This is a genomic window from Candidatus Caccoplasma merdavium (assembly GCA_018715595.1).
GTDB classification, from domain to species: domain Bacteria; phylum Bacteroidota; class Bacteroidia; order Bacteroidales; family UBA11471; genus Caccoplasma; species Caccoplasma merdavium.
In genome coordinates, this window is sequence record DVLI01000019.1 from 1 (window position 1) to 57,671 (window position 57,671).

Consider the following 57,671-nt stretch of genomic DNA (forward strand, 5'->3'; position numbering starts at 1 on the left):
AGGCCGTAGTTGGCGAGCGAAACGGCGACGTTGGCTTCACCACCGCCGAAAGTAGCGGTAAATTCTTTGGCTTGTGAAAAACGGAGATAGCCGGGAGTTGCCAGACGCAACATGATTTCCCCGAAGGTAACGACTTTTTTGCTCATAGCAGTTTGTCTTTTTTTATGTCAGAAAAATCTGAAAAATATACAAATGTGAATTAGTGTACAAAGATATTTGTTTTTCTTGGAAATAATAAATTTCGCGTCAAAAAACTTGTAATTCTTATGATTTCTTTCCCGCAGGGCTACTCATTTTGCGGATTGTGGTCGATATATTTCTTTACGGTCTTGAAAAGATTGGAGGCGAAAACGAAATTATTTAAATTTTCGTTGGTCGAAGTGAAGATGTCGACTTTGTTCCCGACCCATTCCTTTTTTCCTTGGCTGAGGAAGATGATGTTCTCGCCGATGCCCAGCACCGAGCTCATGTCGTGGGTGTTGATGATGGTGGTGATGTTGTATTCGCGCGTGATGTCGCGAATCAGTTCGTCGATGAGAATCGACGTCTGGGGGTCGAGTCCCGAGTTGGGCTCGTCGCAGAAGAGGTATTTGGGATTGAGGGCGATGGCGCGGGCGATGGCGACCCGTTTTTGCATACCGCCGCTTATCTCCGACGGATATAGCTTGTCGGCACCCGACAGGTTGACGCGCTCGATGCAGAACCGTGCCCGTTTTTCCCGTTCGGCGGCCGATTGGCGGGTGAACATTTTGAGCGGGAACATGACATTTTCGAGCACCGTGAGGGAGTCGAACAGGGCCGATCCTTGGAACAGCATGCCTATCTCGCTGCGCAATGTCTTTATTTCAGACGCATTCATGCGCAGGAAATCTTTTCCGTCATAGAGCACTTCGCCCGAGTCGGGGTGCAGCAGACCTACAATCGATTTCATCAGGACGGTCTTGCCCGAGCCGCTTTTCCCGATGATGAGATTGGTCTTCCCTTCGTAGAATTGGGCAGAAACGTCATCTAAAATAGTGCGGCCGTCGAATTTCTTGACGATATGTTTTACCTCAATCATTGTAACAGCAGTTTAGTAAGTATCACATCGAGCAGAAGTATCATGACGCTGCTCACTACCACCGAGTCGGTACTGGCCTTTCCTACTTCGAGCGCCCCGCCCTTTACCCGGTAGCCGAAGTAGGAGGCCACGCTGCTGATGATAAAGGCGAAGAAGAGCGACTTGATGATGGTGTACCAGATATAATATTCGACGAAGTAGGATTGCAGTCCGTAGATGTAGCGCGAGGCCGGAATGATGTCGGTAAACAGCGCGACGACATAGCCGCCGAAAAGGCCGGCAAACATGCTGAACACCACCAGTACGGGAATAAACACCACCATGGCTGCGATTTTGGGGAGAATCAAATAGTTGGCCGAGTTGACCCCCATGATGTCGAGGGCGTCGATTTGTTCGGTAACCCGCATGGTGCCGATTTCAGAGGCGATGTTCGAGCCTATCTTTCCGGCCAGCAGCAGGCACATGATCGACGACGAAAATTCGAGCAACAGGGTGTCTCGGGTCACGAGTCCCACGGTGTAGGCCGGCAGCAGGGGGGAGGAGACGTTGAGTTGCGTCTGTATGGTGATGACCGCGCCGATGAAGAGCGAGATGGTGACAACAATGGCAATCGATCCGATGATGAGCATGTATGCCTCGTCCTTGAAACGCCTGAAAAACTCGCTCCACCGGTCGGGCTTGGAGAAAATTTTTCCCAACAGTAAAATATAGTCGCCGAATCGGTGCAGCGATTGGAAAAGCATCTTCATAAAAATGTGCGTTTTTAGAGGTTCCCTCAGAATGTTGTCGGAAACCGTTGCAAACTTACCAAAAGTTGCCCGAATATACGAATAAAATCGAAAGAATTACTTCTCCGCTCTTCAATAATGGGCTCGTTACTATATCGTTGTGGGGGAAATTAAAGACGCGGATCCGGTTTTTGTCAGCGCTCCGATCTTCTGACCGGGCGGCCATGGGGGGTGAATGCTTTTGACCTCCTGAATTGCGTATGGAACCGATTGTTTTAGATGGGATTCCCGCATGCCGACCCTTGCCCTGCAACGGGAACGATTTTTATGATATTCGCGAATCACGGGGTTATTACAGCGTCGATGGTGATGGCCGTATGGCGTGGAATGAGTGGGGCTCTTGTTTCCCTGCGGGAATTTTTCATGCCCGGTTTTTTGATGGGCCTGGCATCTGTAAAAATGGTAGTTTTTACCGGATTTTGGATAGTCGTTTGTCGGAGAAACAAATCTACTTTTGCACCATACCGGGTGACGAAAAATCTCCCGGTCCTCATTCTCAACCGATGGATATGAAAAAAATCTTATTTCTTGCTTGGGCTCTGCTTGCAATGGTGGAAGCAGGAGCCGCGAATCGACAACTTTCTGAAAAATCTACGACTATGAGCAAATTGGCGAATGACACGCGCGTGTTTGCAATCGACCCGGCTATCGATGTGCAGGGCGTGCGTTTTAAAAATCGTTTTGGCATCGAGCTGGCCGGGCATCTCTATCTGCCAAAGAATTTTGATTCTTCTAAAAAATATGCCGCTATTGCGGTGAGTGGTCCCTTCGGGGCGGTCAAGGAACAGGCTTCGGGCTTGTATGCCCAGGAGATGGCGCGCCGGGGCTTCGTGACGATGGCGTTCGATCCCTCGTTTACGGGCGAGAGCGGTGGCGAGCCGCGCTATGTGGCCTCGCCCGACATCAATACCGAGGATTTCTCGGCGGCGGTCGATTTTCTCTTGCTGCTCGATTTTGTCGATGCCGGGCGCATCGGTATCATCGGCATTTGCGGTTGGGGCGGGTTGGCGTTGAACGCCGCGGCCATCGATACCCGCATCAAGGCGACGGTTACCTCGACGATGTATGACATGAGCCGGGTAAATGCCAAGGGCTATTTCGATGCCATGGATGCCGATGCCCGTTATGAACTGAAACGGCAACTCAATGCACAACGCCTTGACGATGCCCGTAACGGTGCGTATGCTTTGGCCGGCGGCGTGGCCGATGCCTTGCCCGATGACGCCCCATGGTTTGTCAAGGATTATCACGCCTATTACAAGACGCCGCGGGGGTATCACCCTCGCTCGCTCAACTCCAACGGCGGCTGGAACAAGACCTCGGCGCTCTCGTTTATCAACACACCTCAGCTGGCATACAGCGACGAGATACGCGGTGCCGTGCTCATGATTCACGGCGAGAAGGCGCATTCGCGCTATTTCAGCGAAGACGCGTTCAAGCAATTGAAGGGCGACAACAAGCAGCTCCTGATTGTCCCGGGTGCCACCCATGTCGACCTTTATGACAATTTCGAGAAAATACCCTTCGACAAGATAGAGACTTTTCTTGATACGTTCCTTAGATAATGCCGGACCCGACCGGCAGGTGTGCGACTCGGTTTAGCCATGAGAAAAGTGTGTCGCATGCATTTCTCGGCGTTGCCTTCGATAAGACGAAGGCAACGCTTTTTTTTGAGCGGCGCGGTGAAAATGAAGCGGGAAAATTTTCCAGGTGTCGCATTCCCTTTTTGTCGGCTTTTCCGGGGTCTCTGTTCTTGTAAAGCCGGGGACCTGTCATGTAAAAAAAGTGTGAATCGTGCGGCAATTCAGCGAAAATCGTTACCTTTGCCACCAATGAAAATTTTCGCCTCCATAAAGCCGTTTTTTCATCGTCCGAAGGTAAATCTGCCTTCGCCCGAGGAGATGGAACATCTTGCCGCCGAAGGCAAGATGGTGCTTCGTACCGAAGACCTTGTCAAGAAATACGGGCAACGCACGGTGGCCAATCACGTCTCCATCAACGTGCGTCAAGGCGAAATCGTGGGTCTTTTGGGCCCGAACGGCGCGGGAAAGACGACGACTTTCTACATGACCACGGGGCTGATAACGCCCAATGAAGGCCGCATTTTCCTCAATGACCTCGACATTACCACGTTTCCCGTTTACCGGCGGGCGCAATATGGCATCGGTTATTTGGCGCAGGAGGCGTCGGTGTTCCGCAAACTCTCGGTCGAAGACAATCTCATCGCCGTCTTGCAGATGACCGGCAAGAGCAAGGAATATCAGAAAGAGAAACTCGAAAGCCTCATTGCCGAGTTCCGTCTCGAAAAAGTGCGCAAGAATCTCGGCGACCGCCTCTCGGGTGGTGAACGCCGACGCACCGAGATAGCCCGTTGCCTGGCCATCGACCCCAAGTTCATCATGCTCGATGAGCCCTTTGCCGGGGTCGACCCCATTGCTGTCGAAGATATTCAGTATATCGTGTATAAGCTGAAAGAGAAAAACATCGGCATTCTCATTACCGACCATAATGCGCCTGAGACACTGAGTATTACCGATCGAGCCTATCTGCTTTTCGAGGGGAAGATTCTTTTTCAGGGTACGTCGGAAGAGCTGGCCTCCAACCCCGTGGTGCGGGAAAAATACCTGGGGCGCAATTTCATCTTCCACCGCAAAAAGTTCGACCACCTCGAAGGCAAGTAACCTCCCGGCCGCTTGTTCAAGCGCCGATTCCACAATGTATGCGTGTCGGAAGCCTTACGGCAAGAGCTGTTGGCTTTCGATATTTTTTTGCCGGATAAGCCGATAACGCAGTATGCCGATGGTGACAACCGTCAGTATCATGCCGGCGATAACCCACCCTATGTCTCCTTTTTCCGTGCCGAGCGTATCGATGAGCGTTCCCTCTTCGGCCCCTTTTTGCATATACGCTCCTATGACCGACAGGCTGTTGTTGAGTGCGTGCGCGATGACCGGCAGCCAAATGTTTCCCGACCATACCAGCAAATATCCGAAGAACGCCCCCAACAGCATGCGGGGCACAAATCCGTAGAACTGGAAGTGTACCGCGCTGAAAAGTATGGCTGTCGTCCACACGGCGATATGCGGGTCGTGGAACTTGTTGAGGAAAAGACGTTGCAAGATGCCCCTGAAAACAAACTCCTCGCCGATGCCGGTGAGAATGCCCACAATCAATATCATCACCAGGAGCTCGGCCAGGTTCGACATTTGCATCATCTCTGCGGTCAATGATTGCGCGTTGGCTTCCTGTGTCTTCAACCACGCTTCAAGGCCCGAGAGCGACGACGGGAAAGTTATTGATTCGTTCCACTCGATGATGAGGTTCATGGCCGGAATGGCAAAAAACAGGCAGAGTGCGATGCCGGCGATGGCTCCGGCACGAGGCGCATGGTCGGCTTGCAGGTATTTTATCGGATTCCCTCCGAATAGATAGGCCGCGCAAAGAGCCGGACAGATAAAGAGCAGCAGGTCTTGTATCGTGAGGGCGATGCGGGTGAGGGTGATGCCCGAGACCGTCAGGGAGAGAGCAATCGTGACAAGTGATGTGAGGCAGAAGAATAATAATTCAATACCGATGAAAATCAGGAATTTGGTTCCGAAGGAGGCTCGCGCCAAGTGGTTGTAGAGAATGCGCATGACAGAATTTTAAAATGAGGTTGAGTGTGAAATGACAAGGCTGGCGATGAGCAGGAGGGTAAACAGCAGTTGGTTTCGGGCCGTGGCGCCCAGTATGGGGTTGAGAGCACGTCCCGACAGACGGCCAATTTTCAGGTAGCAACCGATGTGCGCCAGCAAGTAGGGCAGTGGCAGGACTCCGCCTATGGGGCCGGCGGCAATCCATATGGGGGTGGTGAGAGCCACGGCCGCGATGCCGTTGAGAAGATAGACGGTGCGGGCGACGGGTCGACCGAAGAGGACGACGGTCGTATGTTTGCCGGCGGCACGGTCGTCGTCGACATCGCGGTAGTTGTTCACGATGAGTATGTCGACCGAGAGCAGCCCCATGGCCGCACTGCACAGGAACACGTCGAGATTGAACGTCAGCGCCTGGACATAGTAGGAGAGGTTTACCGCCACCAGCCCGAAGAAGACCCATACCGTGAGGTCGCCCAGCCCGTGATAGGAGAGCGGGTAGGGGCCGGCCGAGTAGGCCAGTGCCGCTATTGCAATGATGGCCCCGGCTGCCACGAGCCACCACCCGCCGACGGGTATGAGCAGGCAACCCAGCAGGCAGGCGATGCCCAGCGTCACGACGGTGGCGGCCAGCATGGCGCGCGGCGAGATGTCGCCCGCCGCCACGGCGCGGCGGGGCCCCACGCGGTCGGCTTTGTCGCTGCCCTTGCGGTAGTCGAAATAGTCGTTGCCGAAGTTCGAGGCAATCTGTGCCAGCAGGGCAAAAAAGAAACATGTCGCGGCCATGCCCCAATGCGCTTTCCCATGCGCCCAGGCCATGGCCGTGGCTATCAGCACGGGGCTCACCGATGTGGCCCATGTGCGCGGGCGGGCGGCTTCGACCCATATTTTGAGGCGGTTTGCCGGAGTGTCGTTCATGTCGATAAATGAAGATTTTTCCAAAAGTACGGATTTATGATGAAACCCGCGAGGAGGAGATGAAAATTTTTCCTACATTTGACACAAAATTGATACATCAAATCTCAATCTTATGTTTTCAGGAATAGTAGAAGAGGCTGCCCCGGTGGTTGCATTGCGTCGCGAACAGGGAAACCTGCACCTGACTTTGTCGTGCAGTTTTACCCAAGAGTTGAAAATAGACCAAAGCGTGGCACATAACGGTGTGTGCCTGACCGTGGTAAGCATCGATGGCGATACCTACACGGTGACCGCCATACAGGAGACCCTCGACCGGAGTAATCTGGGACGGTTGCAAGTCGGCGACAAGGTGAACCTCGAACGCAGTATGCTCATGAACGGTCGTCTCGACGGACACATCGTGCAGGGACATGTCGATTGCACCGCCCGTTGCACCCGTGTCGAAGAGGCCGACGGCAGTTGGTATTATACCTTTATATATAACTCCACGCCCGAAATGGTGCGCGAGGGTTACACGACGGTCGAGAAAGGTTCCATTACGGTCAACGGCGTGAGCCTCACCGTGTGCAATTCGCAGCCCGGCAGTTTCCAGGTGGCCATCATACCCTATACCCATGAGCATACCAATTTCCACCAAATTGTCGAAGGCAGTGTGGTGAACCTCGAATTTGACATCATCGGCAAGTACATCAGTCGCATCATGACCTACGGAAAATAGAACTTGCAACAGCTGCATTATGGAACGATTCCTTGAATTGGCGGCTCGTCGCCAAAGCGACCGGCGGTTCGATGCCGGTCGGCCGGTAGAGCGGGAAAAGATAACCCGCATTGTCGAGGCGGCACGTTTGGCTCCGTCGGCCTGCAACTCCCAGCCGTGGCATTTTGTCGTGGTGGACGACCCTGATACCAAGAACCGGGTGGCCGATGCTGCCGCCAACCGGGTGTTGGGCATGAATCATTTTACCAAGCAGGCGCCCGTGCATCTGCTCCTTGTTGAGGAGTCGGGCAATCTCACTTCCACGCTTGGCGGTTGGGTCAAAAGCAAACACTTTCCCCACATCGACATCGGCATAGCGGCGGCCCATGTGGCGCTTGCTGCGGCCGATGAAGGGTTGGGGTCGTGCATCGTCGGCTGGTTCGACGAGGCCGCCGTGCGCAAGGTGCTGGGAATCCCTTCGGGCAAACGCGTGTTGCTCGACATCGTAATCGGTTACTCTCTCGACCCGCTGCGCGAAAAGTCGCGTCGCCCCTTGTCTCAGGTCGTCTCGCATAATCGTTACGGTGACCCTTATGACGAATAATCGGCCAAACCCTTTGTGAAGCAGGTTTTTTACTTTATTTTTGCAAAGAAATACATACACTATGAGCGACCAACGTTATAACTTGCGAGGCGTGTCGGCCTCGAAAGAAGATGTGCACAACGCCATCAAGAACATCGACAAAGGCATTTTCCCCAAAGCCTTCTGCAAGATTATTCCCGATATTTTGGGCGGAGACCCCCTTTATTGCAATATCATGCACGCCGACGGTGCCGGGACGAAATCGTCACTGGCCTACATGTATTGGCGCGAGACGGGCGACCTCTCGGTGTGGAAAGGCATTGCCCAAGATGCTTTGATCATGAACATCGACGACTTGTTGTGCGTGGGTGCCACCGATAACATTCTGGTATCTTCGACCATCGGCCGCAACAAGTTGCTGGTGCCGGGCGAAGTGATTTCGGCCATCATCAACGGTACCGACGAGTTGCTGGCCGAGTTGCGCGACATGGGCGTCGGCGTCTATGCCACCGGCGGGGAGACTGCCGATGTGGGCGACCTGGTGCGTACCATCATCGTCGACAGTACCGTGACCTGTCGCATGAAACGCAGCGATGTTGTCGACAATGCCCACATACGGCCCGGCGATGTGATTGTGGGCATGGCCTCCTACGGGCAAGCCACTTATGAGAAATCATATAATGGCGGTATGGGCAGCAACGGGCTGACTTCGGCGCGCCATGATGTCTTTGCCAAATATTTGGCCGAGAAATATCCCGAGAGTTACGATGCCGCCGTGCCCGATGAATTGGTCTATTCGGGCAAGCTGAAATTGACCGATGCCATTGCCGAGCTGGGTATCGATGCCGGCAAACTGGTTCTCTCTCCCACACGCACTTATGCGCCGGTCATCAAGAAGGTGCTCGATGAGTTGCGCCCCCAAGTGCACGGCATGGTACACTGTTCGGGCGGTGCGCAGACCAAGGTGATGCACTTTGTCGAAAATATGCTGGTGGTCAAGAACAACCTCTTCCCGGTACCTCCTCTCTTCCGCATCATTCGCGAACAGTCGGGCACCGATTGGCAAGAGATGTATAAGGTATTCAACATGGGGCATCGCATGGAGGTGTATATCGCGCCCGAGTATGCCCAGACGGTTATCGACATTACCCGTTCGTTTGGCATCGATGCGCAGATTGTGGGGTATGTTGCTCCTGCCGAGAAGAACAAACTCGTCATCGAGTCGGAGTTTGGCCGTTTCGAATATTGATTTTGACAAGATATTGCGGCCTCTTTTTAGAACGTCCATTCCTATATAAAAGAGCCCCGTCGGGATTCCCGACGGGGCTCTTTCCGTTTTTTTTTTAGTCGTTTTGCCGTTAGGGCTTTGTCGTGACGCATTTGGAGTATTCCACCGTTCCGTCGGAATAGACCCGTTTCACGATTGTCACGCCGTTGTCGATTTCGGGCAAACGGGTACCGTTTATCGAATAATATTCGGTCTGCATTACCGTGCGAGTCGTTGATGTCTCGTCGAGCCGGCTTGGGTCGGTCGTGTTGAGGTCGACATCGCCCAACTGGTACACTTCGGCCGCAGCCAGCAGGAAGCAGCCGATGCCGAAATCTTCAAAGTCGGGAACGTGGGTGCGGGTTACCGGCTGTCCGTCTTCGGGCTTGGAGCCGCTGCCTTGCACATACCCCAGGAACCCGTCTTCCCCGACGGCTTGGTGGCAGAGGGCGTTCCAGCCCTTGACGACATGAGGAATGTAGGTCGTGCTGTCGAGAATGCCGCTGCGTATGCCGTAGGCCATGCCGGCCACGAAAAGTGCGGTGCCCGAGGTTTCAGGGCCTTCGGCTTCGGCCGACCCGTAGTTGGTCGGTGCGGCCAGGCTCACCGGCCAAAAACCGTCTTCGCGCTGGCAGGCGGCCAGGGCTTCCGATATGGCAACGAAGTCGGTGATGTATTGCTCTTTGTGGCACAAGGTGTCGGGTCCATACTGCATGACCCGCATCAGTGCCGTGTAGACCCACCCGTTGCCCCGCGACCAGTAGCAAGGCTTGTCGGTCTCGACCTTGTCGGTGTAGGGCGGGTCGAATTGATAGTCGCGGTACCACAGCCCGTCGCTTTCGTTGAACAGGGGAGAGCCTTTCCCTTTGCCCGTGCTCGATTGCCCGGCATCGCCGTGCTTGTCGCGGGTGAACATATACATCTTATACATGTATTCGAAGTAGCGGTCGTCGTTCTCGATGCGCCCCAACTGGGCATAGATGGGCATGGCCATGTGTATGGCGTCGATCCAATACCAGTCGTCGATGCTTTGCCGCTCATACATCAATTTGTTGATGTGCGCGGTGATGTGCGTCTTGCGTATGGTCTGTGTGGTGTCGAGCAGGTACATGTCGAGGTAGGCCATGCCGCAGCAATGGAAGTCGGCATTGGAGGGCGCACTTGTGTCGTTCGAAATCCATTTGTGGAAGTCGCCCCATTCCTGCGTGTAGTCATACCAGCGCTCGATGGGAGTTTGTCGGTACATGGACATCAGCCCCTCGTAATAGACTCCGCGCGTCCAGATGCGGCTGTTGCGTTTCTTTCCTTCCACATAGGAATTGGTCGTGGGGTCGGGGTAGGTGCGCATGAAATAGTCGTTTACCAGCGAGGCGTAGTAAAATGTAGAGTCGCGCGAGATGACTTTTAGCGGGTCGGTTCCGGTCGTTTCTGCGGCCGACCACCCTGTTGCTCCGCACAAGAAAAACAGTGTGATGAGGATAGAACGGTGTTTAAACATGGTTAAAATCTTTTTCTGCAAATATATTGCATTATTATAGAAAATGCCGCTTTTAATACTTTAAATTCCCCCAAAAAAAGATTTTATAAGCGCAAAACTCGTAAAAGAATCAAAAAAAGTGGCTATGCCCCAAAAATAATGACAGTGAGTGTGTGTATTATCGTTTTTTTTCATACTTTTGTAGGTAAAAACGTTGAAATAATGTTGGATTCTCGCATAGAACACATAAATGCGACACTGGCGGAGCTGACCGAGCTGATGCAGCTTGTAGCAAAAAGTTACCCCGATGTGCCGGCCATTTTATGTAAAATTTCTCTCGAAAAGGGAGAACAGTTGTGTGAAGAGCTTCGGACATTAAACACTGTTAAAGAGAATGTTCCGTCTTTGGAACACACTGCCGGTGACGAAGAGTCGTCATCGTTTTCCGAAGAATGTGGCGCCGAAAAAAAATCTTCTCCTGTCTCTCCTCTGTCGGAGAATGAAAGCGGGGAGGTTTCGCCCTCGGCCGAGCAGGAAAATGCAGAAAAGGTAGATTTGTCTTGCCGAGAACCTGAAAGTCGCGATGAAGTCCCGGCCGTCCAACCCTCGCAAGAGGAGGCGGGAGAGGAAACGCCGCTCCCTGATGGAGCCTTGGGAAAAGATACCGCCGAGGTGCTTTTTGCATGGGATACCACCGAAGAAGAGTTTTGCCTGTTCGATCGGGTTCCCGATGCGCAAGCCGCCAAAGAGGAAGATGCCGTTGAGCAGAATCCGGTTTCGGAAATGAATATTGATACCCCCCAAACCGCGGAAGAATATCCGAAGGAGGACGAGCCGGAAGTGCCGGTTTCGACCGTAGCCACTCCGGGTGAAGAGGCCCCCGATGAAGAAGCCGGCGATGCACCTGTCGGAGATGACGCCGATGTTCACGGGCAAGTTATCCTTGAAAAGTCGGAATCGACACCGGAAGCCAATGTAGAAGTGGAGTCGCCATCTTCGATAGAAGAAGCGCACCCGGCCTATCGCGAGTTGCAAAAAATGATGAGTATCAACGACCGTTTTTTGTTCAGGAGGGAATTGTTCGATAGTGATGGCGAGTTGATGAGTCAAACCATCGACGCGCTGAATGACATAACGTCATACGAAGAGTCGTTGGCGTACCTGCACAGCCACTTCATGTGGGATTTTGAGTCGGAGACATTTGAATTGTTGCGTTCATTGTTGCAACAGCGTTTTGAACCGTAGCCCGATGTCGAAGCTCTATATAGTCCCCACCCCGATTGGCAATCTCGAAGACATGACGATGAGAGCCATCAAGGTTTTGCAGGAAGTCGATTGCATACTGGCCGAAGATACCCGCACCAGTGGGATATTGTTGAAACATTTCGATATAAAGACCCGCATGCAGTCGCACCACAAGTTCAATGAGCACAAGACCGTGGAGGCTGTTGTCGAGCGATTGTTGGCAGGAGAAACCATTGCGTTGATTTCCGATGCCGGAACGCCGGCCATATCCGACCCGGGATTCCTTTTGGTGCGAGAAAGCCGCAAAGCCGGAATCCCCGTCGAGTGCCTACCCGGGCCTACCGCCTTTGTCCCGGCATTGGTCGATTCGGGGTTGCCGTGCGACCGGTTTGCCTTCGAAGGATTCTTGCCGCAGAAAAAAGGACGGGCCACCCGCTTGGCCGAGTTGGCCGAAGAGTCACGGACGATGATATTTTACGAGTCGCCGTTCCGTCTGGTCAAGACCCTTGTGCAGATGGCCGAAGTGTTCGGCATCGGGCGGAATGTCTCGGTGAGTCGGGAAATCTCGAAAATTCACGAGGAGACTTTCAGCGGGACTTTCGAAGAGGTCATCGCTCATTATACCCAACAGGAACCTCGCGGCGAATGTGTCATCGTAGTAGCCGGAGATACCGAAGATAAAAAGGAGAAAACCAAGATAAAAGAAAAAGAAGATTAGACAATAACTCAAAAACAACTCTTAAAACAAGAAAATTATGAAAAAAGTAGTGTTAAGTATGGCTGCCCTCTCGATGCTTTTCATCGTAGCATGCCAGGGTCCCAAAAAAGAAATCGCACGTTTGCAATTTCAAAACGATTCCATCGCTCAAATCAATGCACGCTTGACTTCTGACATCGAAGAATTGCTGCAAATGATCGATGAAATCGAAACAAACTTCACTCAAATCAACAAAACCGAAGCTGCTTTGAACCAAGCTCAGGGCGAACGTCTGAAAGCCTCCATCGCTCAGATCATCGACCAGCTCAAAGACAACCAGGAAAAAATTGCCAACCTCGAAAAACAGGTAAAAAACCGCAATTACAGAATCTCTGGCTTGAATAAGACCATCGAGCGTCTCAAAGCCGAGAACGAAGAGAAAGCTGCCATGATCACCGCTCTCCAAGCCGAATTGGCTCAACGCGATGCTCAAATCAAAGAACTTGATGCTTCTATCGCTTCTTTGAACAGCAAACTCGATGCCCTCTCGAACGAGAACAAAGATCAACAAGATCAACTCAACGCTCAGGATCAAGCTCTCAACACCGTATTCTACACCATCGGTACCAAGAAAGAACTCAAAGCCAAAGGTATCCTCGAAGGTGGTATCCTCAAAGTGAAAACCCTCCAAGGTGTAGTAAACGATGCCGACTTTACCAAAGCCGACCTCCGCAACGTACCTTCAATTCCTCTGAATGTGAAGAAAGCTACGCTCATGACTTCGCACCCCGAAGGTTCTTACACTTTCGTAAAAGAAGGCAAAGTTATCACCGAGCTCTCTATCACCAACCCCGAGGAATTCTGGAGCGTATCGAAATATCTCGTAATCCGCATCTAATATAGCGGTAAAACGTGACCGTGCCTCCATTCCGTCATGTATTCATCGACCTCGATGATACGTTATGGGATTTTAAGAGCAATTCCTACCGGGCCTTGAAAGTCGTCTACGACGCCTATTCGTTGGCCGGTTATTACCCGCGGTTCGATGATTTCTATCGGGCTTACAGCGAAAAAAACGCCGAACTATGGAACCTCTATCACCACGGTCGCATTACGCGAGATGAATTGATTGCCGAACGTTTTCGCTACCCCTTGCAGCGGGTGGGCGTCTACGACCCCGGCATCACTCCACAACTCAATCAGACCTATCTCTCGGCTTTGTCCGAGCAGATAGGTCTGTATTTTTATGCCCGGGAACTTCTTGCTTATCTCTCGGCACATCATTATACGCTCACCTTGTTGAGCAACGGATTCAGGGAGGTCCAATATAAGAAGCTCGATAATACCGGCTTACGCCCTTTTTTCGACCACATCGTCCTCTCCGATGAAGTGGGTTTCATGAAGCCGCACCCCGGCATATTTACTTGTGCACTCGGTCATTTCTCCGCCGCACCGGCCGAAGCCATCATGATAGGAGACAATTTCGAAGCCGACATTCGAGGTGCAGCCCGTGTCGGGATTGCGCAAATCTATTTTAATCCCGACAATAAGCCGCTGCCACCACTTGCCGATGCTGCCCGGCCCGCGAACCGGGCGCAGGCCGGCCTCTGTCCCGAACAATTCGCTGTCGGCTGTCCCACTTACCAGGTCACCTCCCTCCGGGAGATAACGTCCATTCTCTGACAGCTTCCGGGAAAACAGATGCGATAAAAAACGGCACCGCCCCTGCAAGGAGTTGCAGGGGCGGTGCCGTTGTCGCCTATAAGATTATAATTTCCCGATGATGGAGCGGCGGTTGAGTTGTTCCAGGAGTTGTTCTTTGTAGGAGTCGGAGATGGGGATATAGGTTTTCCCGAAAACGATGCGGTTGCGCTCGATGATTTTGATTTTGTCCATCTGCACGATGAACGAGCGATGTACGCGCACAAAGCGCTCTGAGGGTAATTGCTCTTCGAGCGATTTAAGGCTCATGAGGGACAGAACGGGGTGTATCTCGTCTTCGACATATATCTTTACATAGTCTTTGAGCCCTTCGATGTAGAGTATCTTGTCGAGGTCGATTTGAATCAGGCGGTATTCGCTTTTTACAAATATCGATTGAGGCGTTGTGGCTTGCTGTGAGGCGGGTTGTTGATTTTTCATCTCAAACCACCGCCGGGCTTTCTCGCAGGCTTGCAGGAAGTCGGCATAGGAGAACGGTTTGAGCAGATAGTCGAGTGCATTTACGCGGTAACTGTCGACGGCATATTGCTCAAAGGCCGTGGTGAAGATAATGCGGCAGCGGTCGCCTATGATGCGTGAAAATTCCAGCCCGTTTACTTCGGGCATCTGTATGTCGAGAAAAAGCAAATCGAGGGGTTCTCCCCGGGTGATTTCTTCCATGGCCCTGATGGCACTGGTATAGGAGCCCGACAATTCGAGGAAGGGCGTCTTTTCTACATAGCTTTTCAGCAGGCACACGGCCAGCGGTTCATCATCGATGATGGCGCATTTCAATTTCATGACAGTGTGTGTTGGGTCTGTAACGTCAGTTCCGAGGCATAAGAATATTCGTCCTCCTTTATGGTAAACGTATAACGTCCCGGATATAGTATATCGAGCCTTTTCCGTAAATTGTCGAGACCGATGCCCGACCCGCTTTTGTCATTGGTGCCTTTGGGGAATCGGCTGTTTTCGATGCGGCACACAACGCGGTTGTCGGCATCGACCGAGATGGCGATGTGCACAAACGACGGTTGCGTATTGCTGATGCCGTGTTTGAAGGCATTCTCTATCAGCGCGATGAACAGGAGGGGGGCCACTTCGATGCGGGAATACTTCTCGGTGGGAAGGCTCACCGTCAATTCGGTATTGGCCGCCAGCCGCAGTCTCATGAGCTCTACATAGTTGTGGATAAAATCTATCTCTTTCGACAACGGTACATATCGTGTCGTGTTGTCGTAGAGCACATAGCGCATCAGTTTGCTCAGTTCGATAACCGCTTGTTGGGCCTTTTCGGGAGAAAGGTCGATGAGGGAGTAGATGTTGTTCAGGGTATTGAAAAGAAAGTGCGGATTGATTTGGCTTTTCAGAGTTTTCAGTTCAGCCTCCACCTTTTCACGCTCCACGGTTTCCAATTCCCTTTCGATCGAAATCCATCGGCTGGTCAATTTTACGGCGATGCTCATGCCCACGGCCAAGATGAGCGGAACCATGTCGCGCAGGAAAAATCCGAAAATGCCTTGTATGAGATTTACGTCAGGTGGCGGTGGCGGTGTATGACGAGGCGATGCGTCGATGTAGTAATGCCTTATTGCCGTGAGTATAAGTGAGATGCCGATGACAAGAATGACATTGAACCCATAGAAGTAGATGTTCGACTCCTTTTTGAAGAGGTATTTGTCGATGAGCAGCGTGTAATTGATGTAGAAGACGGCGAGGAGTGACAGCGGAACGAGTGAAAACCACAGGTAGTGCCTGAAATAGTCGGGCGAACTGTGGTCAGAAAACAGCAGAGGGAGGCCAAAGATGAGGCCCCACCCTGCTATGTGTATGAAGAGTGTAACTCTTTTGTGATTCTTGTCCCCGGGTTTCATGCAACAGAAAGGTTTTTATTCATATCGTATGGCTTCGATGGGGTCGAGGTCGGCCGCCTTCTTGGCGGGATACCACCCGAAGAATACGCCCGTCACGGTGCACACGGCAAAAGAGAGCACGACACTCCACGGTTGAATGAAGATGGGCCAGTGGACCACGCTTTTTACAATCCAGCTGGCTCCGCAACCCAATATCACGCCGATGATACCGCCTGTGATGCTGATGAGGACGGCCTCGATGAGGAATTGAGAGAGAATGTCGATGCCGCGGGCTCCTACGCTCATGCGCAGACCGATTTCGCGGGTACGCTCGGTGACGCTCACATACATGATGTTCATGATACCGATACCACCCACGATGAGCGATATGCCGGCAATGCACGCCAGCAGGGTGGTCATGAGGTCGGTGGTCGAGTTGAGCATGGTGCTGAGTTCTTGTTGCGTGCGTATGGTGAAGTCGTCCTCGTCGGTTTCTTTGAGTTTATGTTCCCGGCGCAGGATTGTGCTTATCTCCTCGGTGGCATAGTCGGTCATGTCTTCGGAGAGAGCCGAAGCAAAGATACCTTGGAGGTAGGTTACGGCAAGCAGGCGTTTCATCACGGTGGAGTAAGGGGCCAGCACGATGTCGTCTTGGTCTTGTCCCATCGAGTTGTAACCTTTCGATTTGAGAACGCCGATGACACGGAGAGGCACTTTGTTGAATCGGATCACTTTCCCTATCGGGTCGCTCCCGTCGGGGAACAGGTTGTCGACGATGGTTTTCCCGATGACACACACCTTGGCCGAGGTTTGTATGTCGGTCTCGGTAAACATGCTTCCGTCTTCGATTTTGAGTTGGCGTATGTCGAGGTAATCCAGTCCTACTCCGCTGACCGATGAGGGATAGTTGTTGTTGCCGCAGATGAGTTGTCCCGATGACGAGACGTTGGGGCTGATACCCGAGAGGAATTTTGTCTCGTTGCGCAAGGTCTCGTAGTTTTCGAGTTTGAGGGTTTGCATCTCCGAGGGGTCGCGACGCACACCGCCTCTCATGTCGCCACCGGGGTGAATCATAATCATGTTCGACCCCATTTCCGAGATTTGCGCCTGGATACTTCTTTTCGACCCTTGTCCGATGGCCAGCATGGTGATGACCGAAGCCACACCGATGATGATGCCCAACATGGTGAGGAAGGCCCGCAACTTGTTGTTTGCAAGGGCCCGCAAGGCTATTTTGAAGAGATTGGTTACATTCATAGGGCAGATTATTCTTCGTCGTTTTTAGGCAAGGCGGCCAAGGCTTCCTCGGCCGAGAGTATCTTGGGGTTGGGGGTATCTTCGATGACGTGTCCGTCGCGCAGTCGAATGGTGCGGCTGCTGTATTGCGACAACTCGGGGTTGTGCGTTACGAAGATGATGGTGCGGCCTTCGCGATGCAGTTTTTGAAAGAGCACGAGTATCTCAAACGAGGTGCGGGTGTCGAGGTTCCCGGTCGCTTCGTCGGCCAGTATCACGGCCGGGTTGTTGACCAAGGCACGGGCTATGGCCACGCGTTGCATCTGTCCGCCCGACATTTGGTTCGACTTGTGTTCGAGTCGGTCGCCCAGTCCTACGGCCTGCAAGGCTTCGATGGCACGACGGCGTCGTTCTGCGGCACTTACGGCGGCGTTATACATCAACGGTAACTCCACATTTTCCACGGCGGTGGTTTTGGGCAGCAGGTTGTAGTTTTGGAACACAAACCCGATTTTGCGGTTGCGCAGTATCGCACGGGAAGGTTTGCTCATGGTGCGCACGGCAATGCCGTCGAGCAGATATTCTCCGCTGGTTGGGGTGTCGAGGCAGCCCAAGGTGTTGAGCAAGGTCGACTTGCCCGAGCCCGATGTTCCCATGATGGTGACAAACTCTCCTTCGGTGATGGTGAATGAGACACCCCGCAGGGCGTGTACGGTTTCGCCACCCACTTTGAAGTCGCGTTTGATGTTTTGTAATTCGATGACTTTTTTGCTCATGACCGGCGGACTTGATTATTTGCTGTTTTTCTTTTTGTCTCTGGGCGGACCGGGCATGAAGGGACTGCGTTCAACGTCGCTGCCGGCGGCTTCGGCTTGTGGGGTGCTGCCCATAACCGCCTCTTCGACGATAACCAAGCCTTCATCTACGCCGCTGAGAATTTCGGTCATGATGCCGTTGCTGATGCCGAGTTGTACCGGGTGGGCGGTGAAGGTGTTTCCTTCGCGTGTCCATACTTTGTCGGTACCTTCACAATCGACGACGATGTCGGTCTTTTCGATAAGCGGATATTCCGGGGTGAAGCGCAGGGCGCGGGCGGGAACACTCAGCACGTCTTGTTTGTCGAGAATGTAGATGGTGACGTTGGCTGTGAGGCGCGGTTTGAGTTTCAGGTCGGGATTGGGAGCCGAGATGACGACTTCGTAGGTGATGACGCTCTCGTCGGTCGTGCTGGTCGAACTGTTGGTGCTGCCCAGTCGTATCTGGGTCACGCGGCCTTCGAACACATCGTTGGGGTAGGCATCGACGGTGAAACTTACCCGTTGGCCTTCGGCCACACCGCCTATGTCGGCTTCATCGACGTCGGCCACGACTTGCATCTGTGTGAGGTCGGCGGCAATGTTGAAGAGGGTAGGCGTTTCAAATCCCGAAGCCACGGTTTGTCCCTCCTCTACATCACGGCTGATGACGATGCCGTCGATGGGCGAGGTGATGATGGCGTAGGAGAGGTTGCGTTGTGCTTTGGCCAATGCGGCTTTGCTGCTTTCGAGGGCACTTTTGGCTTTGAGGTAATTATACTCCGAATCGTCGTATTCTTGCTCACTGATGAGGTTTTGCTCAAAGAGACCTTTGTTGCGTTCGAAGTTTTTCATCTGGTATTTGTATTCGGCCAGGTTGCCGTCGTAGGTGGCTTGTGCCGAAGCCAGTTCGCTTTCGAGGGTTACCTTGTCCATTTCGGCGATGAGTTGTCCTTCTTTCACAACCGAGTTGTAGTCGACATAGATTTTGTCGATGATACCCGATACCTGGGTTCCGACTTCTACCTCGGTCACCGGTTCGATGGTACCGGTGGCGGTTACCGAGTTGGAAATGTCGCTGCGTCCCACGGCTACGGTGGCATAGGAGAGCTTGTTGGTGCTCCCCGAGTTGCCGAAGAGGTATTTGCTTCCCACGGCGACAATGATAATCACGATGATGGAGATGATGATTTTCCGTTTCATATTGAAGAGAGATTATATATTCCGATTAGAGGGTGATGGGTTTGTTTTGATAGATGTTGAGCAGCAGGCGGTTGAGTATGGCCATGTACTTGGCTTGCAGTACTTGCTGTTCGGCCGAGAGCAGGTTGTTTTTCTCGGTGAGCAGTTCGAGCGTGTTGGCCATGCCGCGGTTGAATTTTTCCTGAATGAGGTCGTAGCTGGCTTGTGAGGCTTTTACCTGTTCCCGGGCCGAGACATACTGCTCTTGGGCGGCTTTCACGTCGAGGCAGAGGTTCTCGATGTCGCTCAGGAGTGTTTTTTTTGTGCTTTCGAGTTCGAGTTCGGCCGTGGTGGCGGCGATACGGGCTTTGGAAACGGCCGAGCGGGTATCGCGGTTGCTGTAAATGGGGATAGAAAGCGAAAGCCCTATCGACTCGCTGAGTTTGTTTTTCATCTGGCTGCCTGTCTTTCCGTCGCTGGTCGAGAGGTGTCCCGTGCTGACGCCGGCCGAGAGGGAGAGGCTGGGGTAATATCCGCTTTGCGCGCTTTTGATGTCGAGTTTGGCGGCCGCGATGTTCAGCTCGCTATATTTGATGCTGGGCAGGCACAGCAGGGCTGTCTGGTAAATCTCGTTGAGTGAGGCAATCGGGGTGAGCACATCGGTGGCATCGAGCTCGGGCGTTTCTATTTCGATGGTCTCGTCGATGCCGAGTTCGAGCAGTTGTTTGAGGGTGAGAATGTTTTGGGCCAATGTGTTTTGCGAAACGACCAGTTGGTATTTGTCGTTGCTGTATTGCGATACCAGTTGGGCGTAATCGCTTTCCGAAAGCGAACCGGCGTTTTTCAATTTTTCGCCTCTCTCGCATTGAGCTTTCGATACCTCGACGGTGTTTTCGTTGATGCGCACCGATTCTTGGGCGTAGAGGATTTGCAGGTATCCGGTTACGATGGCCGACTCGATGTTGTCGAAGGTTTCTTCGAGGGAAGCGTTTTGCATCTCTTCGGCAATTTTGCTCGATTTTACTTGGTTGAGCAGTTTGCCGCCGTTGAAGAGGGTAAGCGAGCTGCGCAGGTTGTAGCTGCCTGAGAGTTGATTTTTGTCGCTACCGCTGTTTCCGGTGATGATGTAATTGTCGAGGTCGTTGCCGGTAGTTTCCTGAAACGGCGTGTTGGTGTACTGATAGCTCACTCCGGCCGAGAGGTTGGGAAAGAATTTGGCTTTGGCGTTTTTGGTGTCGATTTGGCTGCTTTCGAGAGAAAGTCGGCTTTGTTTCAACTCGATGTTTTGCTCATAGGCATATTGCAAGCAGTCTTCGAGACTCCACGTTTGAGTTTTTTCCTGAGCCGAAACGGTTCCTGCTGTGAGGAGTATTCCGGTGGCAAGGGCGAATAGACGTTGATGTTTCATAGCGTTTGTAAATGATGCGACAAAGGTAGTGAATCTCTTTTTCCCCGGCCAACTATATTATAGAGAAGCGATTTTTTTATCGACGAATCACTTTTTTTTCTCGGCCAAGGTAAAAAATGACAAAAACCGCCCTGTGGGGACGGTTTTTGTCGAGATTGATGGGTGTTTTATACAAAAATGAGTATGAGTAATTGCGCTGTCAATACCCTGAGGAACATGGTCAACGGGTAGACGGTGGAGTAGGCCACGGCCGGGGCATCGTTGCCCGAAACCTTGTTGGCATAAGCCAATGCAGGGGGGTCGGTCATACTGCCCGAAAGCAGACCCATGATGGTGAAATAGTTGAGTTTGTAACGCCAACGGCTGATGATGCCAATGATAATCATGGGCAGGAAGGTGATGAGGAAACCCCACAAAACCCATAACAGACCGTCTCCGGTGAAAACTGTTTTGGCAAAATCGCCACCGGCTTCGATGCCGACGCTCGCCAGGAAGAGGCAGATGCCGATTTCTCGTAGCATAAGGCTGGCACTTGTCGAGGTGTAGGTGACCAGTTTCATCTTGTGGCCGAAGCGTCCAATGAGAATGGCCACAACCAGAGGGCCTCCTGCCAAGCCCAGCTTCATCGACGAAGACATGCCGGGTATCGACAAGGGTATGCTTCCCAATAATATACCAAGGAATATTCCCACAAAAATGGTAATCATGTTCGGCTCGTTGAGTCGTTTCATCGAGTTACCCAGTCGCGAGGCCAGGCGGGCGATGTCTTCTTTCCGGCCCACGACGGTGAGGCGGTCACCCATTTGCAGTTCGAGGTTGGGCGTGACGAGCAGGTCCACACCGGCACGGTTCAGGCGGGTGGCATTCAGTCGATAACCCATGCGCAGGCGCAAAGAACCGATTGTGCGACCGTTGTATTCGGGTTTGGTGACGACGATTCGTCGGGAAACGATGGGTGAAGGTATGGCTTCCCAGTCCATCTCCACGATGGGACCGATAAATGCCTTCATGGCGTCTTCGTCTTCTTCCGAGAGGACGATGAGCAGCAGATCGTCTTTTCCGATGACGGTGTTGTCGTCGGGTATGATGACCTCACCATTTTTCTGCACGCGGGAGACGACAAAGTTGCGGTCGATGAGTAGGGCCAGTTTTTCGAGCGTGCGGCCTACGATGAGCGGGTTTTCTACCTTGTAGGTGAGAATGTGGGGAACCAGTGTGCTGGCCTCTTTCTCGGCTTCGAGCCGTTTGGTCTCGTTCTCGTTGTTGATGCGGAACAGGTAACGGATAAGAATCATCGAGAGGATAATACCGATTACGCCGAGAGGGTATGCGGCGGCATATCCCGAAGCAATTTCGGGCACTTCGGCGAGTTTCCCGTCGAAATGCAACTGAGAGAGGGTTTGTTGTGCGGCACCGAGTCCCGGCGTGTTGGTTACCGCACCTGACAGGATACCTACCAGTTGGGGCATTGATATCCGGTCGTTGGCGATGGCATATATGACGCAAACAACCGCGATGTTCAGGACGACAACACCCAAGGCCAACATGTTGAGTTGCATGCCGCCTCGTTTGAACGAGGAGAAGAAACCGGGACCTACTTGCAAGCCGATGGAATAGACAAAAAGTATCAGTCCGAATTCTTTGGTAAAGTGAAGTATGTTCTGTTCGGCGGTGAACCCGAAATGGCTCACAAACAGCCCCACGAACAATACGAAGGTTACGCCCAACGATACCCCGAAGATTTTCAGTTTCCCCAAATACACGCCCAGTGCGATGACGAAGGCATAGAGGATAACCGTGTGGGCTACCGAGTTGGTCGCAAACAACAGATTTTGAATCCAGTCCATTGTAATAATTTGTATATAAGAGTTTTGTGCAATAAAAACAAGATTGCCCCGCTTTTGTTCCGCTGCCGAGTAAAAACGGGTATGATGATGCTTTCGAATTTTGCCCCGCAAAGGTACGAGTTTTCTCTTTATTTCGAAAGGGAGGTCTTCGGGTTTTTATACAAGAAATTACTTGTTTTTTGTTTTTTTTCTCCAATTCTGCCGGGAATGTGTTATTTTTGTCTTTGTGTATCGAAAAATAGGATTATGGACCAAGTTATGCGATGGGCGATTATCAGCATCGGTTCGAATGTGCCCGACAAAGAGTGGCGAGTAGCAAGTGTGTGCAAGGAGTTGGAATCTTATTTTTGTGCATGGGAAGCCTCGACCCTCTACACGACCCCCGCGGTAGGTCGTTGCACGGGGTTGCCCGACTATTGTAATGCCGTGGCTCGAATCGCGACGACCGACGATTATGATAGGCTCAAAGCCTTTTTCAAGCAGAAAGAGGCGGAGCAGGGGCGCCGGCATGACTCGACATTGCCTGCACTTGTCCCCCTCGACATCGATATTGTCGTGTGGGAAGGAACGGTGTTGCGCCCTCGCGATATGGAACAGGAATATATGCGCATCGGGCTTCGGCAGCTTGGTTTGCTTTGAGACCTGGGACGCTTTTGTTTGGAACCAGTAGGTAAAGAGAGGGCATCGAAAATTTTCGATGCCCTCTCTTTACTTTTTTTTTATGATATGAGAGCGGTTCAATATTTCAAGGCAAAGTGAGCCGGGCTGACGCCTGTGTCGGCTTTCCATTTGAGGGTGCCATCGGGATTGAAGCAGAAGATGGTGCCACTGTTGGTGTAGTCACCGGCATCGGTGAGATATACCTCTTTTGTATCGGGGTTCACGGCCATGCCATAAAGACTTGTAATGGGAGTGCCGTCGGTAACGAAAGTGGCCGGAGATACTTCGCGGGTATTCAAGTCGATGGTATGGTAGGTGTAGGTATAGGCGTTGGTGGTGTTGCTCCATTCCGACGAGTAGGCGTAGGCCGTGTCACCCACGATGCAGAAGTCGCTGGCTCCGATGTTGAGCGTGTCGACAACATGGTTGCTTTGGGTGTCGATGACATAAAGGTTGGCCGGTATGTCGAAATAGTTGCCTTGTGAGCTTACATAGAGGTGTCCCTTGTTGTCGGCTTTTACCCTGAACGGATTTATGCCCACGGTGATTTCGCCGGTTACGGTAAAGTGGTCAAGGTCGATAACCGAAACCGTGTTGTCATATCCTGTGTGCAAGCCTCCTGAGTTGGCCACATAAAGGGTGCCGTTGACGACAGCCAGTTCTTCGGGTTGGTAGCCGACGAGTACCGAGTCGACGACGGTAGCCGTTTGGGTATCGAGTTTATACACGGCACCGAGCACTTCTCCGTTGCCCCAGCTGGCACCCACATACGACGAGACATAGGCATAGTTGCCGTCGAAGCAGATGAAACGTCCGTTGGGAATGTCCACTTCGGCAATGTGCTTGGCGCTGTCGGCCGTCATGATTTCGACTTTGTGAGAACCGTTCATGACCGCGTAGAGACGGCCGTTGTAGATTTTCAGGTCATTGCCCGTGTCACCGAGTTCTTTGATGACGTTCGGGTTGCGTTCGGCATAGATGTTGCTGCTGTAAATACCCGTTTTTACGTCGAAGTAGTCGAGTGTGGAGTTGTTGGCTCCCCATTGGCCTTCGTTGAGCAGGTAGAAACCGCTCAGTTCCTGGTCTGAGCCTTCGGTCACATTGCTGTTGTTCGAGCCGATGATGTCGTTGTCGTTGTCGTCGCGACAGCTGCTCATGATGGCGAGCAGGCAGAGTGTCGATAAGAGAAAGATTTTTTTCATAATTGTATGGTTAGTGTGATTTTGAAATTAGTTCCGGGCATGGGGTAATTGGCGATGACGTCGTAGGACTGGTTGAAGAGGTTGTTGACTTCGCAGGCGGCTTTGCAGGCAACCTTTTTCAACGTGAAGGTGCGGCTCAGGGCCAAGTCGCTCGTGTACCAGGGTTGCAGGCGGTTGGCCGCCGTGTTTTCGGAGTTGCTGTATCGTTCGCCGGTGTAGATAAAGCTGTAATGGAGCGACCATTGTTTCCAGTTGCCTTCCCAAAGGACCGAGCCGCTGTGCAGCGGCGTGTAGGGAATCTGGTCGCCATAGTATTTGCGGGCGGGGTCGGTGAAGTCCTGGGCTTTTTGATAGGTGTAATTCCCGCGCAGGTTCATTCCCACCTTCCCTATTTGCACCGTGGTTTGTAGCGACACATCACACCCTCGTATCTCTACGCGCCCCAGGTTGATCATCGACCAGCGGAATTGCCGGCCGGTGGGGTATGCGATGATTTTGTCGGTGACGATGTTGTAGTAACCGTCGCCTTGTACTTCAATCGCGCGGAAAAAGCCTTCCTGCCACTCCTTGTGATAGGTAAATCCTCCGTCGTACTGAACCGTGTGTTCTGGGTCGAGCAGCTTGTTGCCCACATCGGTATAGTAGAGGTCGTTGAAGGTGGGCATGCGGAATGCTTTTTTGCAGAATGCTCGCAGCTCCATGTCACGGGAGGGTTTGTAGGTCATGAAGAGTGCCGGAGAATATTCGTTCTTGTGCGGAGGGGTACTCACGCGCTTGTCATCGAGTGCGTCTTGTATGAAGGTGCCCAGCAGGCTGCTTTGCACATGCAGTCCCTTCCACTGGAACGAGGTGGCGATGGCGGCCATCTCGGTAAATCGGGTGGGGTAGGCAAAATCTTGCAGGTCGGCATCGAGATAGTTCCATTGCAGGTCGGTCGAGATGGCGAGGTCCCACCACGAAAAGAGCCGGAAGAGATGGGCGGCCGAGAGATAACCCTCTTGTTGCCGGTAATGGTTGTGGACGTATATCTCGCGGGGGTCGTCGCGCAGGTATTCGGTGTAGTCGTAGGCATACTTGGCATTTACCAGCAGGCGGTAACGGCCGAAATCGTTTTCCCAGCTGCCTTGCGTGAAGAAGTTGCGGTCCCATTGGCGTTCGCCGTGTCGCCACACGTTGTTGAGGATAGGACCGGGTATGCCGCGTTCGGAGTTGTAGAAATAGGCTTTGGCGTTCCATTTCCCGGTCGGGGTCATGCCGAAAAATCCGCCTTCTATCCGCAAGGCTTCGATGTCGCCGTTTTCGCGCACCGCGGTGGTGTCATAGGCTGTCTCGCCGTTGGGCAGGGTGCGGCGGTAACGGAATTTGTAGCGTCCCGTTGCGTAGGTATATTCGGCGTTGAAGAGACTGCTCACCCGGTCGCTGATTTTTTGTTCCCACAGTATCGAGGGATTGGCCAGCCCGAATGAGCCGCATTTCATCGTCGCGCGCAGGTGGTATTTTTCTCCGTCCGAGAAGCGGGGTCTCCGGCTGCGCAGGTACACGGCGCCTGAGTTGCCGAAGTCTTTGGCCGACTGGAATATCTCACTTTTCTGTCCGTTATACAAGGCAATCTCTTCCATGTTGTCGAGCGAGAATTTCCCGAGGTCGATTTGTCCGTTTTGGGCATTTCCCAGTTGTATGCCGTCGTAGAACACCCCTACATGGTTGGCACCGAGGCTGCGCATGTTTACCGTTTTCAAGCCGCCCACGCCGCCGTAGTCTTTGAGTTGTACGCCCGAGAAGTAACGTATGGCGTCGGCCACCGAAAGGCTGTTGAGCTTTTCGAGTTCATCGCCCGAGAGTTTCTGAGGGGCGATGACTTCGGTTCTCCGGCTGGCGCTGACGGTGAGTTCTTGTAATTGTTGCAGCGAGTCGAGCCGGTTTTGTGCCGGTACGAGGGTGTGGCCTGTCCCGCACAGGAACAGGAGATACACGATGCTACGGTCGAATCTCACTCTTTTTCTCATGTCAAGAATTGTCGTCGTGCGCATTCCCGGCTCGAAAAACAGGAGTCCGTAAAGAAGATTGCCTCTGCTAAAAGTCGCAAGATTTCAGGCGTTGTGGCTCAATCAGGCTCTTTCCTCGAAAGCTGTTGAATGCGGTGGGTATGGCAGGTCTTCTGACTTGTTCCTGCATCAAGCAGCCTTCCCGGTCGGTGCCAGTGGCTTGTGTGATGGCTTGTGCATGGTGATGGAACTCACAGCAGCGGGACTGTCCGGGATTTTCACCCGATTCCCTTTTAATCTCCATGCCCCGGCGGGGCATTTCGAACCAATACGGCCGCAAAGGTAATAATATTTTGGAAAGTAATAAAAGGTATTGTGTCGAATTTATCGATATTCTCTTTCTCGCTTTCAGGCCGGTTCCGTTTCGGCCGAGTGTTCTTCGTCGCTCTCGACGATTTGACGCAAGTCGAGTGGTTCCTCGGCGACAAATGCGTTTTTGCGATAAGGGCAGTCGCTCATGAGGCAGTGGTGGCAGTGGCGTTCGTTGCAAGAGTCGGCGTGTACCGAGAAGGTGATTTTCTCGCCCGATTCGCGTTGTATGATTTCGGCGAGCGATTCGCAGGAACGGTGCCCTTGCGCCACGGTGTAGTACCACGGTAGGGTAAGGTCGCACTCGATGTAGGAGTAAGAGCCGTATTCGAGAATTTTCAGGTTGTGAATGTCGATCCAGTCGTCTTGCCGGTGGGTGTTGAGAATGTCGGCCGTGCGGGAGAGTTTTTCGATGTCGGCCTTGTCGGTGAGCGTGGCGATGGTCTTGCGCAGAATGGTGATGCCCGTGTAGATGATGACCCCGCCGAAGAGGAGGGCCATGAGGCTGTCGATGAGCACGATGCCGGTGACCTTGACGAGTATGAGGCCGGCCACGAGACCGATGGTCGAGTAGGTGTCCGATTGCAGGTGCTTGCCGCCGGCGATGAGGGCTTCGGAGCGGTGTTTGCGACCGGCTCTGATGCTGAGTGCTCCCAGCAGATAATTGGCCAAGCCGGCGGCCGCGGTGATGTAGATACCGATGTCGAGACGGCTGAGTTCGCTCGGGAAGAAGAGCCGGTCTATCCCTTCATAGATGATGATGCCGCCTGCCATGATGATGAGAATGCCCTCGGTCGAGGCCGAAATCATTTCGATTTTCCCGTGCCCGAAGGGGTGGCTGTCGTCGCGCGGACGGGCGGCCAACTTGATGCAATAGAGACTTAATCCTCCGGCGGCGACATTTACGATGCTCTCCATGGCATCTGTGAAGATGGCAGCCGAGCCGGTGAGGTAGTAGGCGATGAATTTTCCTACCAACAGTATGATGGAGCAGGCCCAAATGAAACTCTGTATTTTTTGTTTGGCCTTGGATTCGGTCATCATGGTTCCTGGTATTATGGTATAAAAAACCTATCGGCCGATGTCCGACCGATAGGAAGTATTCTTTGCAGAAGCGGGGGTGACGATTACAGGTTGGCTTCGATTTTGGCTTTGAGGTCGGCCTTCGATGATGCCCCTACTTGCTTGTCGACCAATTTGCCGCCTTTGAAGAAGAGAATCGTGGGGATATTGCGGATTCCCATTTCGCTGCTCAGCGCATTGTCATCGTCGACGTTGTATTTGCCGATGATGGCTTTTCCTTCATATTCGGTGGCGAGTTCGTCGACGTAGGGAGCGATGCTGCGGCACGGTCCGCACCATTCGGCCCAAAAGTCCACAACCACGAGTTTGTCCTGAGCCAGAAGCTCTTTGTAATTAGCGTCAGTAATTTTCTGTGCCATAGTAGTTTAAAATTTTATGTTGTTGAATTTGTTCTTTCATTCGGTTCAAAGATAGCGAAAGGCGAGGGCTGTGACAAGTGAAAACGGAAGTTTTCAACGTGGCAGAGCCGAGCCGCCTCCTGTCTTCTACAAAGATAGCGAAAGGCGAGGGCTGTGACAAGTGAAAACGGAAGTTTTCAACGTGGCAGAGCCGAGCCGCCTCCTATCTTCTACAAAGATAGTGAAAAAACAACATATCCTCGAAATAGGTTTATAAAAATCTGATCTCTTTCTCAGAATAAATCCATTTCGGGTTCGGCGACGACTTCTTTTTCTTCGCTCTCATCAGATTCTTTTTCGTTTTCGTCTTTGTAGGGAATGTTGTTTATCTTGAAAGGAATCTCGCTGTTGATGAGGAAACGGGTGATACCGTCGACGTCGTGGAGTTTGACCGGGCGGGCAAACAACTTGATGGGATTGCGCGGGTCTTTCTCGTCGATGACTTCAAAAAAGAGTTTGGTCTGTCCGGTACCGGACGTATTGTCTGTGATGAGTTTTTCTTGCAGAATATCGACCATGGCCTGGTCTATGGTTTCGCTGGGCAGAACGACGGTGAGGCTTTCGATGATGCGGTCGTTGATGTCGGGCAGTAGTTCTATGGTGTTGATTCTCACTGCGAGTTCTTCGCTGTTGCGGAAACGGGGTTCGATGTGGCCGCGTATGAAGACGTAAAGGTTGGGAACGCCGAATTTATGGAAGTTCACATAATCGTTGCCAATCAAGAAAAATTCGCCCACACCCGAATAGTCCTCGACTTTGATGACGCCGTAAGACTTGTTGGTTTTGGTGATACCTTCGCGATAGCCCACCACGATGCCTCCCATGGAGAGTTCGCGACCGTTGAGCGATTCGAGGTTGTCGAGTTCTTTCATGCGGGTGTTGCAGCCATATTGCAATGCGATGCGGTATTTGTCGAGCGGGTGTGCCGAGAGGTAGATGCCTATCAACTCCTTTTCCCGGCTCAGCTTTTCGAGGTCAGACCAAGAGTCGGCCTCGGGTACGGCCGGGTGGGCTACTTCCACGGCGTTCGTGCTGCCGAAGAGGGAGTTGCTCTGCATGGTTTGGTCGATTTGATATTTGTTGCCATATCGCACGAGAATCTCCGAGAAACTTTCTCCTTTGCTGTTGACGGCCATAAAACATTCGCGTTTCAGCCCGAAGCAGTCGAATCCGCCCGACATGGCGATGCACTCGATGTTTTTGCGGTTGCAGGCCGAGAGGTTGACCCGTTGCACGAAGTCGTAGATGTCGCTGAACGGGCCGTTCTTTTCCCGCTCTTCGATGATGCACTTCACGGCATTCTCGCCCACGCCTTTTACCGCACCGAGACCGAAGCGAATGTTTCCCTCCTTGTTTACCGTGAATTTCAGGTAACTCTCGTTTACATCGGGGCTTAGTACCTTGATTCCCATGTTTTTGCACTCGTCCATGAACTTGGTAATCTCTCCGATGTCGGAGATGTTGCGGCTCAGCACGGCGGCCATGTATTCCGACGGGTAGTTGGCTTTGAGGTAAGCCGTCTGGTAGGCGACCCAGGAGTAGCAGGTGGCGTGCGACTTGTTGAAGGCATAGGAGGCAAAATCTTCCCAGTCGGCCCAAATCTTTTCGAGGATTTTTCGGTCGTGGCCGTTTTTCTCGCCGCCGCTGATGAAGAGGGGCTTCAACTCGTCGAGTTTTTCCTTGATTTTCTTACCCATGGCTTTTCGCAGCCCGTCAGACTGGCCGCGGGTGAAGTTGGCCAACATGCGCGAGAGGAGCATCACCTGCTCTTGATACACGGTAATGCCGTAGGTATCTTTGAGGTATTTCTCCATGATGGGAATGTCGTAGGTGATTTGCTCTTTGCCGTGTTTGCGGGCGATGAAAGAGGGTATGTATTTCATGGGTCCCGGACGGTAGAGGGCGTTCATGGCGATGAGGTCTTCGAAGGTCGAAGGTTGCAGCTCGCGCAGGTATTTCTGCATACCGGGCGACTCAAACTGGAACGTACCTATCGTGCGTCCCTCGCCGTAGAGCTTGTAGGTGGCCGGGTCGTTGATGTCGATGTTGTCGATGTCGACGTCGATGCCGCGGGAGAGCTTGATGTTGCTGAGGGCCTCTTTGATGATGGAGAGGGTTTTCAGCCCCAGGAAGTCCATCTTGATGAGGCCGGTGTCTTCGATGACCGAGCCTTCGTATTGGGTCACCAGCAGTTTCTCGCCCGTTTCCTTGTCGTCGGCCGTGCTCACGGGTACCCAGTCGGTGATGTCGTCGCGGCAGATGATGGTGCCGCAGGCGTGTACGCCGGTACCCCGCACGTTGCCTTCGAGCATCTGGGCATATTTCATGATGTTGCGGGTGCGTTCGTTTTCGCAGGCGGCACGAAGTTCAGGCACGGCGGCGATGCAGTTTTTCAGATTGATTTTAGGGGCTTTGCCGTTCACTTCGGGCAACCGGTCGGGAATGAGTTTGGCCAGTTGGTTCGATTCGGCCAAGGGCAATTCCTCGACGCGGGCGACGTCTTTGAGTACCATTTTGGTGGCCATCGTGCCGTAGGTGATGATGTGCGCCACCTTTTCGTGCCCGTATTTTTCGGTCACCCAGCGCAGTACTTCTCCGCGACCGTCGTCGTCGAAGTCGATGTCGATATCGGGGAGGGAGATGCGGTCGGGATTCAGGAACCGCTCGAACAGCAGGTCATACTTGATGGGGTCGATTTGCGTGATGCCCAGGCAGTAGGCGACGGCCGAGCCGGCAGCCGAGCCACGACCCGGGCCTACCGATACGCCCATTCGCCGGGCGGCGGCGATGAAGTCCTGCACGATGAGGAAGTAGCCGGGGAAACCCATCGTCTTCATGATGTGCAGTTCGAAGATGATGCGTTCTTCTATGTCCTTGTCGAGCGGGTTTCCGTAACGTTTGTAAGCTCCGTCGTAAGCCAGTTTTTTCAGGTAGTCGGCTTCGAGTTTGATGCGGTAGAGTTTGTCATATCCGCCGAGGACGTTTATTTTCTTTTCGGCCGCCTCTTGGCTCATCACGACGTTTCCGTTCTCGTCTTGCGTAAATTCGTCGAAGAGGTCTTTCTCGGTGTATTTCCGGCGGTATTCCTCTTCGGTGCCGAATTCGGCCGGGATTTGGAAGGTGGGCATGATGGGGGCGTGGTCGATACTGTAAGTCTCGACCTTGTCGGCAATTTCGAGCGTGTTGGCCAGTACCTCGGGCAGGTCGGCGAAGACGCCGTTCATCTCTTCGGTCGTTTTGAGCCACTCTTGTTTGGAGTAGCCCATGTTGGGATTGCCTTGGCTCACGGTGCGCCCGGTGTTCAGATATATGAGCCGTTCATGGGCATCGGCATGTTCCTCGTTGACGAAATGCACATCGTTGGTGCAGATGAGCTTTATCCCGAATTTCTTGGCATATTCGAGCAGTTGGGCATTGACGATTTGCTGCTTTTCGTAGGTTTCGTGGTTGGCATTGGGTACCGTGGCCTTGTGGCGTTGCAATTCGAGGTAGTAGTCGTCACCGAAGAGATTTTTATACCACGAGATGGTCTCCTCGACTTCGGCCGGAGTGCCGTTCATGATTTTCTTGGGTACTTCGCCGCCGAGGCAGGCCGATGCGATGATGAGCCCTTCGTGATATTTTTCGAGCTCCACGCGGTCGGTGCGGGGACGCATGTAGAAACCTTCTGTCCAGGCTTTCGATACCAGCTTGATGAGGTTATGGTACCCTTTCTCGTTTTTGGCCAGCACGACAAGGTGGTATCCGCTTTGGTCTTCTTTCCCGTTTTTGTCTTGGAGCCGTTTGCGGGCCACATACATTTCGCAGCCGATAATGGGTTTGAACGGTTTTTTCACTTTGTCGAGTTGTGCCTGCAACTCGGCCAGTTTGCTCTCCCGTTCGGGGTCGTCATCTGCAAGGGCGGCGATTTTCTGTTCGAGCTCCTGAGCGGTGCTTTTCCGCTTTCCGTTTTTCTTCTTGATGTAGTTGTAGAACTCTTTCACGCCGAACATGTTCCCATGGTCGGTGAGGGCAATGGCCGGCATGCCGTCGTCGATGGCCTTGTCGACGATGGCCGCGATGCTGGCTTGCCCGTCGAGAACAGAATACTGCGAGTGAACGTGCAGATGAACAAAGGGTTGCATAAGATTTATGGGATAAGATTCGCGAGGTAAAGATAAGAAAAAAGCCGACGAATACCGTGTGATATTATCATAAAAAAACACCTTTTCTCCAAACGGTTTGATACATAGGAGAAAAGGTGTCCTGTTTTTTTTACTTCGTTTTTGGGGGGACTGTCATATTCTTTTTATGACCCGGCAGGGGTTTCCTACGGCGATGCAATGGTCGGGTATCGGGCGGGTAACGACGCTCCCGGCTCCGATGGTGGTTCCGTCGCCGATGGTTACGCCGGGTAGTATGATGCTTCCGCCTCCAATCCATACATTTTTCCCGATGGTGACCGGTTGGGCTTGCGATTTCCAAAACGAACGGTCTGTCGAGAGTCGTTCGTCGGGGATTGTCGGGTGATAGACGGTGTAGATGTGTACGCCGGGGCCTATGCCCGAATAATCTCCGATGGTAATGCGGTTGCAATCGAGAAATGTGCAGTTCATGTTGATTTCGACCCGATTTCCCAGGAAAATGTTTTCGCCGTAATCAACGAAAAAGGGGGCTGCAATCCACACGTCTTCGCCCCGTTGGCCGAGGAGCTGGTCGAGTAGGGCGGCCAGTTTTTCCTTCTGTCGGGGAGAGGTGTTGTTGTATTCCGTTTGCAGCTCCTTGGCCTTGTACCACCGTTCGAGCAATTCGGCGTCGCCGCAATCGTATAACTCTCCGGCCAGCATTTTTTCTTTTTCTGTTGCCATGCTATCGGAGTATCGAGTAGGCGATGCCTTTTTCGAGGCCGCGCAGTTCGGCCAGGCCGCGCAGGCGGCCGAGGCAGGAGTAGCCCGGGTTGGTTTTCTTTTTCAAGTCGTCGATCATCTGGTGTCCGTGGTCGGGGCGCATGGGTATCGACACGCCCCGGCGTTGTTGCAGCAGCAGGAAGTTTTTCATGACGTTATACATGTCGACGTCGCCTTCGAGGTGGTTGGCTTCGAAGAAGTTGCCTTCGGCGTCGCGTTGGGTGCTGCGCAGGTGCACGAAGTTGATGCGGTCGCCCAGTCGTTGCATCATGCCTGCCAGGTCGTTGTCGGCACGCACGCCGAAAGAGCCGGTGCACAGGCACAATCCGTTCGACGGGTTGGGTACCGCCTCGACGAGTTTCACGAAGTCGGCTTCGGTGCTGAGTATGCGCGGGAGTCCCAGTATGGGGTAGGGCGGGTCGTCGGGGTGAATGACCAGTTTGATGCCCGCGGCGTCGGCCACCGGAGTTATTTCGCGCAGGAAGTAGATGAGATGTGCGCGGAGTTTTTCGGCGTCGATGTCGCGGTAGCGGTCGAGCGCCTCTTGGAATTGTTGCAGGGTGAAACTCTCCTCCGAGCCCGGCAGTCCGGCAATCATGTTGCGCACGAGGCGGTTTTTCTCTTCGTCGCTCATCTTGCGGTAACGGTCGAGGGCGACGGCTTTTTCTTCGTCGCTGTATTCGCTCTCGGCACCGGGGCGTTTCAGTATGTAGAGGTCGAAGGCCATGAAGGCGGCACGTTCGAAGCGCAGGGCTTTCGAGCCGTCGGGCATCGTGTAGGCAAGGTCGGTGCGAGTCCAGTCGAGGACGGGCATGAAGTTGTAGGTCACGATATAGATGCCGCAGCGGGCGAGGTTGCGGAGGCTTTCTTTGTAGTTTTCGACATACGTCTGAAAATTGCCCGTCTGGGTCTTTATGTGTTCATGCACCGGGACACTCTCCACGACCGACCATCGCAGGCCGGCCTCTTCGATGAGTCGTTTGCGTTTCTCTATCTCTTCGATGCTCCACACTTCGCCGTTGGGAATGTGGTGCAGGGCGGTGACGATGCCGGTGGCGCCGGCTTGGCGTATGTCTTGCAGGCTGACGGGGTCGTTGGGCCCGTACCAACGCCAGGTTTGTTCGCAGAGTATCATGATGAAAAATTTTTTCTTGGGGGTGACTTAGAGGCAGAAAACGTCGAATCCGCCATCGACAACCGCTACGGTGCCCGTGACGAATTTTGACGCGTCACTGATGAGGTAGTGTATCGTGCCGCACAATTCGTCGGGCGAGCCGAAACGGCCGAATGGCGTGTGTGCCACGATGGCGTTTCCGCGGGCGGTGAGGCTGCCGTCGGGATTGGTGAGCAGGGTGCGGTTCTGCTCGGTGAGGAAGAACCCCGGTGCGATGGCGTTTACGCGTATGCCTTCGCCGAATTTGGTGGCCATCTCCACCGCCATGTATTTGGTAAACTGTTGCACGGCGGCTTTGGCCGAGGTATATCCCACGACGCGGGTAAGCGGGCGGAGTGCCGACTCGGAACTGAAATTCACGATGACGCCTTCACCGCGGCGTGCCATGTCTTCGGCAAACACCTGGGTCGGAATCACCGTGCCGTGCAGGTTGAGGTCGACCACACGCTTGAAATCGTCGGTCGACATGTCGAAGAATGTCTTGTCCGTGGGAATCGTGGCTCCCGGCATGTTCCCGCCGGCGGCGTTGATGAGAATGTCGATGTGCCCGTAGCGGTTCAGTATTTCGTCGCGGCATTTTTCGAGCGAGGGACGGTCGAGCACGTCGCAAGGGAGGAAGAGAGCCGAGTCGCCCGCTGCGGTTATTTCATCGACGAGCGCCGAGCCGTGTTCCCGGTTGCGCCCCAAGGCGATGACGATGGCGCCTTCGTGAGCCAGATAACGTGAGATGCTGCTGCCCAAAACTCCTGTGGCGCCGGTCATGACGACCGTGCGGCCTGTGATGTCGAAAAGTCGGTTCATAGTTGTCTTTCTATAATTTGTTGAGAAAACAAAGGTAATTACAAAAGTTGAAAATGTGAAATCGTTGTCTCCGATTCTTGTCCCCACGACTTGCCGCCGGGTGGAGGTCGGAATGTTTTTTTGCCTCTCTATGTCGAATAAATGAGAAAAACCGTTAATCGCGTTATCGAGCTGGCGCTCGGGACGCCGGGGGCGAAAAATCTTTCCTGTCGGTATCTGTCGCGACTTGACGTGCGAAGCTGCCCTTCCGGGGGCTGGACCTGTCGGCGTTTATGTTGCTGAAAAAAACTTTTGAAACACAGGAATTCGTGAAATAGGTATAAAAATGACCGGCGTTTGCATGGAGTGGGAGAGAACCCTCATTTTTTGTAACGCTGCACTTCCTCTTTCGGGTGGAAGAGGATTTCTTTCTCGGGGGTGGGGTGAGGCCGTTCCGAAAATTATATCTACTTTTGTCCTCCGAAAAGAAAAAAGAAACGATGAAACGACTGGTTATTTTTGATTTGGACGGCACGTTGCTCAATACCATCGGCGACCTGGCCGAAGCTACCAATTACGCTTTGGTGCAGTGCGGTTATCCGCAACACCCTGTCGAGGATTATAACATGTTTGTGGGGAATGGCATCGCCAAGCTGTTTGAACGTGCCTTGCCCGAGGCCGAGCGCACAGAAGAGAACATTGCCCGCATGCGTTCCTTTTTTGTCCCTTATTACGACAATCACAACACCTGCCGCACGAAACCTTACGACGGTATTGTGGACCTTCTCATCGCCTTGCGGCAACGCGGCGTGGCGTTGGCCGTTGCCTCGAACAAGTACCAGCGGGCCACCGAGAAGTTGGTGGCGCACTTTTTTCCCGACATTCGATTCTCGGCGGTCTTTGGGCAACGCGAGGGCATACCGGTGAAGCCCGACCCGGCCATCGTGTACGACATCTTGTCGGCGGCCGCTCTCACGGCCGATGAGACATTGTATGTGGGCGATTCGGGTGTCGACATGATGACGGCCGGAGCCGCCGGAATATGTTCGGTGGGAGTTACCTGGGGATTCCGCTCGCGCGAAGAGCTCGAAAAGGCCGGCGCTTGTCATTTGGTCGACACTCCGCACGAAATACTTTCCATCGCCGAAAGTCTCTGATTCTTTGTCCCTTTCTCAATATTGCAATAAAAAAGCAGTACCCGTTTCTCCCGAAAAGAGTGCCGCATAACCAAAATATATAGAATAGTTCGATGAAAAAGGCGTATTATACTTAACCGAAATCACAAAACCTTTTTCTGGACGTAAAAATAAAATAAACATCTCCCACCTTCTAATAAATTCGATAAATAGCCCTATTTTGCCGACCAATTGCCCGTGGGGCTTTCCTGTCGGCGCATGACGTCGGCCTGTCGAACGAACAAAATCACTCTTTTTTTCGTTCTATTCCCAAAAGAATGAGATATGGAAGAGTTGGATTTTGTGCATACCCTTGCCCCGTTGTTTTATTGTACCTCCCCCCGGGAACTCTCGACAACCACCCATTACAAACACCTGCGCGAATGGAATGTCGTGCTGGCCGTGACCCTCACGTCGCTCATTTATGAGCGTTACCGTGTGCAGCTCGATGCCGCTGACTTCTGTCATTCCGAGACCTTGGCCGACCTTTACCGTTGCATCTTGGCCAAGAGATAACCCGTTTTTCCCCGCTTCTGCCCGAAACAAATAAAAAACGTTCCGATATGAAACCATCTTGTTACACACCGGCCACACATTCACCTCTCGTTTCGGTGGTGTTGCTCGCCCGCACCCTCTCCGACTGTGCCGCCTGTCTCGATATGCTGGGGCGACAAAGCACCACGTTCGATACCGAAGTGCTGGTCGTCGACCGTTCACAGGACGATGGCATAGAGGCACTTTGCCGCCGTCGTGGGGCGACTTATCCCCATCGTCTCCGTTATCGTCGCAATCCCGAGCGTTACATCGCCTTCGGACGTCCCGGCGCCGGAATATCCGGCCGATATGTGGCCGTGTGTCGTGATGACGAGAGGTGGAACGACAGCCGCAAACTGCAACGCCAAGGCGATTATTTGCGCGAGCACCCTTCGTGCGCGGTCTGTTTCCATAATGTCGAGGGCGATGCGGCACTTCCCTGGTATGATACCCGTCGTTATGACGAGGCCGATATGGATTTTATGCACCTGCTGCGCCATTATTCTCCGCTTTTCCGCCTCGAAGGCACTCCCGGTGAATATGACTTCCTTCTCTACGAACGCCATGGCGGGGAGCTTTATGCTCATCGGCGCGTGCGAGGAGCCCTGCAATGCCTTGCCGGTGTCTCTTCCCGGGTCGCCCCCCGTAGTGCCGTTGTGGCATATCCTCTTCTCTGATTTTTGCCTGACACCCGTTTGACCCGTCGCACGCACAAGCATGCGACGGATTTTTTTTGCATGGGGAACCGCATGGGTTGTTGCTGCAATCTTCGGCGGAGATGGGAGAAGGACTTCTTTCGCTCTCTTTTCAGAAGACAGGAGGCGGCTCGGCAAAATCAAACTCGAAAACTTTGTTTTCCGTTTGTTTCTGCCCTTGCCTTTCGCTATCTTTGCCGGAAACAACAAAAATACCAACCTAAACACACAACGACATGAGATTATCGAAAATCATGCTCGCCGCCCTTGTTGCCTTTGCCACCACGACCGGCTGGGCACAGAACAAAGGCGGTATCGATGCCGAGATGCTCGGCAAGTTGCGCGACAGTTATAAACATACCCCCGAAGAGAAAGCCCTGCGCAACGCGTTGGCCGGTACCGATATTCAGAAGTTGGCGGCTAATGCCGACGTGACGACCGAGGTCGACGCCTATTTCTCGCACCGGGTTCCCACCAAGGGCATTACCGACCAGCAGTCGTCGGGTCGTTGCTGGCTCTTCTCGGGCATGAACGTGCTGCGTGCCAAAATGATGGCCGAGTATGACCTGCCCGAATGCGAGTTCTCGCAAGTCTACTGCTTTTTCTATGACCAACTCGAAAAGGCCAACCTCTTCTTGCAAGGGGTCGTCGATACCCGCCATCTACCCATGGACGACAAAATGGTGGAATGGCTCTTCAAGAACCCGTTGAGCGATGGCGGCCAGTTTACCGGCGTGGCCGACATCATCGGCAAATACGGCCTTGTGCCCCGCGAAGTCATGAACGAGACTTTCAGTGCCAACAACACGGCCCGCATCGCTTTCTTGATAAAACTCAAATTGCGCGAATATGGCTTGCAGTTGCGCGAGCTCCCGGCCAAGACCAAACAGGCCGACATCGACAAGAAAAAGACCGAGATGCTCTCGACCGTTTATCGCATGCTGGCTCGTGCTTTCGGCGAACCGCCCACCGAGTTTTCCTGGACCCGCAAAGACGCCAAGGGCAATCCTGTCGAGACCAAGACCTATACTCCCAAGTCGTTCTATGACGAATATATCGGCGATGACCTCACCGGCGGTTATGTCATGCTCATGAACGACCCGTCGCGCCCCTATTACAAGCTGTATGAAATCGATTATGACCGCCATGCCTACGACGGTGCCAACTGGACATACGTCAACCTGCCCGCCGATGACATCAAGGCCATGGCCATTGCCTCTATCAAAGACAGCACCGCCATGTATTTCTCGTGCGACGTAGCCAAATACCTCGACTCCAAGAAGGGCACTCTCGATTTGCGAAACTACGACTACGAGTCGCTCATGGGAACCACTTTCGGCATGGACAAGAAACAGCGCATACAGACCTTTGCCAGCGGTTCGTCGCATGCCATGACCCTCGTGGCCGTGAATCTCGATGCCGAGGGTAAACCCGACCGTTGGCTTCTCGAAAACAGCTGGGGGGCAGCCTCCGGATATAAGGGCTTCTTGATTATGACCGATGAGTGGTTCGACGAATACATGTTCCGCCTCGTCGTCGAGAAAAAATATGTGCCTCAAAATATCCTCGACATTCTCAAACAGGAACCCACGCTGCTTCCCGCTTGGGACCCGATGTTTGCCGAGGACGAATAATCAATCTCAAAAATCGAAAACAATATGGAATTTATAGAACAAGCAATCCCCGGTGTGTATGTCATAGAGCCCAAAAAGTTCGGTGATGCCCGAGGCTATTTCATGGAGACTTACCGGCAGGATCTTTTCGAACAGCATGTCGGGAGAGTCGATTTTGTGCAAGACAATGAGTCGCGTTCGACCTACGGCGTGTTGAGAGGTCTCCATTTTCAAAAGGGGGAATTTTCGCAGGCCAAGTTGGTGCGTGTCATCGAAGGCCGTGTGCTCGACGTGGCCGTCGATTTGCGCAAGTCATCGCCCACCTTCGGCAAATATGTGGCAGTGGAGCTCTCGGACGAGAATGCCCGTCAGCTCTTTATTCCCCGCGGTTTTGCCCACGGTTTCCTGGTGTTGAGTCCCACGGCGACCTTTGTGTATAAGGTCGACAATGTCTATGCGCCGCAGTCCGAGGCATCGCTCATCTACAACGACCCCCAGGTGGGAATCGAATGGCCCATCGCCGAGGAGGAGATGTTGCTCTCTCCCAAGGACCGGGCCGGCAAACCCCTCTCCGAGGTTTATTGCTTCGATTGATAGAGAATCGCTCTTTTCAAGATAGGACAAAGGGGCAACCAAGAGAATGGTTGCCCCTTTGTCTGCATATAAAGAGAAAAGTCTTACAGTACGGTGGCGATGTCTTCGACGATTTGCGGGGCGGTGAGACGGTTGGCCGAGAGTAATTCGCCGGCGTCGTATCGGTCGACAAACTCTTTGCGCAGTCCGTAATTGAGCACTTTCATATCGCTGTCACCGTAGAATCGGGCTATTTTCTCGCCGAAACCTCCGTCGAGAATGCCGTCTTCGAGCGTGATGACCAGCCGGTGGTCTTTTTTCAGGCTGTCGAGCATTTTGTCGTCGGTGCCGGTGAGGTAACGCGGGTTGATGAGGGTAGGGGTGATTCCCTGTTGCTCGTGCAACTGTTGGGCAACCGTTTCGCCTAATTGGTAGAATGACCCGGCGGCGATGATGGCGACCGTGTCGCCCTGTTGCATGACCTTGTAGCGGTTGAGGTCGCCGTAATCGGCATCGACGGGTGCGTTGTTGCATATCACGCCGTTGCCCGGCACGCGAATGGCCACCGGGTGGCTCGTTTGCCGCATACCCCAACGGAGCATGGCAAAATATTCCTCTTTGCAGGTCGGTGCCAGATAGACCAGGTTGGGTATGTTGGAGAGCATGGGTATGTCGAATAGCCCGAGATGGGTGACATCGTTCATGCCCCATACCGAAGCGGCGAAGACGCAGATGACGGCCGGGTTGTTGTTGATGCAGAGGTCTTGCGAGAGTTGGTCGTAGGTGCGTTGTATGAAAGAGCTGTACACGCCATATACGGGGCAGCCTCCACCGGCAGCGATGCCCGAAGCCAGTGCTACGGCGTGTTCTTCGGCAATGCCCACGTCGACAAACTGCCGGCCGGCTTTGCGACGGCGTTCGGGTGAGAAGCCGAATACGGCAGGAGTACCCGACGTGATGGCGACGACTCGCGGATCCTTGCCTATTTCGTCGAGCAGGAAGGCTCCGGTGAGTTCGTCGTAGTCTTTTTCCTCCTCAGAAACGTTTACTTCTCCTGTCGAGAGGTCGAACGGCAGGCTCCAATGGAAACGTTCCTTCTCCTGTTCGGCCAAGGCGTAACCCTTCCCTTTCAGGGTGTGTATGTGCACGACTACCGGGTGCGGGCAGTCTTTGACCCGACGGAATGTCTCGATGAGGGTGGCGATGTCGTTGCCCTCCTCGACATAGACGTAGTCGAGACCCAGCGATCGGAAGTAGTTGCAGGGGGCTTCACCGTGGCTTTCGCGCAGCAGTTGCAGGTTTTGGTACAGTCCGCCGTGGTTTTCGGCGATGGACATTTCGTTGTCGTTCACGACGATGATCATGTTGGTGCCGGCTTCGGCTGCATTGCTCAGCCCTTCGAAGGCTTCCCCTCCGCTGAGGGAGCCGTCGCCTATGACGGCGATGATGTTTCTCCGTTCGCCTTTCAGGTCGCGGGCCTTGGCCAGTCCACAGGCCAGGCTCACCGAGGTCGAGGTGTGTCCTACGGTGAAGAAGTCGTGTTCACTTTCCTGCCGGTTGGTATATCCGGTTACGGAGTCGTATTCGGCCGGGTCGAGAAAGGCTTCGGCGCGACCGGTAAGCATTTTGTGGGTATAGCTTTGGTGCGAAACGTCATAGACGATTTTATCGTGGGGAGAGTCAAACACGACATGCAGGGCAATCGTGGCCTCGACCATGCCGAGATTGGGACCGACGTGTCCGCCGTGAACGCTGAGCTTTGCCAGCAGGGCTTGTCGTATCTCTTGCGACAGCTCTTCGAGTTGTGACAAGGAGAGTCGTTTGATGTCTTGGGGAGAGTGGATTTGGTTTAGGAACATGGGTTAAGTAATCTTTTGTGAATAGAATCTTTTTTTGTTTTTTCGGTAAGTATCATTCCCGAACACGGAGTCGTTGCCTCAATGCGTCGGCAAAGATAAGTCTCATTCCGGTATATCGGCCAATATTTTTTACGGCGATTTTTACCCCGATTACTGATTTTACCCCAAAAAACAGAGAACGACACCCCGAACAGGGTGCCGTTCTCTGGCTAGGTCGGTCATTACCTCCTGCGGCCGGGCAAGAGTTGCGACCTGTGGATTAGATGATTTTTTCGAGTTGCGAAATGTTGCGGGCCACTTCTTCGTCGGTGACTTCGTAGTTTTGCAGGTCGTTGGCGATGTATTGGTCGTAAGCTGCCATGTCGATGAGACCGTGACCCGAGAGGTTGAAGAGAATGACTTTTGATTTTCCTTCGAGTTTGGCTTGTTCGGCTTCACGAATGGCTGTTGCGATGGCGTGCGACGACTCGGGCGCGGGAATGATGCCTTCGGCCTGGGCAAAGATGGTGGCAGCCTTGAAGGTTTCGAGTTGGGGTATGTCGACAGCTTCCATGAGACCCTCTTTGCGCAACTGGCTTACGATGGAGCCGGCTCCGTGGTAACGGAGACCGCCGGCGTGGATATTCGACGGTGAGAAGTTGTGTCCCAGCGTGAACATGGGGATAAGAGGCGTGTATCCGGCTTCGTCGCCAAAGTCATACTGGAAGACACCGCGGGTGAGCTTGGGGCAGGAGGCCGGCTCGGCCGCAACGACGCGGAGATTCTTCCCTTCTTTCAGCTTGTGGCGCAGGAAGGGGAAGGAGATGCCCGAGAAGTTCGAACCGCCACCGAAGCAGGCGATAACCACATCGGGATATTCTCCGGCCATTTCCATCTGCTTTTCGGCTTCGAGTCCGATGACCGTTTGATGCAGCATCACATGGTTGAGCACACTGCCCAGCGTATATTTGCAGTTGGGCGTCTGCATGGCCAGTTCCACGGCTTCGGAGATGGCGGTTCCCAAACTGCCTTGGTAGTTGGGGTGCTCGGTGAGGATTTTACGGCCGGCACGGGTACTCATACTGGGCGATGCGATGACTTGGGCACCGAATGTCTGCATGATGGAGCGGCGATAGGGTTTCTGGTGGTAGCTCACTTTTACCATATACACGGCCAGTTCGAGACCGAAAGCCTTGGCGGCAAAGGAGAGTGCGGCACCCCATTGGCCGGCACCGGTCTCGGTGGTGATATTGGTTACGCCCTCTTTTTTGCAGAAATAGGCTTGTGCAATGGCCGAGTTGAGTTTGTGGGAACCTACCGGGCTGACACTTTCGTTTTTGAAATAGATGTGGGCCGGGGTGTCGAGATATTTTTCGAGGCCGTAGGCTCGTACCAGGGGGGTCGGTCTCCATATCTTATACATGTCACGCACTTGTTCGGGTATCTCTATCCAGGCATCGGTCTGGTTCATCTCCTGGTGTGCCAGTTCTTTGGCGAAGAGCGGATAGAAATCTTCCTCTTTCATCGGTTGATGGGTCTGAGGATTCAAGGGGGGCAGGGGTTTCGTCTTCATGTCGGCGACGATGTTATACCATGCCGTGGGAATGTCTTTTTCTTGCAGTAAAAATTTTTTTGTTTCCATTGTTACATTGATTTATTATGAGATATTGTTAGATAATAAGCATGGGGTAAATACAAAAAAAGAAGGTTTGTCACGGCCGTGACAAACCTTCTTATATGGGGATATGGAGGTTGTGTCTTACGACCATCGGGGGTGTAAGTGACGCCAACCTTGCCAATTTTTTGCGTATGTCGAATGCATGTCGTTCGTTTTTTCTTTGAGGCAAAAGTAGAAAAATAAATTCAATTCTACAACAAATTGCAGAAAAAAATTTTATTTTGTAGAAAAATTCTTGCCGACCAGGCTGTTGAGGTAACATTCGATATTGGTATATTCCTGGCTTATCGTGTAGGCCGAGGCATCGCTCGGGTCGTGCCGATTGAGCCCGTGACGTTTTTCCCAGCGGTCGGGCATACCGTCGCCGTCACTGTCCTTGCGGGGCTTTTTCGATTTCAACTTGGGCCAGCCGCCGGCATCTGTGGGCGTGTCGATGATGCCGTTGGTGCCGAATGTCCCGAGACCCTTTTTCACTTGCTCGATGACCGCCTTGTCGTAGCTGTCGCGGGCGTGGCTGCACCCGGCGATGGCCAATACCCGGCGGTAGGCTTCGGCCGGGCTGTCTTCTTCTATCGGTTCATAGGGGAATGGGGTGGAGACGATGCACGAAGCACTTGCCTCACCCGGCGTGGGAACGGCATCGGGAGCTATGCCGAGCGTTTTCTGGCTGTTTTTTGCATCGGGGGTATAGCTCTTTCCCGGACGGTCACCGATGGCGGCAAGGTTGTCCAAAGTCACGGCCGTGTCGCCCTCCATGACATTGCCGGCCACATAGTAGCGTCCGGTCCCGTCATCGGCCACGTCGAGCAGTCGGTGGTGTTGCGAGGCCGGTCCCGGTTTGTAATAATTGTTTACGAGGTTTATCTCGCCGTGGTGCCCTCCGCCATACGCGGTTTTATACCCCCAGTTATACACGACGTTGTTGCGGTAATCGACCCATTTGGTACCGTCGACCGAGGCAAAGCGCGGGTTGCGGCTCGCGTGGTTGGCCAGCAGGTTGTGGTGGAACGTTGCTTTGTATCCGCCCCAAATGCCGCCGAAACCGTGGCTTCCTTTGGTGTGTATCGAGTGGTTCAGGCTGTGCGAGATGAGACACCATTGCACGGTGAGATTCTCGGTCTTGTATATCGACAGGCACTCGTCGATACTCCAACTGGCAGAGAGGTGGTCGAGAATTACATTTTTCTGTCCGTAACGACCGCCTCCTATGCCGTCGCTGTCGCGTTGGTAACGGTCGCCCACACGCACGCGCAGGTAACGTATGATGACGTTGCTGGCATTGATGGTCAGCGGATAATCTTTCAGGCAGATACCGTCGCCCGGGGCCGATTGCCCGGCGATGGTGATGCTGTCGTTGTTGATGCGCAAGGGCGATTTCAATTCGATGGTTCCGTCGATGGCAAAAACAATGATGCGGGCACCTTTCTGTTCTACGGCATCGCGTAGGCTGCCGGGGCCGCTGTCGTTGAGATTGGTTACGGTGATGACTTTGCCGCCCCGTCCGCCGGTGGTGTATTTCCCATATCCTTCGGCGCCGGGAAAGGCGAGGGGCTGGGCTTGGCTTATGCTCCCCATGCTGAATAGCAGCAATAGAGCGGGGAAGATGTTTTTCATAAAAATAGAGTGAGGCTCTTCTTATTATTATAACGTGGAATGGCAGGAAGCCGGTTCCGGTCGTCGCACAGGTGATGATTACCGGTGCTTGCCACCTCTGTCATCGGAGTGTGGAGGAGGGGCGCTCGATGCGTCTTATCATGTCGCGGGCCAAGGTGCCACGGTCTCCGTCCAACCCGTTTTCGAGGGCTTTGTGCAACCAGTGTGCCGATTGGGTGTTGTCTTGCTCCACTCCTTCGCCCGAGTAGTAGCACATGCCCAGGAAGTATTGGGCTTCGGCCAAATCCTGATAAGCGGCTTTTCGATACCAAAAGAAGGCTTTTTCGAGATTCTTCTCGACGCCTTTCCCGTCGTAATAGCAGGCTCCGAGTATGAATTGGGCTTCGGCTTCCCCTTGTTTGGCGGCGACTTCGAACCATTGCGCGGCCAGCGAGTCGTTGGCTTCGGTACCCCAGCCGTTGGCGTAGCATGAACCGACCTCCTTTTGTGCCTGGACAATCCCGTTTTGGGCGGCTTTCGTAAACCAAAGGAATGCTTTGTCCAAGTCTTTTTCCGTGCCTTTTCCCTTGAAATGGCAGGCTCCGAGAATGTATTGCGCTCCGCCTATTCCTTCTTCGGCGGCTTTCTCACACCAGTCGACGGCCTTTTTGTAGTTGCGCTTGACTCCTCTTTTGAAGTAGTAGCATTCCCCCAGCCGGTATTGAGCCTGGGCATCGCCTTGCTCTGCCGCCGTCGTGAAATATTCGACGGCCGTTTTGTATTTCTTGGCGAGGTATGCCTCTTCGCCTTTGCGGGTCAATTCGCCGATGGCCGGCTCCTGGGCTGCCACCGTGCCGGCAAAGAGCAGGGTGCCGAGGAGAAGGAGGCCGGCTGCCCACGATGAGAACGACGATTTTGTCATAATGCGACTATTTGAGTAAACATTTCTTGGTAGCTTGGTCGGCAAATCGCACCGGACAGTTTTTCTCGATGTCGATATTCCGGTTGTCGTTGCCTTCTATGGTAATTCCCTCGGCCGTTTCCTTGCCGGGTTCTCTCAGTTTCTCGACAAGTATGTCGCTGTTGTTGCGCAGAATGAGTTGGGACGATGCGGCCGGGTTGATGAGTGTGATACCGTCGAGAACGGCATCGTCGGTCTGTTCGATGAAGAGCAACGCGCGTGGGTCGGCTTGCCGCACTTCGAGACATAAGTTTTGTATGCGCAGACCCTGGGCATTTTTTACATAGAGCCCCGAGGCGGGAGCATCGGCAAAGATGAGGGTCTCGGGATATTCCTTTTCGCGTTCGGGCAAGTTGCGGTTTTGGGCATGTTCTGCCGAGCCGCCGCCGTCGCATATCAGATGCACGTTGGTGAGGGTGACGTTTTCGACCGGGTGCCCTTCAAGGCCGGTAATGGAGCTGGTCACCAACCCGTGCATGGTGGCGGTGAGGTTGTTTATGTGCACGTTGCGCAGGGTTCCTGCCGGTTGAGAGGGACCGCCGTCGTAATAGTTGCGTCCGCGGTTGGCCAGTCGAATGAAGAGCGGGGTCATCACCCCATACATCGAGATGTTGCTGATGTTGAAGTTTTCGAGCAGAGCGCCGTCGACCGTTTCGATGGCAAGTCCGCCGAGCGTGCGGTGGGGACGGTCGTAAATCGTGGGTTCGTCGGCGCGGCGGAAGACACAGTTGGTAATCGAGAAGTTGCGGAATCCGCCGTTGGTTTCGCTGCCCCACTTCATGGCGTTGCAGTTGGCGGCAATGACGCAGTTGGCCACCACCACGTTTTCGCACCGACCTGTGGCATTGGTCGTCTTGAAGCAGATGGCGTCGTCGTCGGTGTTGAAGTGGCTGTTGACGATGCGCACCTGTCGGCAGTTGTCGATGTCGATGCCGTCGTTGTTGTAGTTGCCGTGGTTATAGACGTCGATGCCGTCGATGAAGACATTTTCGCAGTCGAGGTAATGTTGGGTCCATGCCGGGGAGTTGCGCAAATGTATGTGGTTGAGTGTGACATTCTTGCAGCTGATGACACGCAGCAGGTAGGGGCGTCGGGTGATGCCCATGAGGGTCTCGGTCTCGGTGGCGGGATAGTTTTTCAGGGAGCCTTGCCCGTCGATGGTGCCTTCGCCGCAAATCGTTATGTTCTCGACCTTTTCGGCGAAGATGAGCGAACGGTTGGAATATCGTTTGATGTGAGAAACGTAGCTCGACTCATACGCCGGGTAATCGCTGAATTGTGTGCTCCCCAACAGCGTGGCTCCTCGTTCGATGTGCAGGGTTACGTTGCTTTTCAGGACGAGGGTGCCGCTCAGGTATTTGCCGGGGGTGAGGACAACGGTTTCTCCGCCGCAGGCCGAGGCCGAGTCGATGGCAGCCTGTATGGCCCGGGTGTCGAGGGTCTGTCCGTCGCCTTTGGCTCCGAAGGAGCGAACGTCGAGGGCGGCAGATACGAGTTGGGTAAAGAAGAAAAGTGTCGCTGTGAGAAATAGGGCTTTTTTCATGGTATTGGGTTGAATAAATGGATAAAGCTGTTTTTGAAGAACTTTTGGGGTGATGGCGCCTTGTTTTTAAGCATTACAAAAATAGGGAGAATATGTGTAAAACAGAAACTTTTCTTGCCTATTTATCGACCGATTTGAGTTTTTAAGGATAATTTGTTTTCTGCCACCCCTATTGTGAAGTATGGATTATACATAAAAAAACTCCTTTTACGAAGGAGGCTTTGAAAGGGTGTAACGTCTCGGCTATTGGATAATCTGTTTGATGGAAATCGTGCGACCGTCATCGGTGGTGAACGTCATGATGCAGAAATGCAGTTGTTGGGGCATTTCAAAGATATTGTCGCCGACCTGTTTCAACGAGTAGTTGCGCCCCGTGACATCAGACGCCGTGGCTTTTGTTATTGCTTGATTGGAGAGCACATGCAGCAGACCGTTTTCAATCTTTATCTGCATCTTGTCGGCGTCATTCCGAATGTCGTTTACACCGCCGGGAGAGGTGCCCCATTGCGTTTGAAGCCAATCGGTATTTTTTTTCAGCATCGATTTCAGTTTGCCGCATTTTGAGTCGGTATCTCCTTTGTTGTACTGCGGCCAACGCAGGGCGTCGGCTTTGTCGGCCTGCCGGCACAAAGCGGTGAATTGGTCGATGAAGTCATAAATCTCGTCGTATTTCTCGGGATAAAATTCCTGCCATATTTCGCGCACTTTCTTTTGGAAATTGGGGTAGCGGGCTATCTCTTTTATCCATACCAAATTAGGGTAATTGCTCCCTTCATAGACAAAACTCTCTTTGTTTCGCCAGAAAGAATATCCAAGGTCCCACAGCGGGCCGAATATCCATTTCTGGTCGGCGCCTTGCTCTTTATGGAGGTATGTACTTCCGTGAAAGGCATCGGCGTTATCGATAATCTCTTGCACAATGTAGTAGCGGGCCAAATAGTCGATGTCGATGTATTTTTCCCATTCGGTCGACGTGCTGTCTTCGTCGCAGATGAGAGAGTCGAGCATCGTCATTTGCTCTATCAGGTAATTCTGTTGTTGCGGCGAAACGACTTCGGGCGTCTTGTGGGTCACGCGTATCCGATACCCGCTTTTCCCGACGAATTGTATCTGATACGGGTCGTCGTAGTTGTCTATCTCCACAAGCCAGCCTCCGGTAATCTCTACCGAGTCGGTCGCTTCGTCGGGTTGCTCATAGATGTTTACGCGGTCACTGTCTACGCGTACATTTTGAGCCAAGATGTAGAATCCGATATATTCTCCGTTCAAGACTACTTCTACGGGTCTTATTTCGGGAGTCCATGTGAGTTGAATCATGCGTCCCAACTCCATGCCTGCCGTTTCGGACAGGAATTGAGTGTATGTGCCGACCTCGGCCAGGAGAACGAAGTGCTTGCTCTTGGGCATGCCCATGAGGGGTGTTTTGGAGCCGAGTTTCAGTTTGTAGGGCTTTTTGTCGGCATTGGTCCAGGAAGAATTTCCGCGCCCTCTGATTTCGAGTGGGAGTTGTTCCTCTTTTGTTCCGTAAGGTTCGTAACCTTCGAGGCCGAATGTTTCGAGGTAGTAGGTTGCATCGACATAATCTTCTTTCGAAACGATGGGAACGCTGTCGACGGTCGTGATGAACATGACGGGAATTGTCCCCGAATAGGAGGGTATTGTGTCCGTACGGGTCGTTGTTTCGGCCGGGGCGGCAGCTCGATTTACTTGTGATAGCAAGATGAGGCTTGCAATGAGAAGAAATTTTTTCATGGTAGTAGTATAAAAAGATAATAAATAATCAAAGATGTAAAAGTGTTTTGGCTGTGTAAATGATTTTTGCTTAAATAATGCTAAAAATGAAAGATTTGGCCGATTATTTATATTCCGTATAAATAAAATGGACGGATTATTATGTAGAATGAAAATAAATAACGACTTTTGTGGAGAATTTGTCAACATCATAAAAAGAGGAAAATCTATGCGGCTCTCCGAAGTTCCCACCGGTCAAGAAGTTGTTATCGTGAAAGTGCTGGGTTACGGTGCATTCTGCAAGCGTATCATCGAAATGGGTTTTGTGCGGGGCAAGAAGGTGAAGGTCTTGCTCAATGCCCCTTTGAAGGATCCCGTAAAATATAAGATTCTCGACTATGAGGTGTCACTGCGCCGTAGCGAAGCCGCACTCATCGAGGTAATGACCCTCGAAGAGGCTCGTACCGAACTGCCGGTCGGTGCCGGCGAACTCATAGTCGATGAGGAGATGCAGATGCAGAAGGCCGCCGACAGGTCGAGCAAGGTGATAAACATTGCGTTGGTGGGCAATCCCAACTGCGGCAAGACCTCTCTCTTCAACGTCGCTTCGGGGGCGCACGAACATGTGGGCAATTATAGCGGCGTGACGGTCGATGCCAAGCAGGGACATTTCGACTATAAGGGCTACCGTTTCAATATCTGTGATTTGCCGGGCACATATTCCCTTTCGGCCTACACGCCCGAGGAGCTCTATGTGCGGCGCCACATCGTCGAGAAGCAACCCGATGTGGTGGTAAACGTCGTGGTGGCTTCCAATCTCGAACGCAACCTCTTCCTTACTACCGAGCTCATCGATATGGACCTCCGCATGGTGGTGGCCCTCAACATGTATGATGAGTTGGAGGCCAGTGGCGACCGTTTCGACTACGAAATGCTCGGGAAGATGCTCGGTGTCCCCATGGTGCCGACCATTTCGCGCACCGGCTGGGGCCTCGATACGCTTTTTGACACCATCATACGGGTCTATGAGCGCGAAGACCCGGTCGTGCGGCATATACATGTCAATCACGGAACACTGCTCGAAGAGAGTATTTCCCAAATTAAAGACGCCATCAAGAAAGAGGCCCGGGAAGTCTATTCGCTTTCGCCCCGATATTTGGCCATCAAATTGCTCGAACGCGACAAGGAGATGGAACACATTTTGTCGAATGAACCCTCTTATGCACATTGGATTGCCTTGCGCGACAAAGAAGGCAAGCGTATCGAGGATACGCTCGGCGAAAGTGTCGAGGCGGCCGTTGCCAATGAAAAGTACGGTTTTATCTCGGGGGCTCTGCACGAAACCCTTGTACCCGGCAAACGAAATGAGTTTAAAACCACGCGTCTCATCGATTCGTTGGTGACCCACAAGATTTACGGGTTTCCCATATTCCTTTTCTTGATGTGGGTCATGTTCGAAGCGACCTTTGTGCTCGGTGCCTATCCCATGGAGTGGATAGAGTCGGGCGTGAACGCGTTGGGCGGCTTTATTGAGCGGTTCATGTCGCCGGGTCCTCTCAAAGATTTGCTCATCGATGGCGTGATAGGCGGTGTGGGCAGCGTCATCGTCTTCCTGCCCAACATACTCATACTCTATCTCTTCATCTCTTTCATGGAAGACTCGGGCTATATGGCGCGGGCGGCCTTTATCATGGACAAAATCATGCACAAGGTGGGATTGCATGGGAAGTCGTTTATCCCCCTTATCATGGGTTTTGGTTGCAATGTGCCGGCCATCATGGCCACGCGTACCATCGAGAGCCGCAGTAGTCGCATCATCACGATACTCATCAATCCCTTCATGTCGTGCAGTGCCCGTTTGCCGGTCTATGTGCTGATTATCGGCACCTTCTTCTCGGCCTACGCCAGCTTTGTGTTCTTGGGGCTCTATGTCGTGGGAATACTGGCCGCCATACTCACGGCCCGCCTGCTTCGCCGTTTTTATTTCAAGAAAGACGAGACCCCCTTTGTCATGGAACTGCCACCATACCGGGTGCCGACGATGAAGGCCACCATGCGTCACATGTGGGACAAGGCCGAACAATATCTGCGCAAGATGGGCGGTGTTATTTTGGTCGCTGCCGTGGTCGTGTGGTTTTTGAGCTATTATCCTCGTCCGCAGGTCGACCCGGTGACCGGGGTGACCGAAACCGCGGCCATGCAGCAGAAAAATTCTTACTTGGGAAAACTGGGTCAGCTTGTTGAGCCGGTCATGGAGCCGCTCGGTTTTAATTGGAAAGTCGACATCGCCCTCTTGTCGGGAGTCGCCGCCAAAGAAATCGTCGTCAGTACCATTGGCGTGTTGTATGCCGGTGACCCGGATTTGGCAGAAGACGACGCTTCGTTGCGCGAAAGGCTGACGGCAAACAATCCCGAAACCGGTTCTCCCGACTTCACGCCGCTGGTGGCAATCTCTTTTTTGATTTTTGTGCTGTTGTATTTCCCCTGTCTGGCCAGCATTGCCGCCATTGTCAAGGAGACGGGAAGTTGGGGGTGGGGTATTTTCTCCATCGTCTACAATACGGCATTTGCCTGGGTGGTTGCGTTTTTGGTGTTCAACATCGGTAAATTATTTGTGTGATTATGGCACAGCAATTAATCGTTATTATCATAGGAGTGGCCGTTGCGGCTTATGTCGTGTACCATATCGTTCGCGCGATAAAGGGTAAATCTTCGTCGTGTCACTGTGGGTGCCAAGGCTGTAAATCGGCCTCCTGTCGTGGTGATGGAAGCATGGGTGAAGGCCGGCGTGAAGAAATTGCAAAGAAAAACGCCACATCTGCTTGCAGAATCAAAAAATAACTTCTATCTTTGCCACGCAAAAGCAACAAGGTTCCTTGGCCGAGAGGTTAGGCACTGGTCTGCAAAACCACTTACAGCAGTTCGAATCTGCTAGGAACCTCACGACAGAAAGGCGCTCATCAAACAATGAGCGCCTTTCTGTGTTTTCTATGATTATATACTTCCTCCTTGATGTGGTAATTATAGTAGACCGGTTTTTACCAATATCATTTTTCAGACATTCCCGAGAAGAATGAAAATTTAAAAAGAACGCGAGGTGTACCTCCGCGCTCTTTTCTACTAAGGTAGAAAGAATTGGGACCCGTGAGCCGATGTTGCATGGGCATCATCGCCGGGGTTTCCCTATTTTTGTGTGGCGATGCGGGTGAAGAGATACATCGCCCCGCAGCAAAGGGCAATGATGATACCTGTCGTTATGAGAATATTGCCCATACCGGTAAGCGGGGAAACGATGCCGCCGAAAAGAAATTGCGTAAATCCCAGCAAGGCCGAAGCATTACCGGCACTCTTGCGTTCGAGGTCGAGAGCGAGGGCCGTGGAGGTGGGCATCACCATGCCGAAGAAGAACATCATCACAAACAGCAACCCTTCCACTACGGCAAAAGAGAGGTCGGCCACAAGGGCGGCAGCCACGCACAGTCCCAGGATAAAAAATACCGTGGCTCCCACCCGCAGGGCTGTGGTAGCACTGGAAAACCTCGGGGTGAGCAGGCTCGACCCGATCATGATGGCAAAGGCATTCAAGCCGAAACAGATGCTGTAAAGCATGGGACTGATTTCGTAGTGTTGCTGGAATATGAATGGCGAAGCGGCGATGTAACTGAACAAAACCCCCATGGCGAAGGTTTGTATGAGCAGATAGAAGGTAAACTGCCGGTTGCGCAGCACGGGAACAAGTTGCGTGAATGTCGACAGAATGCCTCCCTGGAAACGATTCTCGGGCAAGAGGGTCTCTTTCTGTCCGAAACTGATGAGGGTGAGAATGATGCCGATGGCCAACAATATGATGAAGATGCCCCGCCAGTCGGTCCATTCGAGCATGATGCCACCCAATACCGGCGCACCTACCGGTGCAATGCCGTTGATGGCGGCCATGAGGGAGAAGGTGCGGGCCAATGCGTTGCCGGCATAGAGGTCGGTGACGATGGAGCGTGAGATGACAAGGCCTCCGGCTGCTGCAAAACCTTGTATGAGGCGGTACACGATAAATGTGTGTATATCGTTGGCATACAGGCAGGCCACGGTCGATATGACAAACAATATCAATGAGATGATGAGGGGGGTGCGACGGCCCAGCTTGTCGCTGAGCGGGCCGATAATCATCTGCCCTGTGGCCAGCCCCAACATGCTGAATGTGAGGGTGAGTTGTACCAACGAGGTGGTCGTGTCGAAATTGTTGACGAGTTGGGGAAGTGCCGGCAGGTAGAAATCGGTGACAAAGGGACCGAATGCCGACAACATGCTCATGAAGAGTAATATGAAAATGCGGGAATTTTGTTGGTCGGGTAATGTTTGTGTCATGAGGGTCATTTAAAAATTGGCGCAAAATTCCCAAAAATGTTTCAAACAATCTGTCAATAGATAAAAAAAACGGTTAATCATGTTAAATCGCCTCTTCGGCACAAGGTGGCGTGTTGCGAGAATCATTAATTTTAAAACCCAAAAACAGGTGTGCGATGAAGAAAAACAAACAGAAGATAGCGTTGGTATTGGGCAGTGGCGGTGCACGCGGATTGGCGCACATCGGCGTCATCGAGGAGTTGCTTTCGCGTGGATATGAAATAACCTCTGTTGCCGGAACCTCCATGGGTGCCTTGGTGGGTGGAATTTTTGCCGCCGGCAAGCTGTCCGAATTCAAGGAGTGGGTATTGGATATTGATAAGTTGCGCCTGTTTCAGTTGCTCGATTTCTCGTTCCGGCTCGATGGCATGGTCAAGGGGCAGCGCATCATCTCCACGCTCAAAGAGTTTGTTCCCGATAGGCCCATTGAGTCCCTCGATATACCTTTTTCGGCCATAGCCACCGATATGCTGGCCGAGAAGGAGGTTGTCTTCGACAGCGGCAATCTGTTCGAGGCCATTCGGGCTTCGATTTCGTTGCCGGCATTTTTCCGCCCGGTACATAAGTCCGACATGGTATTGATGGACGGTGGAATCCTCAATCCATTACCCGTCAACCGGGTGCATCGTCGTCGTGGCGACAAGCTCTTTGCCGTCGACGTGAATGTGCCCGATGCCGCCAAGCCGGTCCATGTGCAACGGCAGGTAAAGGCGGGGGAGGAGGAAGATTCCGCTTTTGTCGAGTGGTTGAAGCGCACGTTTATGCCCGATTCGGAACGGCAGGAGACGAGGATAACGACCGACAGGTCATACGATGGCGGCTTGATGCAGGCTTCCGATATGATGATTGAGCGCATATCGCGTCTCACGGTCGCACTTTACAAACCTCATTTGCTCATCGAGGTGCCTGTGGCTTCTTACGGTATTCTCGCTTTCTACCATGCCAGAGAAATCATAGAGGCCGGGCGTTTGGCCGCCGTGCGCGCATTGGACCGTTAGGTGTCGTGCCACCTCTCCCGTCGTGACTTGGCGGCGATGGCTGTGGTGTCGTTTCCCGGCAATCCCTTTTGAAGGCGTACGGGGAGAGACCATGCTTTTCCTGCTTGACTAAAAAAGTTAAAGTAAATGATGCTTTCGCGGCTGCATGAGAGGAAAGTTTTACATTTGCGTCTGACATATATGTCAGACATATATGAAAATTCAAAAAAGAAGATAGAATGGAGAGATACAGAGTCGGTCTGGACGTTGGCTCTACGACGGCGAAGATGGTCGTTCTCGATAGTGAAGGCAATACCGTATATACCTGTTATCGACGTCATCAGGCAGCCGTGGAGGCTTTATTGGACAATTTCTTCGAGGAGTTGTGCGACCGTTTCCCGGGTGCATCGTGCACGTTGGTCATGACCGGCAGTGTCGGATTGGGCGTTGCCGAGCGTTGCGGCATACCTTTCGTGCAGGAGGTGGTCGCTGCCACGCAATGCGTGTCGCGACAATTTCCCCATGTGAGTTCGATAATTGATATTGGGGGCGAAGATGCCAAGGTGGTATTCCTGCACAAGGATAAGCCGGCCGATTTGCGCATGAACGGCAACTGTGCCGGCGGTACCGGTGCGTTTATCGACCAAATGGCTTTGTTGCTGGGGGTTCCGGTCGAGGAAATGAGCGATTTGGCTTTACAGGCGCATACGATATATCCGATAGCCTCCCGGTGTGGCGTTTTTTCCAAGACCGATGTGCAGAACCTCTTGGCCAAAAATGTCGACAAGGCCGATGTGGCAGCTTCGGTGTTCCATGCCGTGGCCGTGCAGACGATAGTCACCCTTTCGCGTGGTTGCGAGTTTTCTCTGCCGGTGCTTTTTTGTGGAGGGCCGCTCACCTTCGTGCCGGCCTTGCGCAAGGCATTTGTCGATTATTTGCATTTGACACCCGGTCAGTGGGTCGTCCCCGAACAAAGTCATTTGATTCCCGCATGGGGCGCGGCCTTGTCGCCCGATGTCGTTGATTACCGCCCGCTTGATGAGTGGGCGGCCGTTTGGCGCCAAAAAGCACATGCCGAGGCAGTGAAATCTTCCATGGAACCGATTTTTGAAAATGAGTCGGCCTACCACCTTTGGCAACAGGAACATTCTGCCCGGAGAATCGAGCAGGCACAATGGCGAAGCGGGGTGATGCATGTTTACTTGGGTATAGACTCCGGTTCTACGACGACCAAAATCGTCCTGCTTGCCGACGACGACAAGGTGCTGTTTACCCATTACGCACCCAACAACGGAAATCCGGTACTGGCCGTGAAAGAGGGGCTTGCCTCGATGCAGGCCCAGGCCGAGGCTCATGCCGTGTCGTTGCATATTCTCGGGAGTTGTGTCACCGGCTACGGTGAGGAACTGATAAAGGCGGCTTTCGGTCTCGATGCCGGTATTATCGAAACGATTGCCCATTACTTGGCAGCACGCCGTTTCGATGAACGGGTCTCGTTTATTCTCGACATCGGCGGCCAGGATATGAAGGCGATATTTGTCGACAAAGGGGTGTTGACGCGTATGGAAATCAATGAAGCCTGCTCATCGGGGTGCGGCTCGTTTATCGAGACCTTTGCCCGTTCGTTGGGATATGCCGTGCCCGACTTTGCCCGCTTGGCCTCTTTGGCGCTCCACCCTTGCGACTTGGGTACCCGGTGCACCGTGTTTATGAACTCCAAGGTGAAACAGGTCTTGCGTGAAGGGGCTACCGTCGGCGACATTGCAGCCGGTTTGGCCTATTCGGTGGTCAAGAATTGCCTCTATAAAGTATTGAAAATAAATGACCTCTCTGAGCTGGGCGACCATATCGTCGTGCAGGGAGGCACGATGCGCAACGATGCGGTGGTGGGGGCTTTTGAAAAACTCACGGGAAAGCGGGTCTCGCGAAGCAATTTCCCCGAGTTGATGGGGGCTTATGGGTGTGCTTGGTATGCCAAACACACGGAACATGCCGGTTGCATTGTTACGCCCGAAAGTTTGATGCAGGGGGCGGTTTATTCTACCCGGCAGACATCGTGTGCCGGGTGCGCCAACCGTTGCCGCATAACCCGTTACGATTTTTCCGGCGGGCGTTCTTACTATTCGGGGAATAAATGTGAGAAACATTTTTCCAACCGGGGTGAAGCGGCCGAAAAAGGAGTGAACACCTATGATGAAAAGATTGAACTTCTTTTTGATCGGCCCTCACTTGACGAGGGAAAGTTGACGATAGGTATTCCCCGTTGCCTCAACATGTATGAAGATTATCCCTTCTGGCATACTCTTTTCACCTCGGCCGGAATGCGGGTCGTTCTTTCTTCCCCCTCCCGGTATGCGGCTTATGAAGCATCGGCCCATTGGGTGATGTCCGACAATATTTGTTTCCCGGCCAAATTGGTACACAGTCACTTGCAGGAGTTGTGCGACCGACGGGTCGACCGCATTTTCTTCCCTTTTGTCGTGTATGAACGGCAAGACGACATGCATCGTGTCAACAGTTATAATTGTCCGGTTGTTTCGGGCTACACCGAGGTGTGCAAAAGTGTGATGCCCCTTTCCGTGCCGCTCGATGCCCCCGCAATCACATTCAAGGACGAGAAAGCGCTCTTCCGTCAATGTTCCGATTACCTCCGTTCGCTCGGAGTCCCTTCCCGCGTCATCAAGAAATCTTTTGCGGCGGCCATGGAGGCGCAGCAGGGCTATGTGACGACACTGGCCTCGACGATGAAGCGGCGGGTGACGGAGAACCGTTCGCGAGGCCGGCTGACCATTCTCCTGGCCGGACGGCCTTACCATGCCGATAAACTGGTGCAGCATAAAATCTCCGACATGATTGCCTCGATGGGGGGCGATGTGATTACCGACGATGTCGTGCGGGGAGAGGAAAACTCCGCCACCGACTCCCGGTTCATCTCCCAATGGGCCTATCCCAATCGCATCTTGGCTGCCGCCCGGTGGGTCGCCAGCCAGGGAAGTCAGGTGCAATTTGTGCAACTGACCTCGTTCGGTTGTGGGCCCGATGCCTTTCTTGTCGATGAGGTGAAAGAGTTGTTGCATCGTCATGGGAAGAGCTATACGCTGTTGAAAATCGATGATGTCAACCACATCGGTTCCATACGGTTGCGGGTGCGCTCGCTCATCGAGAGCCTCCGCATGCAGCCCGAGTTGTCGGCGCAGCACACCTCCTGTGTCACTACGCCGCCCTATACGCTGGCCGACCGTTCCCGAAAAATCATTGTTCCTTATTTCACCCCCTTCATATCGCCTTTGATACCCTCGATATTCCGACTTTTGGGATATGATGTCGAAGTCCTTCCCATGAGCGACGGCGTGGCGGCCGATTATGGTTTGCGCTATGCCAACAATGAGGTTTGCTATCCGGCAACCTTGGTCGTGGGCGATATTGTGAAGGCGTTC

General features: G+C 53.0%; 47 protein-coding genes, 1 tRNA gene and 1 riboswitch (1 of these 49 running past the window's edge). Of the genes, 20 read left to right on the plus strand and 28 right to left on the minus strand.

Annotated elements, in window-relative coordinates; genetic code table 11:
- The 3 genes from IAD09_06005 to IAD09_06015 all read right to left on the minus strand — a co-directional run.
- Window positions 1–146, minus strand: a 146-nt coding sequence (locus IAD09_06005) for a sugar kinase (GenBank protein ID HIT81774.1), incomplete at its 3' end; no start/stop codon positions are given.
- Between the two features lie 140 nt (window positions 147–286).
- On the minus strand, window positions 287–1,060 hold the full coding sequence (locus IAD09_06010) for an ABC transporter ATP-binding protein (GenBank protein HIT81775.1): 774 nt from the start codon (window positions 1,058–1,060) through the stop codon (window positions 287–289).
- Window positions 1,057–1,803: an ABC transporter permease gene (locus tag IAD09_06015; GenBank protein HIT81776.1), complete on the minus strand. Its 747-nt coding sequence runs from the start codon at window positions 1,801–1,803 to the stop codon at window positions 1,057–1,059. The genes IAD09_06010 and IAD09_06015 overlap by 4 nt, the downstream gene beginning before the upstream one ends.
- Before the next feature lie 554 nt (window positions 1,804–2,357).
- On the opposite strand from IAD09_06015, the gene IAD09_06020 reads away from it, so the two are divergent.
- Both IAD09_06020 and lptB read left to right on the plus strand, forming a co-directional pair.
- The gene (locus tag IAD09_06020; GenBank protein ID HIT81777.1) at window positions 2,358–3,413 is read left to right on the plus strand and encodes an alpha/beta hydrolase; all 1,056 of its coding nucleotides are present in this window, start codon (window positions 2,358–2,360) and stop codon (window positions 3,411–3,413) included.
- Window positions 3,414–3,749: 336 nt separating this feature from the next.
- The gene (lptB, locus tag IAD09_06025) at window positions 3,750–4,529 is read left to right on the plus strand and encodes an LPS export ABC transporter ATP-binding protein (GenBank protein ID HIT81778.1); all 780 of its coding nucleotides are present in this window, start codon (window positions 3,750–3,752) and stop codon (window positions 4,527–4,529) included.
- A 54-nt stretch (window positions 4,530–4,583) separates the two neighbouring features.
- Here lptB and IAD09_06030 read toward each other — a convergent pair whose 3' ends face one another.
- Both IAD09_06030 and menA read right to left on the minus strand, forming a co-directional pair.
- Complete coding sequence (locus IAD09_06030) at window positions 4,584–5,483, minus strand: CPBP family intramembrane metalloprotease (GenBank protein HIT81779.1); 900 nt, start codon at window positions 5,481–5,483, stop codon at window positions 4,584–4,586.
- 9 nt (window positions 5,484–5,492) lie between these two features.
- Complete coding sequence (gene menA / locus IAD09_06035) at window positions 5,493–6,398, minus strand: 1,4-dihydroxy-2-naphthoate octaprenyltransferase (protein HIT81780.1); 906 nt, start codon at window positions 6,396–6,398, stop codon at window positions 5,493–5,495.
- Window positions 6,399–6,510: 112 nt separating this feature from the next.
- On the opposite strand from menA, the gene IAD09_06040 reads away from it, so the two are divergent.
- The 3 genes from IAD09_06040 to IAD09_06050 all read left to right on the plus strand — a co-directional run bounded on the left by IAD09_06040 (window position 6,511) and on the right by IAD09_06050 (window position 8,927).
- Window positions 6,511–7,116, plus strand: coding sequence for a riboflavin synthase (locus tag IAD09_06040; GenBank protein ID HIT81781.1), 606 nt, complete (start codon window positions 6,511–6,513; stop codon window positions 7,114–7,116).
- Window positions 7,117–7,135: 19 nt separating this feature from the next.
- Window positions 7,136–7,699, plus strand: coding sequence for a nitroreductase family protein (locus tag IAD09_06045; GenBank protein ID HIT81782.1), 564 nt, complete (start codon window positions 7,136–7,138; stop codon window positions 7,697–7,699).
- 61 nt (window positions 7,700–7,760) lie between these two features.
- Window positions 7,761–8,927 carry a phosphoribosylformylglycinamidine cyclo-ligase gene (locus tag IAD09_06050; protein HIT81783.1) on the plus strand — a complete coding sequence of 389 codons (1,167 nt, stop codon included), beginning with the start codon at window positions 7,761–7,763 and terminating at the stop codon, window positions 8,925–8,927.
- A 109-nt stretch (window positions 8,928–9,036) separates the two neighbouring features.
- Here IAD09_06050 and IAD09_06055 read toward each other — a convergent pair whose 3' ends face one another.
- Window positions 9,037–10,443 (minus strand): glycoside hydrolase family 88 protein, encoded by a 1,407-nt coding sequence (locus IAD09_06055; GenBank protein ID HIT81784.1) that lies wholly within the window; start codon window positions 10,441–10,443, stop codon window positions 9,037–9,039.
- Between the two features lie 138 nt (window positions 10,444–10,581).
- On the opposite strand from IAD09_06055, the gene IAD09_06060 reads away from it, so the two are divergent.
- From IAD09_06060 to IAD09_06075, 4 genes are read left to right on the plus strand one after another with little or no spacing between them, the layout of a single operon-like run.
- Window positions 10,582–11,667, plus strand: coding sequence for a hypothetical protein (locus tag IAD09_06060; protein HIT81785.1), 1,086 nt, complete (start codon window positions 10,582–10,584; stop codon window positions 11,665–11,667).
- Between the two features lie 4 nt (window positions 11,668–11,671).
- The gene (rsmI, locus tag IAD09_06065) at window positions 11,672–12,385 is read left to right on the plus strand and encodes a 16S rRNA (cytidine(1402)-2'-O)-methyltransferase (protein HIT81786.1); all 714 of its coding nucleotides are present in this window, start codon (window positions 11,672–11,674) and stop codon (window positions 12,383–12,385) included.
- A 37-nt stretch (window positions 12,386–12,422) separates the two neighbouring features.
- Window positions 12,423–13,262, plus strand: a complete 840-nt coding sequence (locus IAD09_06070; protein HIT81787.1) for a hypothetical protein — start codon at window positions 12,423–12,425, stop codon at window positions 13,260–13,262.
- A 14-nt stretch (window positions 13,263–13,276) separates the two neighbouring features.
- On the plus strand, window positions 13,277–14,047 hold the full coding sequence (locus tag IAD09_06075) for a noncanonical pyrimidine nucleotidase, YjjG family (protein ID HIT81788.1): 771 nt from the start codon (window positions 13,277–13,279) through the stop codon (window positions 14,045–14,047).
- An 84-nt stretch (window positions 14,048–14,131) separates the two neighbouring features.
- Here IAD09_06075 and IAD09_06080 read toward each other — a convergent pair whose 3' ends face one another.
- The 7 genes from IAD09_06080 to IAD09_06110 all read right to left on the minus strand — a co-directional run bounded on the left by IAD09_06080 (window position 14,132) and on the right by IAD09_06110 (window position 22,385).
- Entirely contained in the window at window positions 14,132–14,866 is a 735-nt protein-coding gene (locus IAD09_06080) for a response regulator transcription factor (protein ID HIT81789.1), read from the minus strand.
- Window positions 14,863–15,939: a histidine kinase gene (locus IAD09_06085; GenBank protein HIT81790.1), complete on the minus strand. Its 1,077-nt coding sequence runs from the start codon at window positions 15,937–15,939 to the stop codon at window positions 14,863–14,865. Before IAD09_06085 ends, IAD09_06080 begins: the two co-directional genes overlap by 4 nt.
- 15 nt (window positions 15,940–15,954) lie before the next feature.
- Window positions 15,955–17,175 carry an ABC transporter permease gene (locus tag IAD09_06090; GenBank protein ID HIT81791.1) on the minus strand — a complete coding sequence of 407 codons (1,221 nt, stop codon included), beginning with the start codon at window positions 17,173–17,175 and terminating at the stop codon, window positions 15,955–15,957.
- A gap of 8 nt (window positions 17,176–17,183) precedes the next feature.
- Complete coding sequence (locus tag IAD09_06095; protein HIT81792.1) at window positions 17,184–17,930, minus strand: ABC transporter ATP-binding protein; 747 nt, start codon at window positions 17,928–17,930, stop codon at window positions 17,184–17,186.
- A 15-nt stretch (window positions 17,931–17,945) separates the two neighbouring features.
- Complete coding sequence (locus IAD09_06100) at window positions 17,946–19,151, minus strand: efflux RND transporter periplasmic adaptor subunit (GenBank protein ID HIT81793.1); 1,206 nt, start codon at window positions 19,149–19,151, stop codon at window positions 17,946–17,948.
- A gap of 25 nt (window positions 19,152–19,176) precedes the next feature.
- Window positions 19,177–20,538 carry a TolC family protein gene (locus IAD09_06105; protein ID HIT81794.1) on the minus strand — a complete coding sequence of 454 codons (1,362 nt, stop codon included), beginning with the start codon at window positions 20,536–20,538 and terminating at the stop codon, window positions 19,177–19,179.
- A 167-nt stretch (window positions 20,539–20,705) separates the two neighbouring features.
- A complete protein-coding gene (locus tag IAD09_06110) occupies window positions 20,706–22,385 on the minus strand; it encodes a putative transporter (GenBank protein HIT81795.1) in 1,680 nt (559 codons plus the stop codon).
- 246 nt (window positions 22,386–22,631) lie between these two features.
- On the opposite strand from IAD09_06110, the gene IAD09_06115 reads away from it, so the two are divergent.
- On the plus strand, window positions 22,632–23,024 hold the full coding sequence (locus tag IAD09_06115) for a 2-amino-4-hydroxy-6-hydroxymethyldihydropteridine diphosphokinase (GenBank protein HIT81796.1): 393 nt from the start codon (window positions 22,632–22,634) through the stop codon (window positions 23,022–23,024).
- 98 nt (window positions 23,025–23,122) lie between these two features.
- Here IAD09_06115 and IAD09_06120 read toward each other — a convergent pair whose 3' ends face one another.
- The 8 genes from IAD09_06120 to IAD09_06155 form a co-directional block, all read right to left on the minus strand.
- On the minus strand, window positions 23,123–24,247 hold the full coding sequence (locus IAD09_06120; GenBank protein HIT81797.1) for a YncE family protein: 1,125 nt from the start codon (window positions 24,245–24,247) through the stop codon (window positions 23,123–23,125).
- On the minus strand, window positions 24,244–26,253 hold the full coding sequence (locus IAD09_06125) for a TonB-dependent receptor (GenBank protein HIT81798.1): 2,010 nt from the start codon (window positions 26,251–26,253) through the stop codon (window positions 24,244–24,246). Before IAD09_06125 ends, IAD09_06120 begins: the two co-directional genes overlap by 4 nt.
- A 124-nt stretch (window positions 26,254–26,377) precedes the next feature.
- Window positions 26,378–26,577, minus strand: a riboswitch (cobalamin riboswitch).
- Between the two features lie 63 nt (window positions 26,578–26,640).
- Window positions 26,641–27,642, minus strand: coding sequence for a cation transporter (locus tag IAD09_06130; GenBank protein HIT81799.1), 1,002 nt, complete (start codon window positions 27,640–27,642; stop codon window positions 26,641–26,643).
- 86 nt (window positions 27,643–27,728) lie between these two features.
- Window positions 27,729–28,043, minus strand: a complete 315-nt coding sequence (gene trxA, locus IAD09_06135; protein ID HIT81800.1) for a thioredoxin — start codon at window positions 28,041–28,043, stop codon at window positions 27,729–27,731.
- Window positions 28,044–28,315: 272 nt separating this feature from the next.
- Complete coding sequence (gene dnaE / locus IAD09_06140; protein HIT81801.1) at window positions 28,316–32,206, minus strand: DNA polymerase III subunit alpha; 3,891 nt, start codon at window positions 32,204–32,206, stop codon at window positions 28,316–28,318.
- A 153-nt stretch (window positions 32,207–32,359) separates the two neighbouring features.
- Window positions 32,360–32,929 carry a sugar O-acetyltransferase gene (locus IAD09_06145; GenBank protein HIT81802.1) on the minus strand — a complete coding sequence of 190 codons (570 nt, stop codon included), beginning with the start codon at window positions 32,927–32,929 and terminating at the stop codon, window positions 32,360–32,362.
- 1 nt (window position 32,930) lies between these two features.
- Window positions 32,931–34,103 (minus strand): mannonate dehydratase, encoded by a 1,173-nt coding sequence (gene uxuA, locus IAD09_06150; protein ID HIT81803.1) that lies wholly within the window; start codon window positions 34,101–34,103, stop codon window positions 32,931–32,933.
- A 27-nt stretch (window positions 34,104–34,130) separates the two neighbouring features.
- Entirely contained in the window at window positions 34,131–34,943 is an 813-nt protein-coding gene (locus IAD09_06155; protein ID HIT81804.1) for an SDR family oxidoreductase, read from the minus strand.
- A gap of 479 nt (window positions 34,944–35,422) precedes the next feature.
- Here IAD09_06155 and IAD09_06160 point away from each other — a divergent pair, with 479 nt between their 5' ends.
- The 5 genes from IAD09_06160 to rfbC all read left to right on the plus strand — a co-directional run bounded on the left by IAD09_06160 (window position 35,423) and on the right by rfbC (window position 39,533).
- Window positions 35,423–36,079, plus strand: a complete 657-nt coding sequence (locus IAD09_06160; GenBank protein HIT81805.1) for an HAD family hydrolase — start codon at window positions 35,423–35,425, stop codon at window positions 36,077–36,079.
- 303 nt (window positions 36,080–36,382) lie between these two features.
- Window positions 36,383–36,613: a hypothetical protein gene (locus IAD09_06165; protein ID HIT81806.1), complete on the plus strand. Its 231-nt coding sequence runs from the start codon at window positions 36,383–36,385 to the stop codon at window positions 36,611–36,613.
- A gap of 47 nt (window positions 36,614–36,660) precedes the next feature.
- Complete coding sequence (locus IAD09_06170; protein HIT81807.1) at window positions 36,661–37,308, plus strand: glycosyltransferase family 2 protein; 648 nt, start codon at window positions 36,661–36,663, stop codon at window positions 37,306–37,308.
- Between the two features lie 254 nt (window positions 37,309–37,562).
- Window positions 37,563–38,960, plus strand: coding sequence for a C1 family peptidase (locus tag IAD09_06175; GenBank protein ID HIT81808.1), 1,398 nt, complete (start codon window positions 37,563–37,565; stop codon window positions 38,958–38,960).
- A 24-nt stretch (window positions 38,961–38,984) separates the two neighbouring features.
- A complete protein-coding gene (gene rfbC / locus IAD09_06180) occupies window positions 38,985–39,533 on the plus strand; it encodes a dTDP-4-dehydrorhamnose 3,5-epimerase (GenBank protein HIT81809.1) in 549 nt (182 codons plus the stop codon).
- Between the two features lie 83 nt (window positions 39,534–39,616).
- On the opposite strand, the gene IAD09_06185 is transcribed toward rfbC, so the two are convergent.
- The 6 genes from IAD09_06185 to IAD09_06210 all read right to left on the minus strand — a co-directional run bounded on the left by IAD09_06185 (window position 39,617) and on the right by IAD09_06210 (window position 48,877).
- On the minus strand, window positions 39,617–41,371 hold the full coding sequence (locus IAD09_06185; protein ID HIT81810.1) for a 1-deoxy-D-xylulose-5-phosphate synthase: 1,755 nt from the start codon (window positions 41,369–41,371) through the stop codon (window positions 39,617–39,619).
- A 259-nt stretch (window positions 41,372–41,630) separates the two neighbouring features.
- Window positions 41,631–42,992 (minus strand): TrpB-like pyridoxal phosphate-dependent enzyme, encoded by a 1,362-nt coding sequence (locus tag IAD09_06190; GenBank protein ID HIT81811.1) that lies wholly within the window; start codon window positions 42,990–42,992, stop codon window positions 41,631–41,633.
- Between the two features lie 252 nt (window positions 42,993–43,244).
- Window positions 43,245–44,642 (minus strand): pectate lyase, encoded by a 1,398-nt coding sequence (locus IAD09_06195; protein HIT81812.1) that lies wholly within the window; start codon window positions 44,640–44,642, stop codon window positions 43,245–43,247.
- A 100-nt stretch (window positions 44,643–44,742) separates the two neighbouring features.
- The gene (locus tag IAD09_06200; protein ID HIT81813.1) at window positions 44,743–45,543 is read right to left on the minus strand and encodes a sel1 repeat family protein; all 801 of its coding nucleotides are present in this window, start codon (window positions 45,541–45,543) and stop codon (window positions 44,743–44,745) included.
- Between the two features lie 7 nt (window positions 45,544–45,550).
- A complete protein-coding gene (locus IAD09_06205) occupies window positions 45,551–47,125 on the minus strand; it encodes a glycoside hydrolase family 28 protein (GenBank protein ID HIT81814.1) in 1,575 nt (524 codons plus the stop codon).
- Window positions 47,126–47,368: 243 nt separating this feature from the next.
- Window positions 47,369–48,877 (minus strand): CotH kinase family protein, encoded by a 1,509-nt coding sequence (locus IAD09_06210; protein ID HIT81815.1) that lies wholly within the window; start codon window positions 48,875–48,877, stop codon window positions 47,369–47,371.
- A gap of 208 nt (window positions 48,878–49,085) precedes the next feature.
- Between IAD09_06210 and feoB the strand changes: the two genes are divergently transcribed.
- The 3 genes from feoB (at window position 49,086) to IAD09_06225 (ending at window position 51,797) form a co-directional block, all read left to right on the plus strand.
- The gene (feoB, locus tag IAD09_06215) at window positions 49,086–51,476 is read left to right on the plus strand and encodes a ferrous iron transport protein B (GenBank protein ID HIT81816.1); all 2,391 of its coding nucleotides are present in this window, start codon (window positions 49,086–49,088) and stop codon (window positions 51,474–51,476) included.
- A 2-nt stretch (window positions 51,477–51,478) separates the two neighbouring features.
- Window positions 51,479–51,697 carry a DUF1206 domain-containing protein gene (locus IAD09_06220; GenBank protein ID HIT81817.1) on the plus strand — a complete coding sequence of 73 codons (219 nt, stop codon included), beginning with the start codon at window positions 51,479–51,481 and terminating at the stop codon, window positions 51,695–51,697.
- A 29-nt stretch (window positions 51,698–51,726) separates the two neighbouring features.
- Window positions 51,727–51,797, plus strand: a tRNA-Cys gene (locus IAD09_06225).
- A gap of 242 nt (window positions 51,798–52,039) precedes the next feature.
- Here IAD09_06225 and IAD09_06230 read toward each other — a convergent pair.
- On the minus strand, window positions 52,040–53,218 hold the full coding sequence (locus tag IAD09_06230; GenBank protein HIT81818.1) for a multidrug effflux MFS transporter: 1,179 nt from the start codon (window positions 53,216–53,218) through the stop codon (window positions 52,040–52,042).
- Between the two features lie 155 nt (window positions 53,219–53,373).
- Between IAD09_06230 and IAD09_06235 the strand changes: the two genes are divergently transcribed.
- Both IAD09_06235 and IAD09_06240 read left to right on the plus strand, forming a co-directional pair.
- Window positions 53,374–54,255, plus strand: coding sequence for a patatin-like phospholipase family protein (locus IAD09_06235; GenBank protein ID HIT81819.1), 882 nt, complete (start codon window positions 53,374–53,376; stop codon window positions 54,253–54,255).
- Window positions 54,256–54,473: 218 nt separating this feature from the next.
- Window positions 54,474–57,671 carry the 5' portion of a 2-hydroxyacyl-CoA dehydratase gene (locus IAD09_06240; GenBank protein ID HIT81820.1) on the plus strand. It continues 1,014 nt past the right edge of the window, so the window shows 3,198 of its 4,212 coding nt (coding positions 1–3,198); it begins with the start codon at window positions 54,474–54,476; its stop codon lies off the right edge, out of view.

Excerpts from the sequence above, each read along its gene's own strand:
- IAD09_06010 (HIT81775.1), bottom strand. The coding sequence starts at position 1,060 with ATGATTGAGGTAAAACATATCGTCAAGAAATTCGACGGCCGCACTATT.
- IAD09_06015 (HIT81776.1), bottom strand. The coding sequence starts at position 1,803 with ATGCTTTTCCAATCGCTGCACCGATTCGGCGACTATATTTTACTGTTG.
- IAD09_06020 (HIT81777.1), top strand. The coding sequence starts at position 2,358 with ATGAAAAAAATCTTATTTCTTGCTTGGGCTCTGCTTGCAATGGTGGAA.
- lptB (HIT81778.1), top strand. The coding sequence starts at position 3,750 with ATGGAACATCTTGCCGCCGAAGGCAAGATGGTGCTTCGTACCGAAGAC.
- IAD09_06030 (HIT81779.1), bottom strand. The coding sequence starts at position 5,483 with ATGCGCATTCTCTACAACCACTTGGCGCGAGCCTCCTTCGGAACCAAA.
- menA (HIT81780.1), bottom strand. The coding sequence starts at position 6,398 with ATGAACGACACTCCGGCAAACCGCCTCAAAATATGGGTCGAAGCCGCC.
- IAD09_06040 (HIT81781.1), top strand. The coding sequence starts at position 6,511 with ATGTTTTCAGGAATAGTAGAAGAGGCTGCCCCGGTGGTTGCATTGCGT.
- IAD09_06045 (HIT81782.1), top strand. The coding sequence starts at position 7,136 with ATGGAACGATTCCTTGAATTGGCGGCTCGTCGCCAAAGCGACCGGCGG.
- IAD09_06050 (HIT81783.1), top strand. The coding sequence starts at position 7,761 with ATGAGCGACCAACGTTATAACTTGCGAGGCGTGTCGGCCTCGAAAGAA.
- IAD09_06055 (HIT81784.1), bottom strand. The coding sequence starts at position 10,443 with ATGTTTAAACACCGTTCTATCCTCATCACACTGTTTTTCTTGTGCGGA.
- IAD09_06060 (HIT81785.1), top strand. The coding sequence starts at position 10,582 with ATGACAGTGAGTGTGTGTATTATCGTTTTTTTTCATACTTTTGTAGGT.
- rsmI (HIT81786.1), top strand. The coding sequence starts at position 11,672 with ATGTCGAAGCTCTATATAGTCCCCACCCCGATTGGCAATCTCGAAGAC.
- IAD09_06070 (HIT81787.1), top strand. The coding sequence starts at position 12,423 with ATGAAAAAAGTAGTGTTAAGTATGGCTGCCCTCTCGATGCTTTTCATC.
- IAD09_06080 (HIT81789.1), bottom strand. The coding sequence starts at position 14,866 with ATGAAATTGAAATGCGCCATCATCGATGATGAACCGCTGGCCGTGTGC.
- IAD09_06085 (HIT81790.1), bottom strand. The coding sequence starts at position 15,939 with ATGAAACCCGGGGACAAGAATCACAAAAGAGTTACACTCTTCATACAC.
- IAD09_06090 (HIT81791.1), bottom strand. The coding sequence starts at position 17,175 with ATGAATGTAACCAATCTCTTCAAAATAGCCTTGCGGGCCCTTGCAAAC.
- IAD09_06095 (HIT81792.1), bottom strand. The coding sequence starts at position 17,930 with ATGAGCAAAAAAGTCATCGAATTACAAAACATCAAACGCGACTTCAAA.
- IAD09_06100 (HIT81793.1), bottom strand. The coding sequence starts at position 19,151 with ATGAAACGGAAAATCATCATCTCCATCATCGTGATTATCATTGTCGCC.
- IAD09_06105 (HIT81794.1), bottom strand. The coding sequence starts at position 20,538 with ATGAAACATCAACGTCTATTCGCCCTTGCCACCGGAATACTCCTCACA.
- IAD09_06110 (HIT81795.1), bottom strand. The coding sequence starts at position 22,385 with ATGGACTGGATTCAAAATCTGTTGTTTGCGACCAACTCGGTAGCCCAC.
- IAD09_06115 (HIT81796.1), top strand. The coding sequence starts at position 22,632 with ATGGACCAAGTTATGCGATGGGCGATTATCAGCATCGGTTCGAATGTG.
- IAD09_06120 (HIT81797.1), bottom strand. The coding sequence starts at position 24,247 with ATGAAAAAAATCTTTCTCTTATCGACACTCTGCCTGCTCGCCATCATG.
- IAD09_06125 (HIT81798.1), bottom strand. The coding sequence starts at position 26,253 with ATGAGAAAAAGAGTGAGATTCGACCGTAGCATCGTGTATCTCCTGTTC.
- IAD09_06130 (HIT81799.1), bottom strand. The coding sequence starts at position 27,642 with ATGACCGAATCCAAGGCCAAACAAAAAATACAGAGTTTCATTTGGGCC.
- trxA (HIT81800.1), bottom strand. The coding sequence starts at position 28,043 with ATGGCACAGAAAATTACTGACGCTAATTACAAAGAGCTTCTGGCTCAG.
- dnaE (HIT81801.1), bottom strand. The coding sequence starts at position 32,206 with ATGCAACCCTTTGTTCATCTGCACGTTCACTCGCAGTATTCTGTTCTC.
- IAD09_06145 (HIT81802.1), bottom strand. The coding sequence starts at position 32,929 with ATGGCAACAGAAAAAGAAAAAATGCTGGCCGGAGAGTTATACGATTGC.
- uxuA (HIT81803.1), bottom strand. The coding sequence starts at position 34,103 with ATGATACTCTGCGAACAAACCTGGCGTTGGTACGGGCCCAACGACCCC.
- IAD09_06155 (HIT81804.1), bottom strand. The coding sequence starts at position 34,943 with ATGAACCGACTTTTCGACATCACAGGCCGCACGGTCGTCATGACCGGC.
- IAD09_06160 (HIT81805.1), top strand. The coding sequence starts at position 35,423 with ATGAAACGACTGGTTATTTTTGATTTGGACGGCACGTTGCTCAATACC.
- IAD09_06165 (HIT81806.1), top strand. The coding sequence starts at position 36,383 with ATGGAAGAGTTGGATTTTGTGCATACCCTTGCCCCGTTGTTTTATTGT.
- IAD09_06170 (HIT81807.1), top strand. The coding sequence starts at position 36,661 with ATGAAACCATCTTGTTACACACCGGCCACACATTCACCTCTCGTTTCG.
- IAD09_06175 (HIT81808.1), top strand. The coding sequence starts at position 37,563 with ATGAGATTATCGAAAATCATGCTCGCCGCCCTTGTTGCCTTTGCCACC.
- rfbC (HIT81809.1), top strand. The coding sequence starts at position 38,985 with ATGGAATTTATAGAACAAGCAATCCCCGGTGTGTATGTCATAGAGCCC.
- IAD09_06185 (HIT81810.1), bottom strand. The coding sequence starts at position 41,371 with ATGTTCCTAAACCAAATCCACTCTCCCCAAGACATCAAACGACTCTCC.
- IAD09_06190 (HIT81811.1), bottom strand. The coding sequence starts at position 42,992 with ATGGAAACAAAAAAATTTTTACTGCAAGAAAAAGACATTCCCACGGCA.
- IAD09_06195 (HIT81812.1), bottom strand. The coding sequence starts at position 44,642 with ATGAAAAACATCTTCCCCGCTCTATTGCTGCTATTCAGCATGGGGAGC.
- IAD09_06200 (HIT81813.1), bottom strand. The coding sequence starts at position 45,543 with ATGACAAAATCGTCGTTCTCATCGTGGGCAGCCGGCCTCCTTCTCCTC.
- IAD09_06205 (HIT81814.1), bottom strand. The coding sequence starts at position 47,125 with ATGAAAAAAGCCCTATTTCTCACAGCGACACTTTTCTTCTTTACCCAA.
- IAD09_06210 (HIT81815.1), bottom strand. The coding sequence starts at position 48,877 with ATGAAAAAATTTCTTCTCATTGCAAGCCTCATCTTGCTATCACAAGTA.
- feoB (HIT81816.1), top strand. The coding sequence starts at position 49,086 with ATGCGGCTCTCCGAAGTTCCCACCGGTCAAGAAGTTGTTATCGTGAAA.
- IAD09_06220 (HIT81817.1), top strand. The coding sequence starts at position 51,479 with ATGGCACAGCAATTAATCGTTATTATCATAGGAGTGGCCGTTGCGGCT.
- IAD09_06230 (HIT81818.1), bottom strand. The coding sequence starts at position 53,218 with ATGACACAAACATTACCCGACCAACAAAATTCCCGCATTTTCATATTA.
- IAD09_06235 (HIT81819.1), top strand. The coding sequence starts at position 53,374 with ATGAAGAAAAACAAACAGAAGATAGCGTTGGTATTGGGCAGTGGCGGT.